This is a genomic window from Paenibacillus sp. FSL H7-0703 (genome assembly GCF_038003485.1).
Taxonomy (GTDB): domain Bacteria; phylum Bacillota; class Bacilli; order Paenibacillales; family Paenibacillaceae; genus Paenibacillus; species Paenibacillus polymyxa_B.
On the sequence record NZ_JBBOPF010000002.1, the window covers coordinates 57,672 to 115,342 of the forward strand.

52 protein-coding genes and 1 pseudogene (2 of these 53 cut by a window edge) are annotated in these 57,671 nt (G+C 46.6%); 15 read left to right on the plus strand and 38 right to left on the minus strand.

The genetic code is table 11. The features are described from left to right. A protein-coding gene (locus MHB46_RS24670; RefSeq protein WP_025722249.1) for a TerC family protein crosses the window boundary here: on the minus strand, positions 1-646 show its 5' portion. It extends 44 nt beyond the left edge of the window; only the first 646 of its 690 coding nucleotides appear in the window; it begins with the start codon at positions 644-646; its stop codon lies off the left edge, out of view. A 351-nt stretch (positions 647-997) separates the two neighbouring features. Here MHB46_RS24670 and MHB46_RS24675 point away from each other — a divergent pair, with 351 nt between their 5' ends. Together MHB46_RS24675 and msrA are read left to right on the plus strand one after the other, a co-directional pair. Beyond that, positions 998-1,597, plus strand: coding sequence for a TVP38/TMEM64 family protein (locus MHB46_RS24675; RefSeq protein ID WP_341163818.1), 600 nt, complete (start codon positions 998-1,000; stop codon positions 1,595-1,597). Between the two features lie 197 nt (positions 1,598-1,794). After that, positions 1,795-2,766, plus strand: a complete 972-nt coding sequence (msrA, locus tag MHB46_RS24680; RefSeq protein WP_254325358.1) for a peptide-methionine (S)-S-oxide reductase MsrA — start codon at positions 1,795-1,797, stop codon at positions 2,764-2,766. Positions 2,767-2,871: 105 nt separating this feature from the next. On the opposite strand, the gene MHB46_RS24685 is transcribed toward msrA, so the two are convergent. Continuing rightward, positions 2,872-3,675, minus strand: a complete 804-nt coding sequence (locus tag MHB46_RS24685) for a lipid II flippase Amj family protein (RefSeq protein WP_061829042.1) — start codon at positions 3,673-3,675, stop codon at positions 2,872-2,874. Positions 3,676-3,826: 151 nt separating this feature from the next. Here MHB46_RS24685 and MHB46_RS24690 point away from each other — a divergent pair, with 151 nt between their 5' ends. Further along, on the plus strand, positions 3,827-4,276 hold the full coding sequence (locus MHB46_RS24690) for a DUF2188 domain-containing protein (protein ID WP_061829041.1): 450 nt from the start codon (positions 3,827-3,829) through the stop codon (positions 4,274-4,276). Between the two features lie 66 nt (positions 4,277-4,342). Here MHB46_RS24690 and MHB46_RS24695 read toward each other — a convergent pair whose 3' ends face one another. Beyond that, a complete protein-coding gene (locus MHB46_RS24695; protein ID WP_013310869.1) occupies positions 4,343-5,047 on the minus strand; it encodes a YitT family protein in 705 nt (234 codons plus the stop codon). 459 nt (positions 5,048-5,506) lie between these two features. Continuing rightward, complete coding sequence (locus MHB46_RS24700) at positions 5,507-6,397, minus strand: DMT family transporter (protein ID WP_061829040.1); 891 nt, start codon at positions 6,395-6,397, stop codon at positions 5,507-5,509. Between the two features lie 302 nt (positions 6,398-6,699). On the opposite strand from MHB46_RS24700, the gene MHB46_RS24705 reads away from it, so the two are divergent. From MHB46_RS24705 to MHB46_RS24735, 7 genes and pseudogenes are all read left to right on the plus strand, one after another. Beyond that, positions 6,700-7,101, plus strand: a complete 402-nt coding sequence (locus MHB46_RS24705; RefSeq protein ID WP_341163819.1) for a hypothetical protein — start codon at positions 6,700-6,702, stop codon at positions 7,099-7,101. Positions 7,102-7,318: 217 nt separating this feature from the next. After that, positions 7,319-8,783, plus strand: a pseudogene (locus MHB46_RS24710) (spore germination protein). Between the two features lie 66 nt (positions 8,784-8,849). Next, entirely contained in the window at positions 8,850-9,188 is a 339-nt protein-coding gene (locus MHB46_RS24715) for a GerAB/ArcD/ProY family transporter (protein WP_341163820.1), read from the plus strand. A 161-nt stretch (positions 9,189-9,349) separates the two neighbouring features. Further along, the gene (locus tag MHB46_RS24720; RefSeq protein ID WP_341163821.1) at positions 9,350-9,865 is read left to right on the plus strand and encodes a GerAB/ArcD/ProY family transporter; all 516 of its coding nucleotides are present in this window, start codon (positions 9,350-9,352) and stop codon (positions 9,863-9,865) included. 22 nt (positions 9,866-9,887) lie between these two features. Next, the gene (locus tag MHB46_RS24725) at positions 9,888-10,220 is read left to right on the plus strand and encodes a Ger(x)C family spore germination protein (RefSeq protein WP_341163822.1); all 333 of its coding nucleotides are present in this window, start codon (positions 9,888-9,890) and stop codon (positions 10,218-10,220) included. An 89-nt stretch (positions 10,221-10,309) separates the two neighbouring features. Further along, on the plus strand, positions 10,310-10,615 hold the full coding sequence (locus MHB46_RS24730; protein WP_341163823.1) for a hypothetical protein: 306 nt from the start codon (positions 10,310-10,312) through the stop codon (positions 10,613-10,615). 126 nt (positions 10,616-10,741) lie between these two features. Beyond that, entirely contained in the window at positions 10,742-10,933 is a 192-nt protein-coding gene (locus tag MHB46_RS24735; RefSeq protein WP_341163824.1) for a Ger(x)C family spore germination C-terminal domain-containing protein, read from the plus strand. Positions 10,934-10,947: 14 nt separating this feature from the next. Here MHB46_RS24735 and MHB46_RS24740 read toward each other — a convergent pair whose 3' ends face one another. Next, on the minus strand, positions 10,948-13,476 hold the full coding sequence (locus MHB46_RS24740) for a transglycosylase domain-containing protein (protein WP_341163825.1): 2,529 nt from the start codon (positions 13,474-13,476) through the stop codon (positions 10,948-10,950). Positions 13,477-13,692: 216 nt separating this feature from the next. Between MHB46_RS24740 and MHB46_RS24745 the strand changes: the two genes are divergently transcribed. Continuing rightward, positions 13,693-14,961, plus strand: coding sequence for a DNA polymerase IV (locus MHB46_RS24745; RefSeq protein ID WP_341163826.1), 1,269 nt, complete (start codon positions 13,693-13,695; stop codon positions 14,959-14,961). 154 nt (positions 14,962-15,115) lie between these two features. On the opposite strand, the gene MHB46_RS24750 is transcribed toward MHB46_RS24745, so the two are convergent. From MHB46_RS24750 to MHB46_RS24765, 4 genes are all read right to left on the minus strand, one after another. Next, the gene (locus MHB46_RS24750) at positions 15,116-15,403 is read right to left on the minus strand and encodes a stage VI sporulation protein F (protein ID WP_061829033.1); all 288 of its coding nucleotides are present in this window, start codon (positions 15,401-15,403) and stop codon (positions 15,116-15,118) included. Between the two features lie 111 nt (positions 15,404-15,514). After that, positions 15,515-17,563 carry an ATP-dependent DNA helicase RecG gene (gene recG / locus MHB46_RS24755; RefSeq protein WP_341163827.1) on the minus strand — a complete coding sequence of 683 codons (2,049 nt, stop codon included), beginning with the start codon at positions 17,561-17,563 and terminating at the stop codon, positions 15,515-15,517. A gap of 1 nt (position 17,564) precedes the next feature. Beyond that, positions 17,565-18,434 (minus strand): DegV family protein, encoded by an 870-nt coding sequence (locus MHB46_RS24760; protein ID WP_254349980.1) that lies wholly within the window; start codon positions 18,432-18,434, stop codon positions 17,565-17,567. 49 nt (positions 18,435-18,483) lie between these two features. After that, positions 18,484-20,268 carry a DAK2 domain-containing protein gene (locus MHB46_RS24765; RefSeq protein WP_322171427.1) on the minus strand — a complete coding sequence of 595 codons (1,785 nt, stop codon included), beginning with the start codon at positions 20,266-20,268 and terminating at the stop codon, positions 18,484-18,486. A gap of 508 nt (positions 20,269-20,776) precedes the next feature. On the opposite strand from MHB46_RS24765, the gene rpmB reads away from it, so the two are divergent. Beyond that, positions 20,777-20,965 (plus strand): 50S ribosomal protein L28, encoded by a 189-nt coding sequence (gene rpmB / locus MHB46_RS24770; protein ID WP_013310881.1) that lies wholly within the window; start codon positions 20,777-20,779, stop codon positions 20,963-20,965. 224 nt (positions 20,966-21,189) lie between these two features. Here rpmB and spoVM read toward each other — a convergent pair whose 3' ends face one another. From spoVM to MHB46_RS24865, 19 genes are all read right to left on the minus strand, one after another. Continuing rightward, positions 21,190-21,270 carry a stage V sporulation protein SpoVM gene (gene spoVM, locus MHB46_RS24775; protein ID WP_010345573.1) on the minus strand — a complete coding sequence of 27 codons (81 nt, stop codon included), beginning with the start codon at positions 21,268-21,270 and terminating at the stop codon, positions 21,190-21,192. Positions 21,271-21,660: 390 nt separating this feature from the next. Next, positions 21,661-22,329 (minus strand): ribulose-phosphate 3-epimerase, encoded by a 669-nt coding sequence (gene rpe / locus MHB46_RS24780; protein WP_341163828.1) that lies wholly within the window; start codon positions 22,327-22,329, stop codon positions 21,661-21,663. Positions 22,330-22,333: 4 nt separating this feature from the next. After that, a complete protein-coding gene (gene rsgA / locus MHB46_RS24785) occupies positions 22,334-23,251 on the minus strand; it encodes a ribosome small subunit-dependent GTPase A (RefSeq protein WP_341163829.1) in 918 nt (305 codons plus the stop codon). Positions 23,252-23,324: 73 nt separating this feature from the next. Further along, a complete protein-coding gene (gene pknB, locus MHB46_RS24790; protein WP_341163830.1) occupies positions 23,325-25,604 on the minus strand; it encodes a Stk1 family PASTA domain-containing Ser/Thr kinase in 2,280 nt (759 codons plus the stop codon). Further along, positions 25,601-26,377: a Stp1/IreP family PP2C-type Ser/Thr phosphatase gene (locus tag MHB46_RS24795; RefSeq protein WP_025723490.1), complete on the minus strand. Its 777-nt coding sequence runs from the start codon at positions 26,375-26,377 to the stop codon at positions 25,601-25,603. Before MHB46_RS24795 ends, pknB begins: the two co-directional genes overlap by 4 nt. 6 nt (positions 26,378-26,383) lie before the next feature. Beyond that, positions 26,384-27,424, minus strand: coding sequence for a 23S rRNA (adenine(2503)-C(2))-methyltransferase RlmN (gene rlmN, locus MHB46_RS24800; protein ID WP_013310887.1), 1,041 nt, complete (start codon positions 27,422-27,424; stop codon positions 26,384-26,386). A gap of 188 nt (positions 27,425-27,612) precedes the next feature. Next, positions 27,613-29,028: a 16S rRNA (cytosine(967)-C(5))-methyltransferase RsmB gene (gene rsmB / locus MHB46_RS24805; protein WP_341163831.1), complete on the minus strand. Its 1,416-nt coding sequence runs from the start codon at positions 29,026-29,028 to the stop codon at positions 27,613-27,615. Continuing rightward, entirely contained in the window at positions 29,025-29,984 is a 960-nt protein-coding gene (fmt, locus tag MHB46_RS24810; RefSeq protein WP_341163832.1) for a methionyl-tRNA formyltransferase, read from the minus strand. The genes rsmB and fmt overlap by 4 nt, the downstream gene beginning before the upstream one ends. Before the next feature lie 6 nt (positions 29,985-29,990). Further along, positions 29,991-30,488, minus strand: coding sequence for a peptide deformylase (gene def / locus MHB46_RS24815; RefSeq protein WP_061829023.1), 498 nt, complete (start codon positions 30,486-30,488; stop codon positions 29,991-29,993). Positions 30,489-30,619: 131 nt separating this feature from the next. Next, positions 30,620-33,196, minus strand: a complete 2,577-nt coding sequence (priA, locus tag MHB46_RS24820; protein ID WP_341163833.1) for a primosomal protein N' — start codon at positions 33,194-33,196, stop codon at positions 30,620-30,622. Next, on the minus strand, positions 33,196-34,500 hold the full coding sequence (coaBC, locus tag MHB46_RS24825) for a bifunctional phosphopantothenoylcysteine decarboxylase/phosphopantothenate--cysteine ligase CoaBC (RefSeq protein WP_165177371.1): 1,305 nt from the start codon (positions 34,498-34,500) through the stop codon (positions 33,196-33,198). Before coaBC ends, priA begins: the two co-directional genes overlap by 1 nt. 90 nt (positions 34,501-34,590) lie before the next feature. Further along, on the minus strand, positions 34,591-34,794 hold the full coding sequence (rpoZ, locus tag MHB46_RS24830) for a DNA-directed RNA polymerase subunit omega (RefSeq protein WP_013310893.1): 204 nt from the start codon (positions 34,792-34,794) through the stop codon (positions 34,591-34,593). Between the two features lie 122 nt (positions 34,795-34,916). Beyond that, complete coding sequence (gene gmk / locus MHB46_RS24835; protein WP_061829021.1) at positions 34,917-35,489, minus strand: guanylate kinase; 573 nt, start codon at positions 35,487-35,489, stop codon at positions 34,917-34,919. Between the two features lie 14 nt (positions 35,490-35,503). After that, a complete protein-coding gene (remA, locus tag MHB46_RS24840) occupies positions 35,504-35,764 on the minus strand; it encodes an extracellular matrix/biofilm regulator RemA (protein WP_005548256.1) in 261 nt (86 codons plus the stop codon). Positions 35,765-35,820: 56 nt separating this feature from the next. Beyond that, a complete protein-coding gene (locus tag MHB46_RS24845) occupies positions 35,821-36,708 on the minus strand; it encodes a YicC/YloC family endoribonuclease (protein ID WP_341163834.1) in 888 nt (295 codons plus the stop codon). Between the two features lie 35 nt (positions 36,709-36,743). Continuing rightward, on the minus strand, positions 36,744-38,630 hold the full coding sequence (locus MHB46_RS24850) for a bifunctional homocysteine S-methyltransferase/methylenetetrahydrofolate reductase (protein WP_341163835.1): 1,887 nt from the start codon (positions 38,628-38,630) through the stop codon (positions 36,744-36,746). 147 nt (positions 38,631-38,777) lie between these two features. Next, positions 38,778-39,800: a hypothetical protein gene (locus MHB46_RS24855; protein ID WP_235309504.1), complete on the minus strand. Its 1,023-nt coding sequence runs from the start codon at positions 39,798-39,800 to the stop codon at positions 38,778-38,780. Between the two features lie 206 nt (positions 39,801-40,006). After that, positions 40,007-40,840: a diaminopimelate epimerase gene (gene dapF, locus MHB46_RS24860; RefSeq protein WP_341163836.1), complete on the minus strand. Its 834-nt coding sequence runs from the start codon at positions 40,838-40,840 to the stop codon at positions 40,007-40,009. A 109-nt stretch (positions 40,841-40,949) separates the two neighbouring features. After that, complete coding sequence (locus MHB46_RS24865; protein ID WP_254325341.1) at positions 40,950-43,748, minus strand: calcium-translocating P-type ATPase, SERCA-type; 2,799 nt, start codon at positions 43,746-43,748, stop codon at positions 40,950-40,952. Positions 43,749-43,977: 229 nt separating this feature from the next. On the opposite strand from MHB46_RS24865, the gene MHB46_RS24870 reads away from it, so the two are divergent. Beyond that, positions 43,978-45,723 (plus strand): Rqc2 family fibronectin-binding protein, encoded by a 1,746-nt coding sequence (locus MHB46_RS24870; RefSeq protein ID WP_341163837.1) that lies wholly within the window; start codon positions 43,978-43,980, stop codon positions 45,721-45,723. A gap of 93 nt (positions 45,724-45,816) precedes the next feature. Here the strand turns inward: MHB46_RS24870 and MHB46_RS24875 are convergent, their stop codons facing one another. From MHB46_RS24875 to MHB46_RS24915, 9 genes are all read right to left on the minus strand, one after another. Then, positions 45,817-46,686, minus strand: a complete 870-nt coding sequence (locus MHB46_RS24875) for a PHP domain-containing protein (protein ID WP_341163838.1) — start codon at positions 46,684-46,686, stop codon at positions 45,817-45,819. Further along, a complete protein-coding gene (locus MHB46_RS24880; protein WP_341163839.1) occupies positions 46,686-47,642 on the minus strand; it encodes a selenium metabolism-associated LysR family transcriptional regulator in 957 nt (318 codons plus the stop codon). The genes MHB46_RS24875 and MHB46_RS24880 overlap by 1 nt, the downstream gene beginning before the upstream one ends. 210 nt (positions 47,643-47,852) lie before the next feature. Next, positions 47,853-48,290 (minus strand): hypothetical protein, encoded by a 438-nt coding sequence (locus tag MHB46_RS24885; protein WP_023989315.1) that lies wholly within the window; start codon positions 48,288-48,290, stop codon positions 47,853-47,855. Between the two features lie 230 nt (positions 48,291-48,520). Beyond that, positions 48,521-48,781, minus strand: coding sequence for a YlbG family protein (locus tag MHB46_RS24890; protein ID WP_023989316.1), 261 nt, complete (start codon positions 48,779-48,781; stop codon positions 48,521-48,523). A 39-nt stretch (positions 48,782-48,820) separates the two neighbouring features. Then, a complete protein-coding gene (locus MHB46_RS24895) occupies positions 48,821-49,261 on the minus strand; it encodes a YlbF family regulator (protein WP_013310906.1) in 441 nt (146 codons plus the stop codon). 108 nt (positions 49,262-49,369) lie between these two features. Further along, on the minus strand, positions 49,370-51,394 hold the full coding sequence (locus MHB46_RS24900; RefSeq protein WP_341163840.1) for a helicase-associated domain-containing protein: 2,025 nt from the start codon (positions 51,392-51,394) through the stop codon (positions 49,370-49,372). A 6-nt stretch (positions 51,395-51,400) separates the two neighbouring features. Next, positions 51,401-53,221 (minus strand): DNA repair helicase XPB, encoded by a 1,821-nt coding sequence (locus tag MHB46_RS24905; RefSeq protein WP_341163841.1) that lies wholly within the window; start codon positions 53,219-53,221, stop codon positions 51,401-51,403. A 177-nt stretch (positions 53,222-53,398) separates the two neighbouring features. Next, positions 53,399-53,827 carry a CBS domain-containing protein gene (locus MHB46_RS24910; protein ID WP_023989320.1) on the minus strand — a complete coding sequence of 143 codons (429 nt, stop codon included), beginning with the start codon at positions 53,825-53,827 and terminating at the stop codon, positions 53,399-53,401. Between the two features lie 84 nt (positions 53,828-53,911). Next, the gene (locus MHB46_RS24915; RefSeq protein ID WP_341163842.1) at positions 53,912-55,117 is read right to left on the minus strand and encodes a M20 metallopeptidase family protein; all 1,206 of its coding nucleotides are present in this window, start codon (positions 55,115-55,117) and stop codon (positions 53,912-53,914) included. Positions 55,118-55,366: 249 nt separating this feature from the next. Between MHB46_RS24915 and ftsW the strand changes: the two genes are divergently transcribed. Next, positions 55,367-56,626, plus strand: coding sequence for a putative lipid II flippase FtsW (gene ftsW, locus MHB46_RS24920; RefSeq protein WP_061829008.1), 1,260 nt, complete (start codon positions 55,367-55,369; stop codon positions 56,624-56,626). A gap of 225 nt (positions 56,627-56,851) precedes the next feature. On the opposite strand, the gene MHB46_RS24925 is transcribed toward ftsW, so the two are convergent. Further along, positions 56,852-57,217, minus strand: a complete 366-nt coding sequence (locus MHB46_RS24925; RefSeq protein WP_013310912.1) for an Asp23/Gls24 family envelope stress response protein — start codon at positions 57,215-57,217, stop codon at positions 56,852-56,854. A gap of 192 nt (positions 57,218-57,409) precedes the next feature. Here MHB46_RS24925 and cax point away from each other — a divergent pair, with 192 nt between their 5' ends. After that, positions 57,410-57,671 carry the 5' end (the start) of a calcium/proton exchanger gene (gene cax / locus MHB46_RS24930; RefSeq protein WP_254325333.1) on the plus strand. 809 nt of this gene lie beyond the right edge of the window, so 262 of the gene's 1,071 nt are visible here — the first part of the coding sequence; its start codon is at positions 57,410-57,412; its stop codon lies beyond the right edge, outside the window.

Below are 57,671 nucleotides of genomic sequence, written 5' to 3' on the forward strand. Positions count from 1 at the left end.
TTTTAACACGCATCCCAATGGCTACAACCAGAACCACAACCAGAACCTCAAAACCGTATTTAACGACCCCGTTCATAAACCAGTGCGCAATCAGCGGTTCCGCCACCACCATTTTGGCAGCAGTATAAGCCAGTACAGCAGCACCAATCGTAATAACTACTGGGTAACGTTCAGTCAGCTTCAAGATAATCGTACTTCCCCACACCATGATTGGAACGGAGATTGCCAGACCCAGTATAACAAGCAGCATGTTTCCATGAGCTGCTCCCGCAACAGCAAGTACATTGTCGAGGCCCATCATCGTATCCGCGATAATAATCGTGCGGATCGCTGCCCACATTTGATTCGTAGCTGAAATTTCATGTTTTTTCTCTTCGACCAGCAGCTTATAGGCAATATAGATAAGTGCGAGTCCCCCAATCAAACGCAATCCATAAATTTGCAATAAATACGTGACCAGCACTGTAGCAATCACCCGAATGATGACCGCTCCGACCGTCCCCCAAATAATGACCTTCTTTTGATTGGCCTTATCAACATTGCGAGCCGCCAAACCGATTACGATCGCATTGTCACCAGCTAGCACCAGATCAATGATAATGATGGATACTAATGCGGTTAAAAACTCAATTGACAAAAAATCCATACGTTTCTCCCACCTTTTTTATTTATTTGTTATACTGTACATAGTTCAGCGCTTTATACTAAAAAAGCGCCATTTCACGGAATCCGGAAACGGCGCTTGACCCAAATTTGGCATCAAAAAAAGACCATTTACCCGGATTCCTAAAATCCTGGCAAAGGTCTCGCTTACAACATTACGTTGCCAATAAAGCCGGGGATTAAAAATCCCGTAATGACGACTTTACTCGTTGAGCTACTCCCCTTTGGGAACTATTCTGTTAGTGGCAGTATAGCACACATTATTGGGAATGTGAACCCTATTTTTTTCTGTATAAGCGATAAGCCGAACAGGGATATTGAAAGAGGTATGTAAATGAAAAAATGGCTACTCGTCGCGGCTTATGTTTCGCTGCTTTGCATCGCGTTTATCTACAGATATGATTGGCTTGCCTGGGCGGACAAGCAGACCTCCTTTCCAGTTCTGCTACTACTCGCATTTTTATTCGCGCTAATTCCGTTTGTGCCTTACAAGCTGATTATCGCCTCCATTGCTTATGCCGCAGGCCCCTGGCAAGGTGCTCTGATCTGCTGGCTTGGCACTACATTGGCTGCGTTGGTCGTTTTCACTGCAGTACGTACCCTGTTCCGTGACAAAGGACGTGCCTATTTGAAGCGGGTTCCCGCATTGGAGCGCTTCAATCGAGTCATGGAGAGGGAACCTTTTGCTGCTGTTCTGCTGGCTCGCCTGATTCCAGTCATCCCCCAAGCAGCGGTAAATGTATACGCTGGAGTAGCAGGGTTTCCGTTCTGGAGCTTTATCCTAGGTACAGCTATTGGCAAGCTTCCCGCAATTGCGGTGTATGCTTATGCTGGCGGCACCTTTGCAGAACACCCAATCACCGGTTTGCTCATTTTGGTGCTATATACTGCACTGGTGGGCGGCGCCTTTATACTCTACCGAAAAAGGCTTTAACGCGACAACAGAACATAATGCGATGAGTTTGCCACCGTCTCTGTAGGAAGTTTCATTGCGATTTTTAGGACATAGCCATTTACACTACGGATTGGTTTCTGACCTTTCGTTGGATTTTGCAAAAATCTCGTATATAATTTAATTGTAAGCTATTTAAATAACAACTAATTAAACATTCTCAGATTGGAGTGACAAATATGAGCACCAACAATCCACACACGGTAGAAAAAGCAACTTTTGCAGGTGGCTGCTTCTGGTGCATGGTTTCCCCTTTTGAGGAATTACCCGGTATTTTGAAGGTTAGATCTGGATACACAGGGGGACATACCGAAAATCCTACCTATGAAGAGGTGTGTTCTGAAACAACGGGACATGTGGAAGCCGTACAGATTACATTTGACCCACAAGTATTCCCGTATGAAAAACTGTTGGAGCTCTTCTGGCAGCAGATTGATCCGACGGATGAAGGTGGACAGTTTCACGATAGAGGTTCATCCTACCAAACGGCTATTTTCTATCATAATGAAGAGCAGCGAATCAAGGCAGAAGCTTCTAAAGAAGCTTTGGCTCAAAGTGGCCGCTTCGACAAGCCGATTGCTACACCGATTCTGCCTGCGGCCACTTTTTATGAAGCAGAAGAATATCATCAGGACTATCATAAGAAGAACCCCGCTCATTACAAACGCTACCGCAAAGGTTCGGGACGTGAAGATTTTATCGAGCAAAATTGGTCTGGCAAGATTGATAAATCCGATCTTAAAGATCGGCTGACGCCTATTCAATACGAAGTAACACAAAAAAACGCGACCGAGCGCCCTTTTCAAAATGAGTTTTGGGATCATGAGGGTGAAGGCATTTACGTGGATATCGTATCAGGAGAGCCCTTGTTCAGTTCATTGGACAAATATGATGCAGGTTGCGGTTGGCCCAGCTTTACCCGTCCGCTGCGCAGCTACAATGTCAAAGAAAAAACCGATCTCAGCCATTTTATGATCCGTACAGAGGTGCGAAGTCGTGAAGCTGACTCTCATTTAGGGCATGTATTCGATGATGGTCCAGGTCCAGATGGTTTGCGTTATTGCATCAATTCTGCCGCGCTCCGCTTTGTGCCTCAAGAAGATTTGGAACGTGAAGGATACGGAGCATATAAGTCATTATTTGAAAAGTAAATAACCATAGAATCATTGGGGCTGACCCGCGATCTATCTTTAATAGATGATCACGGGCCAGCCTTTTTTGGGATATGGCCGCACATCATTACGTAAGCTAGCAATTTAACTCATTACCCATCCAAGCCAAATGGCTAGCGGTACTAGCAATAGCTGAGCTAATAAAGTACCTGCCAAACGCGAGATGATCATCCAACCGTACATGCTGTTCATCCGAGTTAAGGGTAGCTCCCCTCGTAGCGTTTTCTCCGACAAAACCGCCAATCTTGGATCAATTAACAAGGTCAGTAATACCGTTGCGACGCCATTGATTAGACCTGACGACATTGACATGGCTGTACCTTGAGCAGGCCACAGAAATGATGCATATAAAGCAGATACTACTCCAGTTGTATAAATCGCAGTAACGGCTATATTCAGAATAATTAGACGCTTGGGTATCGCTCCACTAATCAGTGAAGTAAGCATTGACCAGGTGGGGCGCTTTATGTAGTAGCCTGCATGCTTCCAGCGACTTCGCAGCATTAAATGACGCACCAAAGCCGGAATAGATCCGGTATGCTCCAAATGCACAATCCATCTGGCTGACATGCGTACCACTGTTGGATACAGTAATATAGCAAGCATAGTTCCAACGGTTGCTGCCAGCAGTACCCCATGCATATATAGTTCCAATCTAATATCCGTTCCGCCCACTTGTGCTGCAGCCTTAGCCTGATCGACCATCCCCCCGAGCAAAGGCCCCTGCGCCATGTTAGAGGTGCGTGAAACCAACAGCAGCATTCCCGCAACGGTTAACGCCAATCCAATCCGACGCGCTCGCAAACCACCAAGCCGGAGAGCATAGGACAAGCTATCTGTAGTATGAATGATGATAGTCAGCAAAAAAACAAAACCCCAGGCAAGCAAATGCTTCACTCCTTTTCCTCGTATTCTGCACACCATTATACGCTTTTTTTCAATATACATTTTACAATATATTCATTTCTTTGATTTCCGTTTGTTTAAGCCGACAACGGGTAATACATAATACATCATCCGCTATAAGGAGTGTGCAACTATGCCTTGGAACAAACATGATTACCCTCCATCCATGAAAAACCTGGAACCTCGGGTGCGAGAAAAAGCCGTTGATATTGCTAACGCTCTACTCCGTGACGGCTATGAAGAAGGACGCTCGATTGCGATTGCCACTTCCCAAGCCGAGGAATGGAACGATAATCATCCAGCCGAGCAAGATGAGAAACCTAAAAAACATGAAAAACAGCATTCAAGCGAAAATGTACACGACCATCATTCCGCTTCTTCCGATGAGAAGGAACCCATTCATGTAGTGCCGTACGAGGATCGCTGGGCAATCAAAGAAGAGGGACACAACCAGCCCATTTCAACCTTTAAACACAAAAATGAGGCGATTGATGAGGCTCAAAGTTTTGTAGAACGCCAACAGATTTCTGCAATTATTCATGACCGGGATGGACGCATCCATTCTACTTTAAAACCTTCCTGATAGAAGCTGAATACAGCGAAAGGGTGTTACGAAAGAAGATTTCTCTCCTGACGTAACACCCTTTCCTTATTGACGAAGGCTGTGGACGACCGGCACTGTTTTGGCAACTACCTTTTTAGCGGGAATAGCCGCTGGCAGTACCTTTTTCACAGGTCGGTGCAGTTGGAACGTGGTCGTCCATGTAATTATTTTTCCGGCAAGCCACACAGCCAGTATTGTAAACATTGTTTCCTTCATAGGCAGATACAACAGTGATAATCCCAATACGATGATGTCACTGACAATAAACACGTTGCCGATTTTCCACCCGCGCCACTCACTGATCAGCAGAGATAAGATATCATCGCCCCCGGTTGCTCCACCGAATCGCAGTACGATTCCGGCTCCCAAACCTGTAAGCACCCCACAAAGTAGAGCAGCTATCAGCAGATTTCCATGTAGATCTATAACCAGAGTCGAATACTTCTCAAATCCTGCATAAAACAGTGAAAAAGCAACGGCTCCGATTAACGCAAGCAGCATAAATCTTCTGCCCTTCAGTACCCATGCCAGCAATATGACGGGAATATCAAGCAGCAACATACTCCATGCTGGAGATATGCCAAACGCGTAATGTCCCAGCAGGGCCAAGCCTGCAAATCCGCCTTCTGACAAATGATTCTGAGCATTAATGTGATAGTACGTAAAAGCTAAAATGCATGTTCCGAGCAACATGACAGCAATCTGTCTCAATGCTCCATTGTTCACGATAGATTCGTAAGTTTTCCTCATACAGGCTCCCTCGGTTTCTCGTAAGTTTGATGTGGATGAACCCACTCTTACGGAAGCTACCGGATAAGATGTGCCTGGAGGACTTGGTCCTTCGCATGTACAATCCCCTCTTCCGCAGAGTTGGCTTTCGCAACTTGACGTTACTCCGCGGAAAAGCTAAGTATAAGACAGATCAAATCGTTTCCAAATCGTCCTTTGGGGAAGTATCCTTCGGGGACACATGGTATCCTGATCCTTTCTTTTGTGGAATAAAACTCCGACATTTCTGTGGTGCATATAATTCTATAATTTATTATACCACACCTTGTCACCTGCTAAACAGCTTGCTTTTTTGCTGCACCATATTTTATTTTATGTGTGAGCATGCTTTATTGTATGTGCGAATTAACGTATTATACCGAAGGTTTGGCGAATGTACATTTAAATAGCCCAAAGCGTATTTTATTTCTGTTTAGATTATTATCCACTTAATTTGGCGGTTCTACGCTGGTTGGCCATAAACACCCCTCCAAGTATAAGGACCAGTCCGGTAAGAACATTCCAGCCGATATGTTCATTCAGGAGCAAAAAGCCCCATACAATGGCACTTACTGGAACAAAATACGTCACCGAAGAAGCAAATTCCGCGCTCCCCCGCAAAATCATGTAATTGAACAAAATATATGCTACTCCTGATCCCAAAACTCCCAGCCCTATAAGGGAACCCAATACACCTGGATCAGAAACAATCGACAAATCAGGTCTCTCCACAATTGCCATCATAATACCACCCCCTACCGCCGCACCAAACAGTGTCGCAAAGGTAGCCTGATACATGGAAAGATTGGAGAGAAAACGTTTGGAGAGCTGTGTTCCAAATCCATAGCAGAGAGTCGCAAGCAGCATACACCCAAAACCCACAGGGTCAACAGAAATAATAGATGCAGGATTAATACCCAATAAAATAATAATTCCTACAAAAGCGAGCCCCATTCCTAACCACTGCATCCGATGAAAAATAGCCCCGAAAAAAACAAGCCCCACCAACATGGTCCATATTGGCGTGGTGGCATTCAATACAGAAGCCATGCTGCTAGCTATTTTGGTCTCGCTAAAACCGATCAATGTCCATGGCAAAACCATGTTGACCAAAGCTACCAGAGTAACCGATTTCCACGGAATGCTTTTAATTTTAAACGGCCTGCGCATAAGTAGCATTAATAAGACGATAAAAATAAGTCCAAAGCTGGATCTAAGAAATACAATAGTCCACGGTCCTACTTGATGTAGCAACAACACCTTGATAAACATAAACGAACCGCCCCAAATGAGGCTCAACAATAATAAAGCTGCATATAACGAACGTGACAATATGTATACCTTCTTTCTCGACTTTCTTAAGTTAAATAGTAGAGGCTGACCGCAGTCAGAACGATCTCCCCTTTTATGTAAGTTTTTATCCATTAGCTTAACATAAACTCTGCTTGACTGTCATTGGCGATAAACGCAAGAATTCTTTACACAATGGCACATGGGTATCGCTCTCTACCACTTTTCCAATAATTGAGGATTGCTTTAGCCTTGGAAAAATCCCTATGATGAGGTATAAACAGAACACACGTTCTATATAATGATTATATATTGTATTCTTACTCGGAGTAAAGGAGATTTTTATGCCAAGCCAAAAGACACTGAACCACAAGAATAAAGCTCCTTTGCCTTCTGAAGAAGACGCAGGGCTAGTCAAGATCTGTGTACTTCTGACTCTTGTGCTGGATGTGCTGGAACGAGACATTCGTATTATACATACCTCCCCTCTAAAAATGCCTGATTTGTATGTTCGTAGCCTGACTGGAGTACAACAGCGTGTAGCTGTTCAATTAGCAGAGACAAAGGCGCGAATGAAAATACTAGGGGTTAAAATATACAGCGAAATCCGAAATCATGAAGGCGTAGAGGTTTTGTATATATGCCGCGGCTATCAAAGACGATTTTTCATGCTTTCATCCTTTGCCCGCAGCGAGGTCCGGCGGAAACTGGGACACTATCTAGGAATTGATCCGACGCAAGATTAAGCCCCCTTGTAATCTAGTCTCTAGTTCTTGCACGATTAAATTTCATTCCTTGCAAAAATAACCAACCTATTTCCTATTTTCAACCTAAATTCTAGTATAAAACTATTGCATTACGCGAAGTGAAGGTGATTCAAGAATGGATAAGTCACCAGATCATGGATAAATTCAATCCATATGGCACACATTATGCCTATCTCATCCAAAAAGGAGGGCTCTCTTGGCTGGACATGACGCAGCTTCCGTTGAATTAAACAGAAATGTTTCCTTTATTGAGCAAGCCCTTTTTTTATACGGATGATTTAAAAAAACAGGCAATTTCCGTTGACGGCAAAGACGGTTGCTGCTCTATATTGATTCGCTCGTAGATCAGGAGATGATTCAAACTCATATCCTGAGTGCCTTATATGAGAAAATCGATGCAGTCTCTCATCAAATGTTCACCACCTTAAGCAGTCAAAAAGACACCGACCTTCAAAATGCTGCTGATTCGCTTATTCAGGGATATTGCATTTTTATGATAAATGGGGCGGAAGAATTTTTTATCCTTTCTTCCGAAAAGACATATACTCGCAGTACGGACGAACCAGAAAACGAAGGGGTTATTCGCGGACCGCACAATGGATTCATTGAGCAGTTATCCATCAATCTGAATCTGATTCGCAAACAAATTGTCACACCGTCGCTGGTTGTACGCTACTTTTATGTAGGATCTAAAACCCGGACTAAAATCGCTATTGTCTATGTTCAAGACTTAGCTAATCCTGAGCTAGTGGAAGCAGTGAAAACGAGAATTAAAGCGATCTCCTCCGATATGGTGCTCCCCCCCGGTTTTATTCAAGAGTTTATTGAGGACAACCCTTTTTCCCTCTTCCCTCAACAGCTCAGCACGGAACGACCGGATCGTGTGACCGCCAATCTAATGGAGGGACGGATAGCGATTTTGGCTGAAGGTAGCCCTACTGCTCTAATAGCTCCCGTCTCTTTTTTTGCATTTTACCAAAGTCCAGATGATTATCACGGCCGTTGGATTATTAGTTCATTTCTAAGAACGATTCGAATGATGAGCTTTTTGATCGCTTTTACGCTGCCTGCCATTTACATTGCGACGATTGCTTTTCATCCAGCTATTTTGCCACTAGAGTTGGCGCATACCATTAAAAAATCACTGGAAAATGTTCCATTCCCAGCGATTGTGGAGGCTATGCTGCTTGAATTGATCTTTGAGGTGCTACGAGAAGCCGGGGTTCGTCTACCCAGTCGGGTTGGCCAAACTATTGGAATCGTTGGTGGTCTCGTCATCGGAGATGCTATCGTTCGGGCTGGTCTCGTGTCGTAATACGATGATCATCGTCGTCTCGTTAACAGCCATTTCTTCTTTTTTAGTGCCTTCTCATGAAATGAGCTCAGCGGTTCGTATCCTTCGTTTTCCGATGATGATTGCTGCAGCCTTGTTTGGATACATTGGCATTGCTTTCGGTTTACTTTTTCTTACTATCCACCTTTGCAAGCTGGAGACCTTTGGTACGCCCTACTTTGCTCCTCTTGCACCATTCCGGCTCGGTGATATGAAAGATGTTTTTATCCGCCTTCCGATTTGGACATTTCATCAGCGACCATATGATTCCCAAGCCCAAAAATTGAAGCAGCAGAACGACTCTAGGAGCTGGAAACGACGTGAATAAAGAAAGTACCATTGCATCGGGTCAATTTTTTTTCTCATCATCAAGTTTGAGATTGGCGTAGACATTTTGTCACTTCCCTATCCGATGCACCTTTCAGCTAAAGGAGGGGGTTGGATATCTGTCATTATTGGCGGCCTTTTGATTCAACTCATTATTTTGATGTGCTGGCTTCTGCTAAGACGTTTTCCCTCCTCTTCGATTTATCAAATATTAACCCAAATTACTGGTTGCTGGATTGGAAAAGCATTGACTGTAGCTTACATTGCTTACTATCTGCTTATGGGTACCTCCGTTCTTGTGAACGCATATGACGTCATCAATCGCTGGATGCTGCAATATACTCCCCGTTGGGCTATACTTCCCTGTTTTTGTTCAGTAGCATATATCTGGTTCGCGAAAATTTAAGAACAATTGCTCGAGTGCTTGTTTTAATTTCATTTCTGATTTTTCCCATGATGCTATTAATTAGCTATGGTATAAAGCAGTCCACCCCGCTTTATCTGCTACCTCTGACTTAGGCGGGATGGCCCCGTATTATTGTCGGTTCAAAAGAAACGCTCCTAGCTATGTTTGGTTTTGAGTTCATTCTTGTCGTCTTTCCCATGGTTGAGGGCAAAAGTATAGGCAAGCTCAAGTCAATTTTGGCAGCTAACGCGATCGTGGTACTATTGTATTGTTTTACTGTATTTACCTGTACAACCGTATTCAGCCCCCAACAGCTTGAATTAATGCCGGAGCCAGTCATTTATTTGCTCAGATCCATTCCACTGGGAACGATGGATCGGGTCGATTTTATTTTTCTGCCAATTTGGCTCATTTCGATCTTTGGCGCTATAAGTGGTTATTATTATGCGGCGTCTTACGGAATAAGCTATCTATTCAAGCAAAAGAGCCATAAAAAGGCGGTTCCCTTTGTTGTGCTCGCCTCATGTTGTATTGCCTATTTGCCTCAACGAAGAGAAGATTTCGAGCTTATTGGTTCCATAGCCAATAATTCTGCTTATATTTTCCTAATTGTATTCCCTTTTCTGCTGCTGATCCTATCCTATCTCTTCAAAAAAAAGGAGGGACCTGAAACATGAAAAAAAGAGCAGAGCGCTTGGAATGCTAACTCTACTCATTTTTATAACAGGCTGCTGGGATCAGGACAATTTGAAGGATGCCCGATTGGCAAATGCATCGGCTTATGATCTCACTTCTGAAGGTATGTTGTTGCAAACGCTAGAAGTTGTAGACGATTCTCAAAGCAATCAAGGTAAAAGCACCAATGAAATTCACTCAGGCACCGGCCATTCCGTTCGACAAAGTACAGAGAAAATCCGAGCCAAAGTAACCGGGGATATCCGCCTTTTCAAATATGGAGTTATTCTGTATGGTACAAGCTTGGCCCGAAAAGATCTATATCCCTATCTGGATGTGCTGTATCGTGAGCATTAGCTGGAGAAATAATAGATCAAAAAGGCATAGGTAACCTCTTAATTGGCGAATTTATAACCAAAAAAATCAGAAGCCTTGAGGAAATGTGTATGTTCCCGGAAATGACACTGGAGACACTGCTCCCCCCAATGCTTGATCCGGGTCAAGATTTTGTGCTTCCCTATCTTTCCAAAGAAGGAGAAGATATTACAGCACGTGGAATTGCCTTATTTCACGGACAAAAATTCACAGGAAGCCTAAGTAATGAGCAAGGTGTGTTATATGTCCTGATGACTGGAAAGTGGAAAAATACAGCTCGCTTTGTAAAAAGGATACATCCAGGATCTGTCGGTGATTGCAAAACTTTATTACGTATCAGGCTAACATTCAGAATATCAAACGTAGCCTTAAAGTGAAAGTTCAGCGCGATGGACAAATTGATGTGGAGCTTAACCTGAAATTGCCTGTCGATATTATATGCACGAAATCATCTTCAAGATAAAGCTAACGTACGGCGTCTAAACCGTCAACTTTCCGAAATCATGACCCAGGATGCGGAACAAATTATCCGTACACTTCAGGAAAATGGATGTGATGCCTTTGGCGTAGGCAGACAGTTGATCGCTCATCATCCAGCAGTATGGAAAAGTGTAGATTGGAATAAAGAATATCCCAATGTCCGTTTTCATCAGCAGGTCACTGTAGACATTGTCGGGAACGGCATTTTAAACTAAGCCGTTCCTGTCGTTTAGTTTTTGGGTTGATCAGATATTATTTCTGGATAAATAACTTCATCAGATTGGGTTTTTGGAGTCTCATCACTCTGGCTTTCCGATTCAGAAGGAGTCCCCTGTTCGTTTTCAACAGAAGGTTGCGAAGTATCTGTTGATGGCACATCGTTATTCTCATCAGGCATTTCTATCTCTGTGTCTGCGTCAGGAACGGGAGGATCCGTTTCCTCTGGTGGAATTTTCTCTTGATCTATTGCAGGTACCTCAACCTCTGGGACTTCTTTTTCCTTGATATCTGGTTTGGACGGGACCACTGGTCTAGCAGAACGCGGAAGTCGTTCTCTTCCAACTTCAGTAGGCACATACTTTTGATTAAACCAGTCAGTCACAAGTTGACCCGATTGACGGGAATAACGCCCTGGCAGCTTACCTGTAAGGCTAGAAACCGTAACTCTTACAACACCTTCCGGCCGTATAAAGTGCTTATTCTTAAAAAGTTCAGGCTGGTCCTTGACCGCCTCATTCATGATCAGTGCCCACACTGACTGTGCTCTGGAATGGCCTTCTTGAGATAATGTATTAACCTGTTGGCGATAACCAGCCCAGACGCCTAGTGTAACGTCAGGTGTGTACCCCATAAACCACACATCACCAAAGTTTTGTGTTGTACCGGTTTTACCGGCGATATCAATGGCACCGTAGCTTTTAAAAGCATTTTGCAGGCGTTTACCAGTTCCCCTCGGATCTGATATAACAGTTTTAAGCATATCCGTCATCAAAAATGCGGTTTGCTGCGAATATACACGCTTCGTCTGCGGTTTAAATTCATATATGATCTTCCCGTTGGCATCCGTAATTTTGCTAATCAGATGAGGTGCATTATATACACCCATATTGGGAATCGTTCCATATGCTGCGGTCAGTTCCTCGACGGATACCCCTTTGCTTAGTCCACCCAGAACCCCTGTCTGAGCATGTTCATCCTGCGGCTGAATCGTCGTAATTCCAAGAGAACGAACAAAATTCCAAGCGTTTGGAATTTTAACTTCATATAAGAACAGCCTCAGTGCAGGGATATTGATTGACCGATTGAGTGCTTCACGGGCTGTCATAAGCCCCTCGTACCGTCTGTTATAATTTTTAGGAATATGATAACCTTTACGCCCGTCTTTCAATATGATTTGTGAATCATCAATAAGACCGGCTGGCTGAGTGTAGCCCTTTTCCAAAGCAGGTAAATAAGCAGCAATAGGCTTCATGGCAGAACCGGGCTGACGTGTCATTTGAGTTGCATAGTTCATTTGCTCGGTATTAAAATCCCTGCCCTCGATCATACCGAGTATAGCCCCTGTTTTATGATCAATCATGATTGCTGCAATCTGCTCTAATCCCTTCTTCTTACTGTATGGAGAAAAGTTTTGTGGATTGGCTGCAATCTGCCGCATATTGTTATAAATTTTCTTATTTATCGTTGTATAAATTCGATATCCGGACCGTTGCAACTCTTCTCGCGTATTTTGAAGAAGCTCGGCATGCTCAGGCTTGGAAATCTCGGATGCCGTGATATCCGGATTTTGCTGGAGCGCTAACAATTGGGCGGCTTCCCGCTCTGTCTCCAGCATTAAATAAGGGAATGTGTTATAACTTTTTTCGCGATGTGGCGCAAGAGTGGCTTTCACATCAAATTGAAGCGCCTCGTTATATTCGGATAGCGTAAGTTTACCTGTTGCCAGCATTCTTCCCAACACGACACGTTGGCGCTCCATCGCTTTATTGAAGCCTTCTTCATCAAAGTTCCCTTTACCATCAAAAGCGGAATAAACAGATGGCAGTTGGGGAAGACCTGCCAAATAAGCCGCCTGAGCAATATGAAGCTTATGTAGATCACTTACATTGAAAATCCCTAACGAAGCAGACTTGATTCCATATAAATTGTAACCAGCGGAACCATTACCAAAGGGCATTTTGTTTAAGTAAGCCGTTAATATTTTATCCTTACCCATAAAACGCTCCATACGCAATGCCAGCAGCATTTCCTTCACCTTGCGACTGTCCGTCTTATCCAGACTGAGAAAAACCCTTCGGGCTACCTGCTGCGTCAGTGTGCTGCCGCCTGTTTGGCGGTTTTCATTCAAAAGCTTCTGCTTAACAGCACGAGCTGTTCCCTTTAAATCCACACCACGATGCTCATAAAATTGGCTGTCTTCCGTTGAAATGAGGGCGTCCACAATAGACTGAGGGACATCCTTCAGATCAACGAGCTGTCGATCCTCCTCCATGCGCATTCTTCCAACCGGAGTTACCTGATCGTTAAAAAATACAAAGCTGGTCAGAGCGTTCTCATTTACCTTTTCATATATCAACTGACGTGATCGTACAGGTTCATCATGAACCAGTGCCGCTACATAACCGGATATAAGACCTCCAGCAAATAGCACTCCAAGTACACCCGCAAACGAGAACCACTTGATATTAATCAGCAAAACTCTGCCAAAAATACGCCACCTACTGCGTTTTTGAGATGATGGTCGACGTTTTGGGTTCATAAAAATGGTTTTCTCCCCTCAATATTCATTCATTTCCACTTGTTTTTGCTCAAGATATTATGATACGCCATGTTAGGTTTTCCGTAAACTGTAACGTTCCAAAAAATACATTTGTATTAGGAACACTTGTTCTGTATATAATACTACTATAAGAGTATACATTCAAGAATATTTTGGAAGGATGATCCACACATATCAGGAAAGGAGGTCGTATTTTTGGAGGAACGCAGAAATAGAACCATATTCTTATCGGACTGCCAAAGTTTTTATACTAGCATCGAAAAAGCAGATGATCCTAAATACCAACATAAGCCACTCGTTGTGGCCGGTGACCCTGCACTTCGTTCAGGCATTATTTTAGCTGCGTGTCCGCTGGCCAAAAAATACGGTATATCTACAGCAGAACGTCTGGGAGAAGCGGTGAAAAAATGTCCTGACCTTATCATTGTACGTCCGCGTATGCAGCATTATATCGATGTCTCATTAAAAATAACAGAAATTTATAATGAATATACGGATTTGGTTGAGGTTTTCAGCATTGATGAACAGTTTCTGGATATGAGCGGAAGCCTCTCTCTGTTCGGGGATCCGGTGAGTATTGCAAGTGAAATTCAGCAAAAGGTACTGGCACAAACAGGAGTATGGATTCGAATTGGTATCGGCTCCAACAAAATGCTGGCTAAAACCGCAACAGATATATGGGCTAAAAAAAATGACAGTGGCATTTTCTTGTTGTCTGCATCCGATATTACAGCGTTGCTATGGCCCCAGCCAGTACGTCTTATGTTCGGCATCGGTTCACGAATGGAACGGCATTTGGAGAAGCTTGGACTACACACCATTGGAGATATCGCACGTACTCCCTTACCTCGGCTACAGGACAGATTCCGGTCTCATTTCGGTAAGCAGTCCGATATTCAGGCAGAGGTAATATGGCGAACTGCTAACGGGATCGATCACAGCCCGGTCAAGCCGGAAACATTTAATACACCTCCCAAATCCATCGGTCATATGATGACTCTTCCTCGAGACTATCTCCAGCCTGCGGAAGTGGAAACCATCCTGCTTGAACTAACAGAGGAGGTGTGTCGGGACGCCCGCCGCAAAGGATATATGGGCTCGGTTGTGACTGTTCATTGTATATGCAGTCCCTACGAGGCACCAACCGGATTCTCCCGACAAATGAAGATACCCGATCCTACAAACCATACCCAAAAGGTATATGAAACCGTTAAAAAAATCTTTTATACTTTTTGGAATCATATGCCTGTGAAGCGCGCAGGAGTTACTTTAAGCGGATTGGTGGATGATCAACTGTATCAACTGGATTTTTTTGAGGATCAGGAGCGATCCCGTGCTTTGGAAAAGGTGACGGACACTTTAAAGGATCGGTACGGTCAGTCCATCATCATGCGCGCATCGTCGTTAACAGATGCCGGGCAGGCCATGGAACGGTCTATCAAAATTGGCGGTCATTACAAATAAAAAATCTCATGATAAGCTCACACTAGCTATTGCCCGGGGAATGAACTAACTAAAACAAACCAAAAAGGATCGCCTGATATCAGGCAATCCTTTTTTTATCTGTGCTTCAAAAAAAAACATGGAGAGCGCTTCGAAGCACCTCTTCAAATAGCAATCAACGGAACATTCCCCACAGCTTGATTAGATGGAATGTATTGGACGGATCAATTTTTTGTGCCAATACGAAGGCGGTCAATTGCTCCTCCTGCGCAGCCGTCAAACGCTCGTTTAAAATAGCAGAAGTAGTCTTCACAAGATGACGCACCTTAGCTTTATTTTGCAGGTCCGCTTTAGTCACACCTTCGATCTGCTGCTTAACCCGATCCTTGAGCGCACGATTCTTCATTTTCAACTTAATCCGCTCCACCAGTTGCGGACTGATTCCATATTGCTGATAGCTCAATGTTGCCACACCTCCCATATCATTCGGTCATTCCCAAATATATGACGGCCAGCCTGTCCATTGTGCCTATCTGTTTAAAACGTTTAGAACAACCTCATGATTCATGGTGGATTAGTCGATGAGATCTCCCTGGAAAATCTGCTCTTTTTGCAAATAACCGCGCAGTGCTTCATACTGCGGAGATGTCCAAAAGGACGCATCCTTGATCAGATCAGTTGCATCCTCACGCGCCTTTTCCAGCACCTTAAAATCCGCTACCATATCTGCTAAACGAAACTCGGGTAGCCCACTCTGCTTGGTGCCAAAAAAGTCACCCGGCCCTCTCAAATCCAGATCGCGTCTAGCCACCTCAAAACCATCGTCCGTATCGGTCATAACCTTCATCCGCTCCTGACCAACCTCCGACTTAGGATCAGCGATCAGTACACAATACGAGGCATGTGCTCCCCGTCCGACACGTCCACGTAATTGATGTAACTGGGACAGCCCAAAACGATCCGCATCCATAATGATCATTAGCGTCGCATTGGGGACGTCTACCCCCACCTCCACAACCGTCGTTGAAACGAGCAACTGAACCTCATTCGCATAGAAAGAACGCATAACTTCTTCCTTTTCTGCGGGAGTCATTCGTCCATGTAATAGCCCAACGCGGTAATGTGGAAAAGCCTGTTGCATTTGAATATGCAAATCAATGGCATTCTGTACGTCCAGCTTCTCCGACTCTTCAATCAACGGGCAAATCAGATAAGCCTGCCGTCCCTGATCTACCTCGCGGGAAATAAAACCAAGTACCCGATCCATCAGTTCGTGCTTCACCCAATAGGTGGAAATTGGAATACGCCCCTTCGGCCGCTCTGACAACGTAGAAACATCCATATCGCCAAACGCAGTGATGGCCAGCGTACGAGGGATCGGTGTGGCCGTCATCGTCAGCACATCGGGATTATAGCCTTTGCGACGCAGTACACTACGTTGGTTCACTCCGAATCTATGCTGCTCATCCGTTACAACAAGCCCAAGCTGGCGAAAATATACATCTTCCTGAATGAGAGCATGGGTGCCTACTACAATGTCCAGCAGACCCATTTGGAGAGCAGCTAGTAGCTCCTTACGCTTCTTCCCGGTTGTACTCCCAGTCAGTAGGCCCACACTGATTCCAAAGGGCTCAAACAGCTTGTGAAGCGACCGCATATGCTGCTCGGCCAATATTTCGGTTGGCACCATCAGCGCTCCCTGAAAACCAGAACGTACTGTGGCAAATAAACCGATGGCAGCAACAACTGTTTTACCTGACCCAACATCTCCCTGAAGCAGACGGTTCATACAATAAGGTGAGCGTAGATCGTGCAGTATTTCAAGCTCTACCTTCTTCTGTGCATCCGTTAATTCAAAAGGCAAAGCCCTTACAAATTCACGAATCGTGGTATTATCCACCGTATGTACCACACCGTCCGCTCGACCACGATTTAGCGCCCGGAATGCCTGCATTTTCAGCTGAAATAAAAATAGCTCCTCATACACCATCCGCCGACGAGCCTCTTGCCCCTCGCGGTTGTCCTGAGGCTGGTGTATACCCGCGATAGCCTGCTTGCGCGGCATCATACTATATTTGCGTACAAGCAACTCAGGCAATATTTCGGGGATCATTTCGCCAAACTGCTGGAGCGTCTGATTCATCGTTTTTCGCATCCAGCTTTGCGTAATCTTGCCGCCTATAGAGTACACCGGTTGAAGCGTCCCCGAGCGGGCTACTCCTTTATCAGGAAACTCAGAATCTGCAACAGTCATCTGCATACGTTTGAGGTCCCATTTACCAGTCACCACAATTTCACGACCAGAGGTTAGCTGCTCCTTCATGAAATGCCGATTAAACCATGTCGCGGTAAACATCCAATCCTCGGCCATCAATTTACAAGTCAACCTTGATTTGCGCCCGTAACGCTGAAGCACCGGAATGCCCATAATTTTGGCCTGTACCGTAATCTTATCTCCGTCCTTCACTTCGCTTAGCGAGCGCAGTCGGTAATCTTCATACCGAAACGGGTAATATTCCAGCATGTCCTGTATGTTAGAAATGCCAAAAGCGTGAAGCTCTCCCTCTTTGAGAGCACTCACGCCATGTATTTGTTTTAAAGGTATTTGATCCAATTGCAGCATATTACCTCTCATCTCCGGCCGGCCATACAAAAATGCCAATCGTTCCTGGCCCTACATGGGTCCCAATCACAGCACCAAGTTCAGTATATATTCGATCCCCCAGCTCAAAATGCTCTGCCAGCTGAACCACGAACGCTTCTGCCGCTGAGCGATCTGCCGTATGACCCACAGCAATATTAATTTTTTGGCCTTTTAAATCCCGCTCCAGTAGTTCAATAATTCGTGCTGTCGCTTTTTTATGCCCTCTCGCCTTATCAACCGAATAAATAATGCCTTCTTTGTCAATCGAAAGAATCGGCTTAATGTTAAGCAACGTACCAACCATTGCCGCTGCCTTGCCAATACGTCCGCCTTTTTGTAAGTATTCCAGGGTATCCACCAGGAAATATAAACAACGGCGCTCCCCACGACGTTCCACAGCCCGAACAATATCAGCCGGGGAGTGTCCGGCAGCCGCCAGCTCTGCCGCATAAACCACTAGCATACCGTATCCGTATGAAGCTGATTTGGAATCCACCACAGTCACTCTATGTTCATGCTTCTCCAGCATGGATTTGCCCAGCAGAGCAGACTGATACGTTCCGCTCACACCCGAGGATAAATGGATAGAGATAACCTGGCTCTCGGGGTATTGTTCTAACAGCGTCGTGTATGTCTCCAAAAAACGGGCTGGTGAAGGCTGTGACGTCGTAGGCAGCTCATCAGCCCGTACTAGTTCGCTGTAAAACTGCGACGCTGACATCTCAATGCCGTCCAGGTAAGCTGTGCTGCCGAACATCACTGTCAAGGGTACAACAACTATACCGAGACGGTCTGCTAATTCTTGTGGAATATCAGCCGTGCTATCCGTCAAAATGATGGTACTGCTCATCAGTCAGACCTCCTTTTGTTGTGGACTTCCATGGGCGTGCTAAAGCACATCAGGTTTCCACTGAGAACAAATAAGGATAAATCGGCTGACCACCTTCATGAACTTCCACTTCAGCATCCGCATAATTTTCTTCAAGCCATGCAACAAGCTGATCTGTGTCTTCTTGATTTGCGTCTGAACCTGTGAGAATCGTAACAATTTCATCGCCATTCACCAGCATTTTCGCTAGCAAAAGACGGGACGTTGCCATTAAGTGTTCCTCGGTCGCTACAATTTTGGAATCCTGAATACCGATGTAGTGCCCGGCTGTAATATGCAGGTCATCAAGCGTCGTATCCCGTACCGCGTAGGTCACTTGCCCAGACTTCACCCGGGTGACTGCGTCACGCATATTGTCCTGATTTACCTCAAAAGCCTCTTCCTCCTGGAAGGCAAATGCTGCCGCAATGCCCTGAGGAATTGTTTTGCTCGGAATAACCGACACCATACGTTCCATCTCTAGCAGTTCACGCGCTTGTTCTGCCGCCAAAATAATATTGGAATTATTCGGAAGAATAAAAATATGTTGAGCCGCAATCGAGCGCGCCGCATTAACGAAGTCCTCTGTGCTCGGATTCATTGTCTGGCCGCCAGAAAGGACAACATCGACGCCTAAACTTCTGAAAATATCAGCAATTCCTTCACCAGAAGCCACAGCTATAAAACCAAAGGATGCCAGTTCATGAGCGGGGGGCTCAGACGGCTCTTCCTCACGTACAGGCTCTGTTGGTATTTCAGCAAACCACTCAGGCTCAGGAGCAACATCCATACCCGCAGACAACAAATCACGATGCTGCTCGCGCATATTTAAAATACGAATCTGTGTAATTTCTCCGTAACGCAGTGCCAAATTCAGCACTTCACCAGGAGCCTTAGAATGCACGTGAACCTTGATGACATCATCGTCTGAAATTACGATAATAGAATCACCATCTACGGATAACGCTTTTCGGAAGGCTTCTTCATCAAAATCGGTACCTTGCGCTTCGCCCAATTGTCGATTAATAAAAAACTCCATATCATACAAAAATTCAATATTATCCGTTTCGAGCTTCGCTTGCGCAGAAATCGGCGCATCTGGGGAAGGAACAACTGCAGTAGCAGTAGGTCTCTCCGATACGTGAGGAGCAAAAACCGGGCGTACATTATCACTTTTTGCAGTTGGAGACGTCACCAAGCCGCTTCCAAGATGTTGCATAAAGCCTTCATAAATATACACAAGGCCTTGCCCACCCGAATCTACAACTCCTACTTGCTTCAGTACAGGGAGCATGTCCTGCGTCATGGCAAGCGTTTCCTTCGCTTTGGCAAGCACTTCTTCCATCAATTCCGTGATGTCGTTCGTCCGGCGCGAGAAAAATACAGCATGCTTGGCCGCTTCCTTCGCCACGGTAAGAATTGTACCCTCCACCGGCTTAACCACCGCCTTGTAGGCCGCATCCACCCCGCTCTGCAATGCCGATGCGAACTGAAGGGTATTCAATTCCTCGTATGGGGCAGCGTAACGGCTGAAGCCACGAAACAACTGTGACAGGATAACCCCTGAATTGCCGCGGGCTCCCATCAGCAAACCTTTGGATAATATGCCGGACATGACACCGATGGAGGAAGAATCCCCCCTCTTTAATTCCGTTACGCCCGCGCTCATCGTCAAATTCATGTTGGTTCCCGTATCACCGTCTGGCACCGGGAATACATTTAGTGAATTGACATGTTCCGCATGCTGCTGTAATTGTTCCGCCCCGGCTAAAACCATTGCGGTAAAATCTGTTCCATTCAAAGAACGATTACTCAAGAGAATTCCCCTTCCTAGCTTAATACACTTGTTTTACTATCAACCTTCACCACACCTTATCCAGCTGTGCCTACAGGTTCAATTAAATTATACTAAAGCCAGACGACGAATACGAATGTCACACTTTCATAAGCTCTTGTACTCACGTCTGGTCGCTCTTCTACAGGTCATATAAAATGAAAAACCAGTCAACTACCCAACATAAATCATCGGCTGGAATGATAACTATAGTCCCGCCTCTGAACCGCCGGCATGACTGGAATAAGAATTCACATTCCATTTAAATACAAAATAATCGCAGCAATAACTATCCCATATTGTACTATAATGCGAAAGAGAAATAAATAAAGTTTTTGAATCAGTTGACGGAGCTTTTTTGACTATGATATTATATTTAAGTATTGTTTTGTTCAGGTTAGTGACTTACAAAGTCCGGCTGACCCAGTCGGCCTGAAGAGAGACCCGTTCCATATGGAATTTGGTTATTTTCAGAATAGGAGGTGGAATCATGTCTCGTAAATGTTCTGTAACAGGCAAAAAGCCTGGCAGCGGTAACCACGTATCTCACGCTAACAACCGTAATCGCCGTACTTGGGGCGTCAACGTACAAAAAGTTCGCATTCTCGTTAACGGTAAGCCGAAACGCGTTTATGTCAGCACTCGTGCATTGAAAGCCGGTAAAGTGACTCGCGTGTAGTCGTAAAAAAATATCGTTATAAACAAAAGGCACCTCGTTTTAAACGGGTGCTTTTTTGGTTATTCGAAAAGTATTATCCATCTGGTTCAGGAAAACAAAATGTCAGGCACCTTCCCGTGCGTTCCAATCTTTTACTACCGAGCTGCCTATCTGTTATGCCCGGGAAGCGTGCCCTGTGTACCTCTAGCTTTCATCCTACATCCTGTGTTTACATTACGTTGAATTCAGTTTTTCTGGAATGTATTCAAAATGGCTTTAACGAATCCACCCAGAAATTTTGGCAGCTTGATTGTGTAAAACTTCATGCCTCACCCTCCCCATCATCCTCCTGCATCCGTTCTCTGTAGTTTATGCAACCTATCAAGGGTTGTTGCCCCACAAAAAAAGGCTACATGAGAATCCCGCTCATGTAACCATATTTATGCACAACTATCCCAGGCTATACCATCAGACAAGTCCGCGAACATAGAGATATGCTGAGAGTATGAAAATAAACAGGATATAATAAAGTACGCTGCACACCACAAAACCTATTCGTAAACCACGCCGTTCATTTTTTCGAAAATAAAACAGTACAATTAGAACAGCCAAAAGTGAAAGAACAGCATTCCAAGGAGCCTTCACTAGCGAGAAACAGCTAAGGGTCAACCCCGTCGCCATGCTCGCTACAGTCATCCACAATGCTTCGGTCAGCTTCACTTGGACAAACGTGCTGCACTGTCCCGAATCGCAGCAATAGCCGCAGTGCGGTCTGTTCTGCCGAATACCGCACTACCAGCCACCAGCACGTCAGCCCCCGCTTCAAATACGGCTGGTGCCGTCTCCTCCGCAATACCTCCGTCTACCTCGATATGTACGTCTGGACGACCCAGTTCGTTCAACCAAGCACGAATTTGTCTGATTTTATTTAACGTCTCTGGAATGAAGGACTGACCTCCAAAGCCAGGATTGACCGTCATTACCAGAATCATATCCACATTTGGCAGCACTTCCTTGATCGCATATGGTGAAGTACCCGGATTGAGAGCCACTCCAGCCAGAGCGCCTTGCTGCTTGATCAAGTGAAGGACACCATGCAAATGAACACAGGCCTCAGCATGAACAGTGATGATATCGGCTCCTGCTTTTACGAAATCGCCAATATAGCGTTCGGGATGCTCAATCATCAGATGAACATCCAAGGGAAGAGTCGTGTGCGGACGAATAGCCTGAACGATAGGTGGGCCCAGTGTAATATTGGATACAAAATGTCCATCCATTACGTCCACATGAATCCAGTCTGCCCCTCCTGCCTCAGCTTCCGCAACTTCACTGCCCAAGCGAGCAAAATCAGCGGATAAAATCGACGGTGCTATTTTTAACATATACTCAGTACCTCCGCTTTTTTTCTTTTAATTCCTGATAGAACTGCAAATAGCTATCATACCGTCCCTGTGAAATATGTCCTTCTTCCAGGGCCTCTCTTACTTTACAACCAGGCTCGTGAATATGGGTACAACCCCGAAATTTACATCCTTCCGCATACTGCTGGAATTCACGAAAACAGGGAGATAGCTCATCCACACCCAGCTCCAGAAAATCCAGCTGGCTAAACCCCGGTGTATCTGCTACAAATCCTCCGTTGTCTAGAGGAATCAGCTCCACATGACGAGTCGTATGTTTTCCTCGGCCCAGCTTATTGCTTATGGCGCTCGTCTCCAGCGTTAACCCAGGCTCTAGAGCATTAAGCATGGAAGACTTTCCTACACCTGACTGCCCGGAAAACACGCTGATTTGACCAGCCAATAGCTTCTTAAGCTCAGCCGTCCCTTCTCCGGTACGGGCACTGGTTACCAGCACCTTATAACCGATCTTCCGGTACATCTCCTGAACGGCCAGTACGGTGTCATCCTCTGAAGGGCTGCCTTCATACAAATCGCGCTTAGTCAGACAGATAATTGTATCCAGCCCGGCGTGCTCAATATGGACTAAAAATTTGTCCAGTAAAGGCAGGTTTAAATCCGGCTCACGCAAGGAAAACAGCAGCACGGCAAGCGTGGTATTTGCTACCGGAGGACGTATTAGCTCCGTCGTACGCTTTCTAATCTCCTTGACCATACCTTCCCCGTTTTCAGTCAGTTCGTAAACGACCCGATCACCAACAAGAGGCGTAATCTCTTTTTTCTTAAAAATGCCGCGTGCTCTGCATTGTACCGTAGCTTCGCCAGATACCGGACGCCCATCCTGATCCAGGCTGGAGACATAATAATATCCGCTAAGCGCCTTGACGATCAGACCTTCAGGCATGTGTAAGATGTCCTCCTTCATAATGTTCAAGTTTCATTGCGTATAGCAGGTTGAGCATCTTCCTATTGCAAGTTTACTGATGCTGAACAGCCTCAATCACTTTTTCCTTCTTTTTGTGGGAAGCGTGGCCTGGGTTGTTTTTATAACTAACCGCCAACTCACTGCGCGTCTCCCCCGTGGAATTCGTTCCAGGAACAAAGGCGGAAGGGTCACCATTACTTCCCGTGCCCTCCTGATTGTTCAAGTCTCCTCCACTATTACCACTATCATTAGAAGCTCCCCCGCTATCACCTTCCTCGCCGTTTCCACTTCCATTCTGCGAGGAAGTACCATCAGGTGTATCCGTTGGTGAAGTTCCAGCAGGCGGAGCAATTTGGGGCATCGTCACCGTTCCATTTTTCGCCTCAATATAAGAGACTGGATACGTATCAATAAAGTCACCATCTCTAAATACTGAGACAACACTGTCTTTGTTCGGAGCCATTAGCAGATTGATAGTGAACACCTGTGTCGTATTAATCGTACGGCTTCCCCATTCCTGATTTTCTCCACGTGCATCCGTATAAGTGATACGAATTTTGCTGTTTTTGCCCTCTTCCTTCGGCGCAACAGGCACATTAAATGGTAGTGTAATCGCTTCTGGCGGGTAACCCGTGCTTACATAAAACGTAATTTCCGTATTTGGTGGCAACTCACTGCCTGCCTCTGACGGCCACTGTTTGGTTACTCTTCCTTTTTCCTGCTCATAGCTAAATTCTTCTTTAATCGAGCCAACCTTCAGCCCTGCCTTTTTAACCTCATTTTCTGCTTGGTTCTGCGTCTTCCCTACCAGGCTTGGCATTTTCACAGTATCAGCGCCCTTGCTGACTGTGAGCACAACCTGGACTGAGTCCTTATCAAATGGCTCATTTGCAGCGGGTGTCTGACTAAGGACGGTCCCCGCGGCCTGATCACTGAACTGCTCATTTTGCTGAATCTGCGTCTCCTTAATTTGCTGGGCGGTCAGCAGCTTAACAGCATTCTCGTAGCTTTGGCCTTTGACATCCGGCATCGGGGTGAGCGGCTTGGCAATCCCGACTTTCAGACTAATCTTGGTTCCTTCCTTGACTAAAGAATCTGCAGGATAGCTTTGATAAAATACAACTCCAGGCGCGATTCCCTCTTTGTATTCATGTTGGATTGGCTCCTCAATGAGTAATCCCGCTTTACTGAGATTAACCTTCGCTTGGTCTTCTGTTTGTGTCAATACACCTGGTACTTTTACCTCAGGCACGACAAGTACACTTTGCACATAGTACACCACTCCGCCCATGCACAGAAGTAACACCAACACTAGTGTTACCCACAAGATCGCTTTTTTTCTATTATTTTTGGACGATTGCTTGCTCGGAAGCTGTTCAGACTCACGCGATTGAGCAGGTACATCATCCCCGCTAGAAGACATCCCTAATTGTTGAGGCTTAATAGCCGGAATAACCCGTGTTTGATCCTCATCATCCAAATGTGTAAATTCCAGCTTGGATTCATTACGCCGTCCCGGCAGCAAACAGGTTTCCAAATCTTTTAGCATTTCGTCTGCCGATTGATAACGCTCTTCTGGATTTTTGCGCATGGATTTTAGAATGACATTTTCCACACTTTGCGGAATCAACGGATTAATTTTACGCGGTTCCTCAAATTCCTCTTGCAAATGCTTGAGCGCTACACTAATTGGACTTTCTCCCAGGAAAGGGAGCTGCGCCGTCAGCATTTGATATAAGACAATACCTAAAGAATATAAGTCCGATTTTTCGCCGGTGACGACACCCTTTGCATGCTCAGGTGAAAAATAATGAACAGAACCCACAACAGAACCCGTCTGGGTAATGGTCGTTGACGTAACAGCTCTAGCAATCCCAAAATCAGTTACCTTAACCCGTCCATTACGTCCAATTAATATATTATGAGGCTTAATGTCTCGGTGAATGATCTGATTTTGGTGGGCATGCTCCAGCGCATCACAAATCTGGGAAGCAATCCGTACTGCTTCATCCACTTGCAATGGAGCACGTTCTTTAATAATCTCATTCAAATTTTTACCTTCGATGCACTCCATTACAATATAATGGATTTCATCCTCTTGACCGACATCATAAATACTGACCACGTTCGAATGCGAAAGCGAGGCCGCAGACTGCGCCTCACGCCGAAACCGGCGAATAAATTCCTCATCATGAACAAATTGCTGGCGCAACACTTTAACTGCGACATTGCGATTCAGCAAAATGTCTTGAGCCTTATACACCAGCGCCATACCGCCGCCACCGATACGCTCAATAATTTCGTATCTTCCCCCTAGCAGGTGCCCGATCATGCGTCACACCCCTTTTCACTCAATGAAACCGTGTCGTCGGGCAATTCAAACAAAGCCACAGTAATGTTATCGTCTCCTCCCGCAAGCAGCGCCAGATGTAGCAGACGATCCGCACGCTCCTCCAAAGGATTCTCTGCGGCACCTACTACTTTACTGATTTGTTCTTCCGTTACCAGATTGCTTAATCCGTCGCTACACAGTAACAGTACATCGCCTTTTTCCAGCGCAATGGAGTCAATATCCACTTTCACCTCAGAATCAGTGCCCAGCGCCCGAGTCAGCACATTGCGACGGGGATGGTTCTCCCGTTCTTCCTTACTGATCTGACCGTTTTTGAACAGCTCATTAACCAAAGTATGGTCTTCTGTAAGCTGACGTACCGCTCCTTTGGAAATGACATAGGCACGACTGTCACCGATATGTCCGATAATTCCGGATGCGTCGTTTAATAAAACCGCAACAACTGTCGTTCCCATATTATGATACTTTTCATCGCGTGCAGCCGTCTGGAAGATGACTTCATTGGCATGCAAAATAGCGTCGCTGAGCGCCGCCGTCAAAGAATGTGCGGATAATCCGCTCTCCAGCGTCGCCAAATCAGCGGCAAGTGTCTCTACCGCAAGGCGGCTGGCCGTATCACCGGCCAAATGCCCCCCCATACCATCGGCAACAATCCCAAGAATATAGCCTTGCTCCAAGTGCCTGATCCAGGCAGAATCCTCATTCACCGAACGTACACGTCCGACATGGCTGACATGAACTGTTTTGATCAAATGGTTTCACCCCAACTCCATATGCTTTGCACGCAACTGACCGCAAGCAGCGGCAATATCGTGACCCTGTTCACGCCGGATCGTCACATTGACGCCTTTTTCGGCAAGAATACGTTGGAAATTAAAAATATCGCTGCGTGATGTGCGCACATACTTGCGCTCAGGCACATGATTGACTGGAATCAAATTGACGTGACACAGCATGTCCTTTAACACATCCGCTAGCTCTTCAGCATGTTCTGCCTGATCGTTTACCCCGCCAATCAGGGCATATTCAAACGAAATTCTCCGCCCCGTCTTAGCAAGATAGTAACGTAGAGAATCCATAACATCTTTAAAGGGATAACGCCGATTTACAGGCATCAGCTTCGAACGAAGCGCATCATTAGGCGCATGAATGGATATTGCCAGATTAATCTGGGTATCCTCGTCGGCAAATTTATAAATATTCGGTACAATACCGCTAGTCGACACCGTGATATGACGTTGACCAATGTTCAGACCTTTTTCATGAACCATTGTACGTAAAAACGTCATGGTCGCTTCATAGTTTTCAAAAGGTTCGCCCGAGCCCATAATCACGATGCTGCTCACTCGTTCATTGGTTTTATCCAAAATTTTCTGAGCTTGCACCACCTGTGCAGTAATTTCACCAGCCGTCAGGTTCCGTTTGAGGCCTCCAAGCGTCGAAGCGCAGAAAGTACAACCAATCCGGCAACCCACTTGAGTCGTTACACAAATACTGTTTCCGTAATTGTGTCTCATAATGACCGTTTCAATGGCATGATCATCGTGCAAACCGAACAGGAATTTTACTGTACCGTCCTTTGATTCCAACTTTGTAATTTCACTAAGCGTCACAAAACTAAATTGCTCCTCAAGCTTCTCTCTCAGCGCCTTGGACAAATTCGTCATCTCGCTGAAATCATTGACCCGTTTCACATACAGCCAGTCAAAAATTTGTCCTCCACGAAAAGCAGGCTCACCATTGTTCTTGGCCCAGTCCTGAAGCTCCTCCAGAGTTAAATCATATATAAAAGGTTTCATCAATGTTTGCACCCGTTCCTTCTTCATTAAGTTCTGTTCGATCGCAGATCGTATTTTTCATTCTTCCTATTTTAGCACAAATCCCTAAGGGGGTAAAAATTTTTCGTCTTCATGCAAAAAAACCGCCGGAAATGTTCCGGCGGAATGTGGAAACACTGGTGGACAGCTGCCTGGAATTCTCTTCCGCGCTATTTCACCCGACGCAGGCGCGCAATATAAAATCCGTCGCTGTGGAAATGCTGCGGTAACAGCTGTACCGAGCCTCCCTGTATACTATCCTTTTCGTGGCTCACGTCCGGGAAGGAATGCCCCTCTGCCAATTCATACTCTGGATGTTCGCTTAAAAACTGAGTCAATTGTCCTTCATTTTCGTCCGGTTCAATCGTGCATGTGCTGTATACCAGAATCCCACCTGGCTTCAACAATCCCGCCACACTATCCAGCAACTCATGCTGAAGCTGTGTAATGTCGCGAACATCCTGCGCAGTTTTGCTCCAACGCAGGTCCGGTTTACGACGAATTACTCCAAAGCCAGAGCATGGCGCATCCAGCAAAATACGGTCAAAAGAAGCTGGAGCATAGCGTTCCTTCAGTTCTAGCGCATCACCAGTGACTGTTTCCACAGCATCCAGGCCAAGTCGATTAGCCTGTTCACGGATTAATTGATGCTTATGGGCATGCAGATCATTCGCAACTATCCGGCCTTGATCCTTCATCAGCTCGGCCATATGAGCTGTTTTTCCACCTGGAGCGGCACAGCAATCCAGTACCAGCATGCCAGGCTCAGGAGCGACTGCTTCGGCAACGAGCATGGAGCTCTCATCCTGTACGGACAGCAAGCCGTCCGTATACCACGAGGTAAGCGCCATATTTCCACCGCTACGAACAACAATCCCATAGGGACTAACTGCGGAAGGAACGGCATCAAGCCCTTTTGAGCGCATCTCGTCCAGCAGCTGATCACGGCTGGTCATTGTCGTATTCACCCGTACGCTGACCGCAGGGGGCTCATTATTAGCCTGACAGATAGCCTCAGCAGTATCTGCACCGTATTGCTTAATCCAGCGCTTAACCAGCCACTGTGGATGAGAATGTTCTAATGAAATCCGTTCCTCCGGTGACAAATCGTCAGGAATACGCAGCTTGTCCGGCTCACGCAACATGCTGCGGAGCACACCGTTAACCATACCGGAAATCCCCTGATGCCCACGACGCTTGGCAATGGTCACCGCTTCACTAACGACTGCATGATCCGGAACTCGATCCAGATACACCACCTGATACACACTCATCCGCAGCAACGAACGTACCCAAGCCTGAAGCTTGGCCGTTCCTTTTTGAACAAATTTATTCAGGAAATAATCTAGTGTATTTCGGCGTGCGATTGTACCATATACAAGTTCCGTCGCCAAACCAGCGTCACTTGCAGATAAACCTGCCTGCTGAAGCCGACGATTTAGCTCAAGATTGCTATATGCACCCTCTTGCTCCACACCGGTCAACACATCAAGTGCAACTTCCCGCGCCGTCTGATTGCGAGTCTTGCCGGATCTGGCACCCACTGCCTTGCCTTGGCCTCCCTGGCGGGAGTGACTCCCGCTCATCCGAGCACCGTGCCTGGCTTCATCTGTCCGCCGCGTGCAAAGGTTCCGGCATCCATAACCTTTTTGCCAGCCGGTTGAACCTGAGTTAGCCAGAGAGTTCCTTCGCCTGTCTGCACCTCAATGCCACGAGCGGTCAATTGAAGAACCGTTCCGGGTGCTGGAACATTTGAGCCACTCACTTCACTGTTTATGAAAGGCTGCTCAGCAGCCCAAATTTTAAAAACATTTTCCTCCCAAAGCGTAAACGCACCGGAAAAAGGAACCAGGCCGCGAATCCGGTTGTATATCTGCTGAGCATTGTCACTCCACGAAACACGCTCATCCTCGCGGTTCAGGTTCGGGGCATAAGTTGCCTCGTCCTCGTTTTGCGGCGTACGGTCTGATTGGCCTGCCAGCAACTTAGGCAGCTCGTCCTGCAAAAGCTTTGCTCCAGCTACGCTTAGCTTCTCAAAAATCGTACCCGAGGTATCCTCCGGCTCTATAGCAACCTCAACTCGCGATATCATATCGCCAGTGTCCAGTCCTTCCGCCATATACATCAGCGTCACACCCGTCACAGTTTCACCATTAATAATCGCACGCTGGATCGGTGCACCTCCCCGATAACGGGGAAGTAACGAACCATGCACATTCAGACAGCCGAACCGAGGCAGGTCTAGTACAGACTTAGGCAAAATTTGCCCATAGGCTGCGGTTACGATCAGATCAGGACGTAGCTCTGCCACCTGAGCCACCGCTTCTGGCTGGCGCAGGCGGGTCGGTTGCAGTACAGGTAATCCTCGTTTTTCTGCCGCTTCCTTGACTGGTGTAGGCGTCAATATTTTTTTTCGTCCCTGTGGCTTATCGGGCTGTGTAATCACACCAACCACGTTATAACCGTTATCCAGTAACATGTTCAGCGATGGCACTGCAAACTCAGGCGTACCCATAAAGATAATACGAATGTCTTGACTCATCGAACCTCACTCTCCTATCTGACGGTTCGGTCCTGGCTGTTCCAGCGCAACCTCATATACTTTTTCTGCAATATCCGTGAACAAAATTCCATTTAAATGGTCAATTTCATGCTGAAAAGCACGAGAAAGCAACCCTGTCGCTGTAACGGTAATGGTTTTACCCTCGCGATCCAGTCCCTTGACTGTAACCTTCTCGGCACGACGCACATCCCCGTTCAACCCCGGTATACTCAGACAGCCTTCAGGACCCAATTCCTCCCCTTCTTCGGCCACGATCTCTGGGTTGATCATTTTAATCAAACCATGCTCATCTCCAGCATCTACAACGATGAGACGCTTCAAAATACCTACTTGCGGAGCAGCAAGACCTACTCCCTCCGCTTCATACATCGTATCTGCCATATCGTCGAGCAGCTTTTGCACGTTAGGCGTAATTTTAGTGACTTCCTTTGCTACTTTGTGCAATACGTCATCCGGCTCCAACACTATAATTCTAATTGACATGACAACAGAACACCTTCCTCTTTATGCTTCATTTAGGCCTAACTGTATTCATCACAAACGCGACTGCTACATTATCCTATGTACGGACGGATTGTCCGCATTAATTGTGCTAATAACTTTTGTGGAACACTCTACATAAGCATTTGCGGATCAACATCCAGACTAATCAGCAACTTTTGTGCCTGTGCGGATTCGGCCATTTCATCAGCTACTTGCTGAGCCAAACTAATCGCATCGATATTTCCACGCCATTTTATCATACATTGAAATCGGTATCTATTCTTGATTCTCGAAATGGGTGAAGCTACTGGTCCCAAAATGTCGAGTACATCCGATGTAAGACGATCCATATTCCCGAACCAGCCCCGTTGTCTGGCCCGTCCCTGTAGTGTTGCTGAATAATTCTCAGCCAGTCGGACCAGCACCGGGAGTTGTTCATGAGAAAAGGTCACCAAAATAAGACGACAATATGGTGGATAGTGCAAATTGCGGCGGTGTTTCAATTCTTCCCTCACAAAAGAAGCATAATCATGGCGACTTGCGTGAATCACCGAATAATGCTCTGGAGTATAGGATTGTACAAATACTTCCCCTGGCAATTGATGTCTCCCAGCACGTCCAGCTACTTGTGTTAACAGCTGAAAAGTCTTTTCCGCGGCCCGAAAATCCGGTAAATTGAGAGCCGAATCCGCAGTAATGACACCAACCAGTGTCACATCGGGAAAGTCCAGGCCTTTGGCAACCATTTGAGTACCGAGCAGCACGTCCGCTTTTTTATCACGAAATTGCTTGAGGAGCTTTTCGTGGGCATTTTTTTCTGTTGTTGTATCAACATCCATTCGAACAACACGTATACCGGGGAATAGCTTCGCCAGCTCTTCCTCTACTCGCTGGGTACCTGTACCGAAATAGCGAATATGCTCACTACCGCACTCAGGGCAAGTCTCAGGCACGGGCTCGGAATAGCCACAGTAATGGCAACGTAAATTGTTCGACCGCTGATGATACGTAAGCGAAATATCACAATGCGGACAACCCGCGACATAGCCACAGCTACGGCACATGACGAACGTGGAGTGCCCACGCCGATTCAACAGGAGTACCGTCTGCTCCTTACGCTCTAACCGCTCTGCAATTCCATTATGCAACGCACGGCTGAACATAGAGCGGTTGCCAGCACGCAGTTCCTCACGCATATCCATGATATGTACTTCGGGTAACGTGTTCCCCAATGCGCGAGTTGGCATTTCAAGCAGCAACGGCGCAAACTCGTCGTTGCTTTGTGAGCGAGCTGCATAGTAGCTTTCCAGCGACGGTGTAGCCGAGCCGAGAATAACAACAGCCCCATGCTGATGGGCTCTGCGAATGGCGACATCACGCGCATGATATTTAGGTGTCTCTTCCTGCTTATAGGACGTTTCGTGCTCCTCATCCATAATAATAAGACCTAACTCACGAAAAGGCGCAAATACTGCCGAGCGAGCACCAATCGCCACTTTCACACGGCCTTCGCGTATTTTGCGCCACTCATCGTACCGTTCCCCCCCGGACAACCTACTGTGCATCACTGCTACCTGATCGCCAAACCGGCCTTTAAAACGCTCAACCATTTGTGGGGTTAATGATATTTCAGGTACCAGCACAATGGCCTGCCGATTCTGCTCGATACAACGCTGAATCGTCTGTAGATAAATTTCCGTCTTACCGCTCCCTGTGACTCCATGCAACAAATAAGCTCCTTGCTCACGTGTGTCCAGCTGGCGAATAATTCGTTCATATACTGACTGCTGCTCTGCTGTGAGAGGGAGTGGCTCTGTAGGCTTGAAGTGTCTGCCCCGGTAGGGGTCGCGGAACACTTCGACATCCTCCAGCAACACATAGCCCTTATCTTCCAGCGCCTTAACCGTTGCAGCCGAGACACTCAGTGAGGTCATGACTTCCTTCAGTGACAAAGGCAGAAACTCGCTACGTTCCAGCAAAAAAGCAAGTACCTCCCGCTGACGCTGCGCTTTGGCAGAAAATTGCTCCAGCGCCGTTGATGCCTCGTCTATGCCAATAGCCAGATCAACGGATTTCATGGTCTTTTTGCCAAGTTTGTCTTTAATAACTTGACTTTCCTGAAGCACACCCCGGCGTAACAGGGATTTAATAACCTCCGCTTCCTCCGGGAAACGTCGACTGAGTTGCTGCAATGGGACTTGCTCCTTCTCCTGAATGAAGCTAACAATCCGACGCTCCGTCGGATCACTCATACCATCGTCGGTCAGAAGTGCCCATTCTAGTTCATCGCCCTGATTCGGTTGTATAGTACGTTGTGGATGCGTTAACTCATGCTGTTCCGCAATTGAGATATAACGTTCTGCTTTGCCCTTGAGCGCGGTAGGAATCATCACTTGCAGTGCCATAATTTGATTACAAGCATAACGTTCGCTCATCCATTTGCCCAGTTCGACTAGGTCGGCAGATAAGGGTGGTACCAAATCCAGCAGTTCCTGGATCGCTCTCATTCTGTATTTCGGTGGATCATCAGCTGGGACTACCGAGATGACAAAAGCCTGCACCGTCCGTTTGCCAAATGGCACAGCTACCCGACTACCCGGCTCAATCCAAGGTCTCATTGAGTCTGGTATCAGATAATCGAAGGTGCGGTCCGTATCCTTGGCAGGTACATCGACAATGACCTTGGCAACTAAATTGCCCGTCTCCATTAATGCAGCACCCCACCCATGCGTCCCGCGGCTATAGTAAGCAACTTACGCGCGACTTCTTCCTTTGACTGTACAGGAATACGCTCTACGATCCCGCTTCGGTCATAAATTTGAACAGCATTCGTATCGACGCCAAAACCAGCACCATTCACAGTTACATCGTTTGCCGCGATCAAATCACAATTTTTACGTTCTAATTTATCTATCGCATACGTCTCCAAATGTTCGGTTTCAGCTGCAAAGCCAATTAAAAATTGATGTTTCTTACTCCGTCCGAGTGATTCTAAAATATCGACGTTCTTCACTAGCTCTAGCGTAAATACACTATCTTTTTTCTTGATCTTGGTCTGTGCAATCTCACGTGGTCGATAATCTGCAACTGCAGCAGCCATAACGACCATATCGCTCGTTTCCCATTGCTTTAATACAGCGTCGTACATGTCTTCAGCTGACTGGACTCTTTCAAGCATAATACCAGTAGGCGGTTCCGCGCTGGTATTGGCAGCAATCAAGTGCACCTCTGCACCCATCTCCTGAGCCACTTTTGCAATGGCAAAGCCCATTTTGCCAGATGAATCATTTGTGATATAACGTACTGGATCAATTCGCTCGATCGTGCCTCCAGCCGTTACAATGACTTTTTTGCCTGAAAGCACCGATTCATTCTCATTCACAAGTGACTCAGGCATTTGAGCCTCCATAGATTCGTCACCAAACCATCGTGGTTCAGACTTGATGGTGGTTTTTTGTTCCTGAGCTTGCTGATCAAAAAAACGCTCTATGGTTTGCACAATTGTGTCCGGCTCTTCCAAACGTCCTTTGCCAACGTAACCGCAAGCCAGTAATCCTTCACCAGGCTCAATCATCTTCACGCCACGTGATACAAGCGTCTCCATATTTTGCATGACTGCGGGATGAGTGTACATATGTACATTCATCGCAGGTGCCACCATAATAGGCGCTGTTGTAGCCAACAACGTTGTAGACAGCATATCATCAGCAAGACCATGCGCCATTTTCCCGATAATATTCGCAGTTGCAGGAGCAACAAGCACCAAATCAGCCGCATCCGCCAGATGAATATGGGATACGACTGATGGCTCTCTTTCATCAAATGTGTCACTGTACACCGGATTACGAGAGAGCGATTGCAGCGTAAGTTCGGTAATAAACTCCTTGGCAGAGGCCGTCATAATCACATGAACATCGGCGCCCTTTTGCGTCAACCTACTACACAGCGCTGCCCCTTTGTAAGCAGCAATTCCGCCAGTTATACCAAGAATAATAACTTTTCCCTTCAACATCGTTAACTCCCCCTGACCTAAAAAAATAACAACCTTGCGGTTGTCAAAGGAATTGGCATTGCGCCCGGTTATAATAGTTGTGTATAATTCTTACTCGTCTTCGCCGCTTTCAAGACGCAGATGATCCGCGTAAATCTCTTCCAACGCCACTCCAACCTGTTTGTGGGATTTAGGATTCTTGAGAGTCGTCTTTTCACCCTCGCGCAACTGTCTGGCACGACGTGAAGCCGCTACAACCAACGAATACTTACTATCTGCCTTTTTCATCATTTCATCAATGGAAGGATACAGCACGAATAGACACCTCTTCATGTAGTTTTGGGACTGTATAAGCTGAACTCCAGTGTACACCTTCAAGCTCAGCTTATACAGTATTATTTCTCTTTAAGTACGCTTGGCATATGTAAAGCCCTCGTTTAAGGATGAACCTTACAATGTTCGGCGATAATAATGGATTCTATTCGTTTACAAGCGAAATCAATCTCATCATTGACGACCGCATAATCATAGTGACGCAACAAATTCATTTCATCCACAGCTACCGACATACGGTGGTCTATGGTCGCTTGAGTTTCTGTGCCCCGTCCCCGGATTCTATCCTTTAATTCGTCTAGCGAAGGCGGAAGCAGAAAAATGAATATGCCTTCTGGAAATTTTTCTTTAACCTTTAGCGCTCCCTGAACTTCAATCTCCAGAAAAATATCTTTTCCCTGCGCAAGGGTCTGATCTACAAAATCACGTGGAGTACCATAATAGTTCCCTACATACTCAGCATACTCCAGCATTTCATCTCGTTCAATCATACCCAAAAATTCTTCACGCGTTTTAAAAAAATAGGTCACTCCATCCTGTTCGCCTGAACGAGGTGTTCGAGTTGTAGCAGAAACGGAGTATGTTATCTCTGGTAGCTTCTCACGCAATGCGTTGCCTACCGTCCCTTTACCGACACCCGAAGGTCCGGATATTACAAATAATAATCCCTTAGCCATAGTACACTCCATTTTTATTCGTCATTGTCATCATCTTTAGTGGATAGGCGATGAGCGACCGTCTCCGGCTGCACCGCAGACAGGATTACATGATCACTGTCTGTAATAATAACAGCCCGCGTCCGGCGGCCATAGGTAGCATCAATTAGCATATGACGGTCCCTGGCTTCCTGTATAATCCGCTTGATCGGAGCAGACTCCGGACTGACGATGGAGATAATTCGGTTGGCCGACACGATATTGCCGAAACCAATATTGATCAATTTGATTGCCATATTCAGGTCTTTCCCCCTATACATGTGACTCTTGCAGCCGTGCCGCTACCAGGTAGCTACTCAATATTTGCAGCCTGCTCACGAATTTTCTCGAGCTCTGCTTTCATCTCAACGACCAAATTAACCAATGTGAGATGATTGGCCTTGGAGCCGATCGTGTTGACTTCCCTGTTCATTTCCTGGATTAAAAAATCTAATTTGCGACCGGCCGGCTCGTCTGACAGCAGCAATCCCTTGCACTGTCCAAAGTGACTTTGAAGCCGGGTAAGTTCCTCGTCAATATTGCTGCGATCCGCGAATAACGCAATCTCCATTCCGAACTTATGTTCATCAAGCGTAAATGAACCGTCCTGAAGCTCTTTAAGCCTGTGTTTCAGCCTGTTACGGTAGTCGCTCACAACATGAGGAGCCAGCACCGTCATTTCATGATGCAGAGATTCCAGACGTAAAATACGGGATTCCACATCTTGCGCCAAATGCCCGCCTTCTCGCCTTCTCATCTCCAATAAACCTTGCAAAGCTTCATTCAAAGCCCGCTGTAGTTGCTCTTCCCAGTCCTCTTCATCTCCATGGCAAGCCTCTCCAGGCACACCCAGAACGTCAGGCAAAGCAAGAATATCGCTTATCCCTAACGTTCCTTTCACTCCATAACGATCCGCCAGCTGCTCCGCTGCATGCAGGTAAGCCTGCACCACAGTGTCATTCAACCGCGCGGCGGGCATCTGTTCTTCATCACGTTCCCTGTGGATGAAGACATCGATACGACCGCGTTTAATCTGCTGTTGAACCGTTCTTCTCAAGCCATCTTCGTATCGAGTCCATTCGCGCGGAATTCTCATCATCACTTCGCAATAGCGGTGATTCACCGATTTCAATTCCAAGCGTACTTTATAGCCCTCATAATGAAGGATGGCTTGACCGTATCCGGTCATACTCAATGACATCGGCATCACATCCATTATACTATTGTAATTGATTATTATAGTCGAAACAAGGGGGCCTGTATGCGGCCTGATTTTTGCCATACGTAAGAAGTCAATTCAGCTGTCATTTCATAGAACATAAATGGAGTCATAAAATAGATACCATTAAAATGTTCCATTGCCGTATCAAGTAACTCCTTGGCAATAGACACGCCCATTGCTCGTCCTTCCGGACCCTCAAGACCAGACATACGTGCACGTACCTCATCGGATAACTGAATCCCCGGTACTTCATTGTGCAAGTATTCTGCATTGCGCCCACTAGCCAGCGGCATAATACCGATAAAAATCGGTACTTCCAAATGTCGTGTCGCTTCCGCGATGGCTGCAATCAACTCGTGGTCGTATACGGGCTGAGTCATAACATAATCGGCTCCGGAGGCAATCTTCTTCTCCAACCGCTGTACGGCTTTACCCAAATGCTTGACATTAGGATTAAATGCGGCACCTACCACAAAATTAGCTTTCTGCTTCAGTGGCTTACCGGAAAATGCGACACCATCATTTAATTGCTTGATCATGCGTATGATTTCAAAAGAGGTCATATCATACACCGAACTGGCGCCTGGCAAATCACCGAACCGCGCCGGATCTCCAGTAACCGCCAGTACATGGTCAATACCAAGCGCGTCAAAACCCATCATGTGGGATTGAGTACCAATCAGATTGCGATCACGACATGCTATATGAATTAATGGGCGCAAGCCTGTTTCAATACTGACCAAATGTCCAAGCGCCATGTTGCTCATGCGAGTGACTGCAAGCGAATTGTCAGCTAGTGTAAGCGCGTCGGCCCCTGCTTTCTTCAATGCATGAGCACCTTGCATAAACCTTGTAATGTCCAGATCGCGCGGAGGATCCAGTTCTACAATGACCGTATGTCGTTCCTTAACCAGATCCACAATATTGGGCTCGCTGGTATGTCTGCCATTTCCTCGTTCCTCTTCATCTGCAATCTGCTCTACCACTTGAAAGGACTCTTTCGACAAAGCTTCTTTTGAAGCCAGCGGAGGCGGTTGCAAACGGTTCAAGGCTTTGGAGATAGCTGCAATATGGTCCGGTGTAGTTCCGCAGCAACCACCGAGCAGCCTCGTCCCCAGGTCTACAAAGGATTTGGCACATTCTCCAAAATATTCAGGTGATGCACCGTATACATAGTGACCGTCCACATAATCTGCTAGTCCTGCATTCGGATATACGGACAGCGGTACAGACAAAGGGCCGTCCAGCTGCTCCATTACACTCATAATTCCCTGCGGACCCGAGTGACAGTTAAATCCAAGGATGTCTGCCCCCTCATTACGCAGCACCGAAAAAGCTTCCGCCACCAAAAAACCATCCTGGGTACGACCAACCTGATCAACTGCAAACTGACAAATTATCGGAATGTCACTGTATTTACGTACACTGTGAAGCGCAATGCGTATTTCATCCAGTGAATAAAACGTTTCGCACAAAATGCCGTCGACTCCTTCGGAGAGAAGGGCATCAATTTGCTGCTCATAGTTTCTTGCCAGCTCCAGCTTTGATATGTTAAGCCGTTTGCCCCCACATATGGAACCCACCGCACCTACCACATAATGTTCAGGTCCGGCCGCAGCTCTGGCAATTCTCACACCGGCACGATTGATCTCTTCTACCTTAGATTCCAATCCAAACCGGGCTAACTTATAATCATTTGCAGAAAATGTATTAGTCTCCAGCAATCGAGCTCCTGCACTTAAATATTGACCATGCACGTCTGATATAACGTCAGGCGAAGTGATGTTCAGTTCTTCAAAAGACGTATTTACTGGAAATCCTAGCTGGTATAAAAAAGTCCCCATTGCGCCGTCTCCGACAATAATTTCACGATTCAGCACAGTACGCAAATCCGGTTTCATGTCCTCTGCTCCACCCCGCTCTTTATTTTCATACTAATGTAACATAAAGAGACTACAAACATAAGCCAAAAACAAAAAAAGCCGCCCCACTCCCCGACAATATGATATCAGGAGTGAAGCGGCTTAATTTATCTTTTCTATTTCCTACTACATTTTCCCATCGGAAGAATGGAGAGAGTAAGCGTAAAAAGTCCCTTTTTTATTCACTTTAGCCACAATAGAATCCGTTCCCTTTTGCTGCTTGGAGAACGTATATTGATTCCCTTGAACTTTCACTTTATAACCGGTCAAATTGATATTAAACAACATCTGAGCCTTGGGCTTGACTAGCTTCAAAGCTTCTGAGGCAGTATATTTCGGGCTTGCAAATGTTTTTTTGAAATCTGCGTCATCGTTCCAGTCTACCCCATAGGTGGATACGGCCAGCACTTTACCGGTTACCGCGCTAATTTTGACCTCACTCGCCTCGTTTGCATCCTCAAACGACCAGTATGAAAGTCCCTTCGTCTCGTCCTTGTACCGTGAAGCGTGCTGTACCTTGATTCGCTGTCCACTCACACGCTTAAATGTGTTCATTGCACGGTTCAGTAACACAGGGTCCACCTGCTTCAGGGCATAGTCCGCGTTGATGGTAATAGCGTTACCTCGATCCACATCCACATACAACGAGGAAGCCTGTTCTCCTGCACCCCAAAACACCCAGTAATTTGAAGGCTTGTTGGACTGATAAGGGGATTTGACCCGCCAAAATGCTTCAAATTGCAGAGGACGCTTGCTGTCAAACGCTTTGGCGCTGTTTAGCACTTTCGTCTTGAGTGGCGCGTTCATCGCCTTTCCCAAGCTGCTTATTTTATATCGTATGGTTGTAGAATCCACTCTGTTTTTTTCTTTATTATATTCTGTCTGCAACGTAGCAGTTCCGTCTTCCAGTTCGCCCTCTACAATCCAGGTTTTCCCCATATCTGTCACATCGTCAAATTGAAATGCTGTCTTTGAACCAATGAGTTCTTGCACCGCTTTTTCTAAACGGCTTACCACTGTCGGAGTTAGCGAGCCAACCTGCTTATCCGTCGTTTCCGCGGCAGCAGGAATGGTCGCCGCCTGAACCGGAAGCGCGGTGGCTACAAATATGAGGACTGCAACTGCTGAAATCCAACGAAATTTCCGCACTATGAACGGCCTCCTTATTGTTTTTTCATTTTCTATATTATACATCGTTCAGGCGCCAAAAAAAGACAGAATATTGCCTTCTTCATCGTATTCCTTGTATACAGGGGCATGTAAGTCCAAAAAAAGAAGACCTCTAAGGTCTTCTTTTCACTCACTTCTATACGATTCATAGGCCAGTTACACGCTACCTTTATAATTCACATGATTCAGAACAGACGACCTTCGTACACGATCTCAGCCGGGCCCGTCATATATATGTGATTATCTTCCTCGCTCCATTCGATATCCAGATCGCCGCCCTTCAGACTTACAATGGCGTGACGGTCGCTGTATCCGTTTAGTACAGAAGCAACAAGCGTAGCACAGGCTCCGGTTCCACAAGCTAGCGTTGGTCCGGCTCCCCTCTCCCATACTCTCATATCTATATGCTTCCGGCTACGTACCGTGGCGAACTCAACATTTGTTTTTTTAGGGAACAACGGATGGCATTCCAGCTTCGGCCCCCAGGCTTCCAGATCAAAGCTTGGCGCATCCTCCACATAAATGACACAGTGCGGATTCCCCATAGATACAGCCGTAAAGCGAAAACCACTTCCTCCAGCTTCAATAGGCTCGTTAATTACGCTAGTCCGCTCTAGTGTAGTTGGAATTTTCAAACCCTCAAGAATCGGCTCTCCCATATCTACCTTCACCATACGAACAAGTCCGTTCTCTACAGTTAGTTCCACCTGCTGCACACCTGCACCCAGGGTCTCGATCGTGATCTGTTCACGGTTGATATGTTTACGGTCATATACGTACTTGGCAGCACAACGGATAGCATTACCACATTGCTCGGCCTCCGAGCCGTCCGAGTTAATGATGCGCATGCAGAAATCCGCTTTCTCTGACGGCAATATATATACCAACCCATCGGCGCCAACACCAAAATGTCGATCACATAGCCGAACAGCTAATTTCGAGGCGTCAGACGGCAAATCCTGATGCCCAAACCAAACGATAAAATCATTACCTAGACCGTTCATTTTTGTGAATTCCATAGCTTACCTCCGCCGTTGCTGCTGATATCATGTTCCTCATGAAGCTTTGATCCCATGATATCATACAGGGCAATAGTGGGAAAGCGATGCGGTATGCATGACCCGATTACTAGGCTGAAAACTTCGTACGTCCTGCTGAAAAGTGTGTATTTCCGCCGCGACGACGGTTGCGTCGACCGCCCCATACACTTCCCGCTCCCATAAGAAACGTAGGAATCCCGGCTGCCACAATGGATAGCGCCCACTCACGCAATCCAAGCGGTACCGTTTTGAAAATAGGTTGCAGCACAGGCACGTACATAACCACCAGCATTAGCACTACGGAGGAGAGCACGGCAAGCACGAGATAACTATTTTGAAACGGATTACGATGGAAAATAGAACGGGAACTGCGGCAATCAAATACATGAATTAACTGTGCCAAGACTAGCGTAGCAAAGGCAACGGACTGTGCTTTGATCAATTGTCCTGCGTCATCCGGTGCAATACGTAATGTCAACCAGAAGGCCGCTAGCGTACATAAACCAATCAACAAGCCACGACTAATGATTTTCCAGCCCAATCGACGAGCAAAAATATTTTCCTTTGCGCCACGAGGTTTGTGCTCCATAAGATCCTTTTCTGGCTGGTCCACCCCCAGAGCCATCGCTGGTAGGCCATCTGTCACCAGATTCACCCATAAAATCTGGATCGGTAACAAAGGTAATGGCAGCCCGGCCATCATGGCAAAAAACATCGTCAAAATCTCACCAACATTGGAGGCGAGTAGATAACGGATAAATTTACGGATATTCTCGTAAATATTCCGTCCTTCCTCAATTGCGGCTACAATGGTTGAGAAATTATCATCACTCAGAACAAGCGCAGCCGCTTCTTTGGTCACGTCCGTCCCCGTAATGCCCATGGCAATACCGATGTCCGACGCCTTTATCGCTGGAGCGTCATTGACACCATCTCCGGTCATGGCTACGACATGTCCGCGTCTTTGCAGCGACTTAACGATCCGTAGCTTGTGCTCCGGCGAAACTCGTGCATACACAGAGACGGTATCAACGGCTTTGTCCAGCGCCGCATCATCCATCGCAGACAATTCCTGCCCTGTCAACACATGGGATCCGCGCTGAAGAATGCCCAGCTGCTGTGCAATGGCCTCTGCAGTTGTACCGTGATCTCCGGTAATCATCACAGTGCGAATGCCAGCACGACGGCACTTGCCAATGGCTTCGCGAACCTCACGACGTGGCGGATCAATCATGCCTGTCAGCCCAATAAAGATCAGCTGTGCTTCAGCCTCCTCAACCGTGGAGACACGCTCATGCGAGCGGATATCACGGTAAGCGACACCAAGTACACGTAGCGCCTCCGAGGCCATTCCTTCGTTAGCCGCCAGTACCTTTTGGCGCAGCGTACCCGTTAACGGAACGACATTTCCTTCCCATAAAATATAGGAACACTGACCCAGCAGTACATCCGGGGCACCTTTGGCAAAGACAATGTGTCCTCCCTGGTGGCGTACGAGTACCGACATTCGCTTCCGATCCGAGTCAAAGGGAAATTCTCGCTCCCTTGTGTACAGCTCATATAGCCCTTGTCGCGTGACTCCGCCCTTGGCAGCTAACGTGATCAGCGCTCCTTCCGTCGGATCACCCTTCAGTTCCCAAACGGCGGACGGCGTCGGCTCTTTGGTTTTCTTTTTCGAACGTAGCTCCTCTGTATCGGCTTGAACAATTTCCGCATTGTTGCAAAGCACACTGGCTTGCAGCAGTCTACGCAGAGATTGTCCGTTTTTAAGATCGGCAGGAAGGTCTCTATCCATAATATGCCCGTGTGGGTCATAGCCCTCTCCCGTAACTCCCCAGAAACGACCGTCCAGCCACAGCTTGGTGACTGTCATTTTATTTTGGGTCAGAGTACCCGTTTTGTCGGAACAAATGACAGATGCACAGCCGAGCGTTTCAACAGAAGGCAGCTTACGTACAATCGCCTTTCGTTTAATCATACGCTGCACACCCAATGCGAGCGCAATCGTCACAATAGCTGGCAACCCTTCCGGTATAGCCGCCACAGCCAAACTCACTCCAGCCAAGAACATGCTCATGGCTGGCTGTCCATGTAAAATGCCTGCTACGACAACGAGCACCGTTAGCGCCAACGCTACGATAATCAAAATTTTGCCCAATTGCTCCAATCTGTGCTGCAACGGTGTCTCCTGCGACTCCGTATTTTCAATCAAGTCTGCGATCTTACCCATTTCGGTACTCATACCGGTACGTATAACCATTCCTTGTGCGGTTCCTCTAGTCATCATCGTGCCCATAAAACCGATGTTTTTTTGATCCCCGAGTGGTACTTCGGCGGCATGAATAGGGCGGCAATGCTTACTCACCGGAACCGATTCACCTGTCAGGGCGGACTCCTCTACATCACAGCCATTCGTACTCAACCACCTTACATCTGCGGGAATGCGATCACCACTTTCCAGCAGCACAATATCACCCGGCACCAGTTCTCTGGCCTGAACTTGAATTCGTTTGCCGCCCCGCAACACTTTGGCGGTTGGGGCCGACAGTTGTCTCAAAGCTCGCAATGAACGCTCAGCTCTGAATTCTTGTACAAAGCCGAGAATTCCATTCAGTACAACAATAGCAATAATGGTAATCGCGTCCAAATATTCGCCAAGCAGTCCGGATATCAGGGTCGCTCCCATCAATACAAGCATCATAAAATCCTTGAACTGATTGAGCAGCAGCAAGATTGCCGAAACTCGCTTCCCCTCGCTCAGCTCATTCCATCCTGACCTTTCTCTTCGTTCCGCAAGCTGTTCCTCCGAAAGACCCTGCTTCGGGTCGACTTCCAGACTTGTTGAAAGCTGTTCATTGCTTAATTGGTGCCAGTGTGCTTGTTCCATTCTCCCCAATTCCCTCCCGGTCAGATAGTCCGTTTCCGTCGGTTGTGCGTAGGATGGCTGCCCGTTATTATATTTTTGTGCCGCGATTGCTGATAAGCTGGACAGACTTTCTAGATTCAATCTATTCGGACAGGACCAGAAATATCACAAAGCCGCTTAAGTTTTGTCCCAAAGTTATGTATCATAGAAGGAAGGCAAAAATACATTTGCTTCAAAGGAGAACATAATTATGGCATTGGACGGAATCGTAACCCGCGCTATCGTACACGAACTGCAAGGCATCCGGGGCGGGCGCATTAATAAAATACATCAGCCAAATGATCGCGATATCGTGCTGAATCTGCGGGCACAAGGCGGAAGCGTAAAGCTGCTGCTGTCGGCTAATCCGACCTTCCCGCGTGTACACTTTACAGAACAAAGCTTTCTTAATCCGACAGAAGCCCCTATGTTTTGTATGCTCCTTCGCAAGCATTGCGAAGGGGGCGTTATTGAGAAAATCACGCAGGTGGGCATGGAGCGTATTATTCACATGGATATTCGTCAACGTGATGAACTGGGAGATATTTCACTCAAACGAATTATCATTGAACTGATGGGTAGACACAGCAACATTATTTTGCTTGACCCGGAAACAGGCGTGATGCTGGATGGCATTCATCATGTCACACCGTCTATCAGCAGCTATCGGGTCATTATGCCCGGCTTTCAATACACGGAACCTCCTGCACAAAACAAGCTGAATCCCCTAGAAACAGAAGAGGCAGCCTTCGTATACTCGTATCAAACAGCGATCGAGGCCGAAGAAGCTCCCAAACGCTGGATCGTGAACACTTTTACTGGACTCAGTCCCCTCATTGCTGAAGAGATACTAACTCGAGTAACTAATGAAGTATCTGGTGATAGTGATCGTTCACTATGGAGTACATTCAGTCACATCATGGATGACGTGCGGAATCATCGTTTTCAGCCAGTATCTGGACTAAACGCACAAGATAAAGTGATATTCTCAGCCATTCCACTGACGTTGATCCAAGAAGAACGTAAGGAGTACGCTACTATCAGTGAGTGTATGGAGGACTTCTTCGGTGAAAAAGCAGAACGGGATACAGTTAAGCAAAAGGTCAGTGACCTACTGCGGTTTCTACAAAACGAGCGGAGTAAAAACGTAAAAAAACTCGACTATCTCCATCAGGATTTGGCCGAGGCGGAAGATGCGGATCAATTTCGCGTTTATGGAGAGCTGCTATTCGCTTCGCTGCATGAGGTGAAAAAAGGGGACAAAGAAGTGACGCTCACCAACTTTTATGATGAGGAACAGCGTCCAATGACCATCCCACTGGACCCGCTACTCAACCCATCGGATAATGCACAACGGTATTTTAAAAAATACAACAAATATAAAAACAGCTTGGCTGTCATTGACGAACAACTGGAGAAAACGCACGAAGAAATCCGTTATATGGACAATCTTCTTCAGCAGCTAGCCCACGCCTCTATGAATGACATTGAGGAAATACGTGAAGAACTGGTTCAGCAGGGCTATCTCAGAGATCGGGTCAAAAAAGGAAAGAAAAAGAAGAAAAACGACCGTCCAACCCTGCACGTCTATACATCATCCGAAGGTATCGAGTTACTGGTCGGCAAAAACAACTTGCAAAATGAATATGTGACAAATCGACTGGCCGGACCAAATGACACCTGGCTGCACACAAAGGATATTCCGGGGTCACACGTCGTTATTCGTGCTGAGCAATTCGGGGATACGACGCTGGAGGAAGCAGCTCAACTCGCCGCCTACTTTAGCCAGGCCAAGCAGTCCAGCAGTGTGCCTGTGGACGCCACCCTGATTCGGCATGTACGTAAGCCCAGCGGAGCCAAGCCCGGCTTTGTCATCTACGACCATCAGCGTACGCTCTTCATTACACCCGATGAGGAACTGGTCAAAAAGCTGCCGAATCGCATCAAAAACGGCTAAGTCCCACCGGCCTATTGAATCCACAAAAAAAGCCCTTTGTTCTTTGCACGATACACTTCTTGTGTTCCATGCATTAGGCAAGGGGCTTTTTATTTACTTTTGTCCAACAGCAGCCTTCCTCAATTCCTCGACAACCTGATCTTCCACACTACGGCTACCCAGATCACCGTGGAAAATAACACCTTGGCGTGCACCGTGAAAATCCGAGCCGCCAGTTGCAATGAGCCCATATTGTGCCGCCATCGCAGTATATCGGCTCTCAGCCTCAGCATCATGGTCCGAATGTCGCACCTCCAAGCCCACAGGCTTCGCCTCCTCTATAATAGAGCGAACCAGCTCATCATTTCCGTATAAGCCAGGGTGAGCCACCACAGGAACCCCTCCTGCTTCACGAATCCAGTTTATGGCCTCCGCAGGCTCTACACGGGGTACAGACACATATCCGGGTGCTCCTTCCGCCAAGTAACGGTCAAACGCATCCCGCATATCCTTCGCATATCCCTTTTGAACCAGCGTATCTGCCATATGTGGACGTCCAATGCTTTCATCTGGTGCCAGCGGTCTGCCCATCGTAGCCACCACTTCATCCAGTGTGATTTCCACGCCCAGACTACGCAATTGACTCAAAATCAAATCATTACGGGTATCCCGCGCCTGGCGAAGCTTTTCCAACCGCTCCAAAAACACTTTATTGCGGTAATCCATAAAATAACCGAGTATATGAATATCCTTACCGCCAGCTCGAGTACTAATTTCCACTCCTGGCACCACGGTAATTCCTATGCGTTTTCCTTCCTTCAGAGCTTCCTCCAGACCAGCTACCGTATCATGATCTGTAATGGCCACACCTGCCAGTCCTTTTTCCTTGGCCCAGCGCACATTATCTGCGGGTGGCTGCATGCCGTCAGATGCTTGGGTGTGTGTATGTAAATCATATCGTTTTACATTAATCTGCTCCCTCATTATATATCCTCCTTCTCTTTCACCTTTGCCAGCTCGTCCTGCGAGTCCCTCAGCACGTCCGCTCCCTGATCATGACGACGCAAGTAAGACAGGAAGGTGACTACCGGAATCGGCAACAACGCCGACTTCAAATGAATTGCATAAAATTCTCGTTTGAACGTGATATCTGAAATGTTCACAATTTTCAACAAACCGAGTGCAACTTCATGCTTCACCGAAGAAGGTGATAGCATGGTAATTCCCAGTCCAGCCTCCACCGCCGATTTAACCGCTCCAGTGCTCCCCATCTCCATTACAATCCCAAGTCGAGAGGCATCCACACCATGACTTTTCAGCTCATTTTCTATCACTTGACGTGTACCAGATCCCTTTTCTCTGGCTACAAAGGGATGCTTAAACACATCTTCCAGAACCACTTTTTTAGCCTTGGCTAGCGCATGTCCTGAAGGCACAATCAGTTTCAGTTCGTCCTGCATTACAGGTTCTACCACGATATCCGGATGCTGGACTGGGGCCTCAATCAGTCCTAAATTCAACTGATGTTTTAGTATATCATCCATAATTTGAGTCGTATTCATCACATTCATTGCCATGCGTATATGAGGGTATTCCTGGCCAAACGGCCCCAACATTCTTGGTACAATATACTCACCAATCGTTAGGCTGGCCCCAATATGCAATCTTCCCTCCAGCATGTGAGTAAAAGCAGACATCGCCTCGTCAGCTTCCCTAATCAGTTGCATGCTTTTTTTCGCAAAAGGTAGTAGTGTCGCTCCCGCCTCTGAAAGCTCGATTTTTTTAGTCGAACGTTGCAGCAGCTTCGTGCCGAAATAATCTTCCAAAGACTGAATTTGCATCGTCACCGCAGGTTGTGTCATATGCAGCGCTTGTGCCGCCGCCGAAAAGCTCCCACGCTCCGCTACGGTATAAAAAATGTGCAACTGATGAAAGTTCATACTGACAGCACTCTCCCCTCTGATCTCTCTATTTTACCATAAGAAAAACATCTGTCGAAGCATTTCCAAGTAAACTTACTGAATTAGGGGAGTTTTATTGCTGGAAATAAAAAAAGCATGCAGCTGATAACTGCATACTTTCTACTCAAAATTGACGGTAATCATAAGTTGGGAGATTTTTTCATCTAGAGCCGACCGCCCAATCACCGTCTATTTTTGCTTACGAGTGCTTTTCATCAGTGTCATGCGTCGCGAATGGCGTAGCCATGAATAGTATGACTTCAAATCCCTTAATTCAATGGTCTCCGACATTCGACCCAAAAAGGTAATGACAATCATCTTGTGAAGCGGATTCCCCGCAATATCCATCTCGCCGGGCAACTCTCCAAATTCGGCCACGACGACCAGATCACCATCAATTAAATATACATCCTCTTCGTTATGATAGTAGGACTCCATCCTGTTTTGCTTCAGGCATTCCCAAAGCCAGGCGGCGATATGATTCGTCTCGGACTGTTTCTGCTCTATCCGATCTAAGTAGCGAGTTTTCGCATGATTTGTAATCACGATATCGGCGACTTTTTTATCGCCCATCTCCACGTAGAACGGTTCGTATGTACTCCATCGCTGCATTGCTTTGTCACGCACGGGATCACTCTCCCCACCAGATAGGTCTTTATATCTACCAATATATTCATATGTTACCTCAACAGACCCGGGACTACAAGTTACAAAATTGAAGTTTATAGGCGGTTTTTAAAGATTTTTTAGGTCTAACAGCATTAAGACCATTATGCAAAAGTCCTGACTTTACAAAAAAAAGCCAGCCCGCAGGCTGACCTTTTAAAAATATTTTACAATTTATAGATATTAGAAACTTATATTTCATATTCTTTCATCTTTTCCTTATCGTCGTTGTACTCCGTCCTAATCTCATTTCGAAAAGAGCGCTCGACCTTACGCACATAGGAAAGTCTGCGAATATTTTTAACGGTGTCTTCTGCCCGATCCGCATTCATATATATAACTACATAATGCATACGCTTTGAAATAAAGTGGACATTTCCGTATTTCTCCAGATTGCGGGCAGCCTTGATATCGCTTACCCAAATGATGTACCCTGTCCGCTCGGCAAACATTCGCTTCATCTCCCCTCCACTCGGTATCATTCCTATGACCTATCCACAGGAGCATTTCCCTCCGCTGCCACATCCGCCCTTTTTCACATTCGGATCATTGCTCGGCACCTTAATGGTCTCGGATACGGAATATGCAATCGTTTCAGACATGGCATGAAGCATATCATCCAGCGCCTTTTCGGCTCGTTTGAACTCCTTAACATCCACGAATTGTTCCAGTTCCAGCTCAACGACCTGCACTGCATCCTTCGCTTCATGATAGTTCGGATGAAAATGCCCAAAACGCTCCGTTTCCGCGAATAGCTCCTTTTTGGCATCCAGCTTGCGTACACACGCCTGAATAGACGGATTCAATTCCACACGCTGTTTCCAATATAAATAATCCGATACCTCAAAGGATCGGTTGACCATATCGCCCAATTCATAGGCGTTAATAAGCACTTCTGCCATATTGACCGTATTCAATTCGGCTACGCTCATGAATGTTCATCTCACTTTATATAAAGTTCTACCCAGTAAAAGTAGACTCATTTATCATACCACATCCTTCTTTTGAGAAGAAGGAGTTTCATGCACTTCCTGGCTCTACTATGTAAAAGGAACCAGCAGCCGCATGTCTGACCATTCACTTGGCTGTAAAGTCGCAGGAGAAGGTGTTTCGTCATCCATTCCTGAGGCATACCAGCCTGTGACACTCCATGGTGCACCGGGAACCACCGCCTCCGGTATCCATTTAACCTCTTTCCCACCGATTCGCAGTCCCACAGCGGCCTGCCAACGTATCGCTTGCTCGATCAACTGCCGGGCAGTGGAAGTATGGTAACTCCTCCATTCTTTTGTCCATGAGGAGGGGACTGTAGATCTTTCCGGAAAATAGTCAGACGGATCAGGCAACATGTGCTCTTGTTCGTAAAAATGCAGCGTGCGCCCTGTATAAACCAAACCTGCTCTTCCCTCTTGGGAAAAGATAGGACGGGCCTGAATCGGGTCGGACTCCATTTCACTGTTGGGACTGCCTGAACTTATGTTCTCTGTTTCCGAAATCAATGGGTAATGATGAGTTGGCTCGTCCACACCTTCCGGTTCACGACGTGGACCTAATCCAATTGCAGCAAGCGTTTTTCGTATTTTGACAGCAGAGCTTGCCGGAATAATAAAGTCCCTATCGCCCAGCCGTTCCAGTAATCCTTCCAGCGCGGGATGCCTTGCAACTATGTCTGCATCCTCCTGTGTGCCACATCGCAAAAGTGTTACCTTTGCAAAAGCGGTCCGTCCGACATCACCTGCCCACTGTTCTACCGTCATACGTACATGATCAGGCACACCTGTTCGGCTGTATTTACCCAGAAGAGCAGGAATTGCTTGGGCTTCCATCCCTAACTCGATTGCCTCTGTAACACTTTCTCTGGTGATCCGGTATACTACCATCCGATCTCCTGTCACACGTTCACAGCAGCATTCCAGTCGCCAGCGCACATCATATGCCACATCTGGTGGAACCAATATTTCAAAATCAGGTTGTACATAAAAAGCACCTTGCTCTTGATGTGTATCCTCGTAATTATTGGGACGAAGCATTTCTATCACAGATACATTCCAGCGAAAACACAGTTCACCCGATACAGTCTGGCCCCAATCACCCATTCCAAAAGCAGTCAGGGCCTTAAGCCAACCCTTCAATTCCTCCATGAAAGGTTCATTGAAATTAAAATCAGATACCGTTTCTCCCGCAAACCCTTCCGGATTTGAGATTGTAGGAACAAGGTCTAAAAGGGCACCATTCTTGGAATCCGCTCTGCTCGTACTCTCATGTTGGATTAGGCCTACCTGAAGCATCCATTGCAGCAGAAACTTGATAGATATCCACCCTTCTGTTCCTACATACTGGGAGACGGCACACAGCATATAGCGAAAATGCTGCATAGACGCTTCGGCCTTGCCGTATCTTTCCATGAGTGTAGCAAAAATATGCTTGCGCATTTGCCAAGCAGACAAACGAATCCAAGTCGCCAGTTCCGTTTCCTGAATGCGAAAAGATACAGTTTCTTTCACTAACAGCCCCAAACTGAGTAGCAAATCCATCATTACCACCGTTTGCACTGGATACAGCTCTGCATGCGCATAATGCAACCCAAGACCCATCAGGCCATCTGGGCGAAAGGGGGTCAGTTCATTCAATTTTTGCAATGATCGCTTATGTATGGTTCCTTTGGCCGTCAAAGGGACACCTTGTACCGCAATACGTGACAACGCATGCAGCAATTCCGACTCCAGGCCTGTCATTGATTCATGTACCGTTATCGGATGATCTGATTGCATCATGTTCATTGGATTTTGCTCTAACAACATATCGTACAGATCAGGTAGCCGATGAACCGGAATATATAAAATTCGTTCGCCCCACGATTTGGTAACAGCCTCCAGCCAGCCTCGGGCACGTAATCCACGTAGTGCCAGTTTCGTTTCGACTCCGCTTAACACTCCCCGGGTAAGATGTATAGGTTCTTCTTCCTTCATGGGCTGTCCCGCGTACCAGATAAAGCATCGTCTAAGCACCAGTAGCTCATCCGATGAAAGCTCATTCCAGCTGTCTTGCGTGTTCGTTACGCCCATTCTTAATTAGGCCTCCTTTTTCTTCCCACGATCAGGCTTAGCATTCCGGCCTCCGTTAGCCTCTGTCACACTAAATCTGCGAACCGCATATTCATAGCCTTGCTCGATCAGAAACAGCTGACGACGAGCTGCAAAATCCGTCTCCTTGCTATTCTCCGTCACTAGCGCATAAAAATAAGCTTTATTCTCGCCCGACTTTGGTCGCAAAATACGGCCCAGTCGCTGCGCTTCTTCCTGGCGAGAGCCAAAGCTACCCGATACCTCTATGGCTACTGCCGCATCTGGCAAATCCACCGCAAAGTTTGCAACCTTGGACACCAATAGGGTCTGAATTGTACCCTTCCGGAACGCATCGAACCAACGCACCCGCTCGGTCTGGCTCATTGAACCCGTAATCAGTGGGACGCTCAGCTCCTGAGCCAATATACGCAATTGGTCCAAATATTGACCAATAATAAGCGTGGGCAAGCCGCTGTGTTGCTGCATCAGGCTACGCACCGCCTCCAGTTTGACCGGATTTTCGGCTGCAATTCGGTACTGCTGTCTGCCCTCCGCACGCATACTGCGCTCCAAGAGTTCAGCTGTCATTGGAAGCCGTAGCTCCACACAATCGACCTGAGCGATCCAGCCCTGCCGCTCCAGTTCCTTCCACGGCATATCATACCGTTTGGGTCCAATTAAAGAAAACACATCTCGTTCACAACCATCCTCGCGAACCAGCGTGGCTGTTAACCCCAAACGGCGAGTAGCCTGAATGTCAGCCGTCGCCCGAAATACTGGCGCGGGCAGCAAATGAACCTCATCATATATAATGAGTCCCCACTTCCGCTCACTTAGCAGTTTCATATGCTCAAAATCCCCATCTTTGGTACGACGGTGTGTCAAAATTTGGTAGGTTGCCACCGTAATTGGTCTCACCTCTTTTTTCTGGCCACTATATTCCCCGATGGAATCAGCAGGAATATCCGTCTTTTGCTTTAACTCTTCTATCCATTGCCGTACAGAAGTAGTATTAGATGTTAGAATAAGCACCTCGCACTGAAACCGATTCATTACCGCCATACCTATCACTGTTTTTCCGGCTCCGCATGGAAGCACCAGTACACCACTACCCCCTAAGCCGTCCGCTCCTTCAAACGCATCAGCGGCCTTTACTTGATAATCACGAAGCTGCAACTTCGTTTGTCCCTTTCCCAAGGTAAAACTAAGCTGATTCCCTTCAAGATAGCCTGCCGTATCCACAACGGGATATCCCAAGCGCGTTAATTCCTGCTTGAGCAAGCCCCGATTTTCGGGCGGGACCGATGCGCTTACCTCGTCAACGCGAAGTAAACCAAGCTGTTTTAGCTCTTGCTTGGTCAGTAGCTCATCCAGTAAAGCGGGGGTCTCTGCTCCCAAGATCAAGCGATCACCTATTGTATAGCTGTTGGCTTTCCCTGTCTTTATACCTCCGTCTGGCTCATGTTCAGCACGGTATGCGCCAATCGTATCTGTGCTATAAGTTCGCTCTTCTTCCGTACCCTCCCTTGAAAGCGTCAACGTCCCATAACGAGAAACGAGCTGTTCAATATCCTTCAACAAATCACGTGGAATATCCCAACGGGACATGGAGTTCAAACTATTTTGAATGTCCTCAGCACTCCATCCGAGGGCAGCTGCGTTCCACAAAGACAGTGGGGTGAGGTGATATGTATGAAAAGCGGACGGGCTTTTAACCAGCTCCGCATAAATCTGCAACTGTGAACGAGCCCGTTCTGAACCGGGCAAGCCCATTTCCAGCAGAACGGTAAAATCACGTTGTACAATACAAGGATGTTCTGGATTCATAACTACCTCCTGATAATCTAACCATACATCATTTTAAGTTATATAATAAATAGCTTATCCGTTTATTCGCATATCAACCAGAACAGCAAGGAGTTCAACCCATATTCGGGTTGAACTCCTGATTAGAAGCTCGGGGTAAAAGACCTCCCCAAACCAATGCCTACCTTAATTATTCTTCTAGTGGACCTGCTCGGAAATATGACTAAGCGCCTCTCCAGCGTTGTCTGCAAAAATATTACGAACAGCCAAATCCCCGATCGAGACAATCCCGATCAGACGGTCTCCTTCCGTCACGGGCAAACGACGGATTTGCTGCTCTGCCATCAGCTCAGCTGCTTGGTCCACCGACATGTCCGCACTAGCTGTACGAATACCTGTCGTCATAACCGTATCGACCGAACCCGAACCCGAATTTTTAGCCGCATAGCCGCGAACGACAAGATCACGGTCCGTTACTACACCGATCAACTTATCACTGCCTTCGCTTTCCACAACCGGAATAAAACCAGTATCATTGTCCTTCATTTTGACCGCAATTTCATAAATATTGTCCTGCGGGGTAACCGTTACGCATTTTTTAGTCATAACTTCCTGAACTTTTTTCATGGGTACTCCCTCCTTTTCAAGAGTAGGGTACCCCATTTCATTCAGCTCATACTCCAGATTGAACCGTTCCCAATTCAACTCATTTTAGCCCTTAATTGCCCCTGCCTTTCGTTCCGCAGCGTATCCCGTAGACATCGCAATAAACAAACGAACCGCGTTAATCATAGCATCCTCATCAAAATCAAATTTCGGATGATGGTGTGGATAAACCGCTCCTTTAACTGGGTTACCCGCTCCTACGAACATGAAGCAACCTGGCACACGTTCCAAATAATACGCAAAATCTTCAGCAGGCATCAGCTTCGACGCTTCCTGTACATTCTCCTCCCCAAAAACAGATTTTGCTTCATTAAAGAAACGATGTGCTTCATGTGCGTCATTGACAACTGGTGGGTATCCCATAATATAGCGAACCTGTGCTGTTGTACCGTATGTTGCGGCTGTAAGCTCTGTCACCTCATGCAGTCGCTCCTTCATTACCGTTCGTGTCTCCTCATCAAACGTACGAATCGTCCCACTCAAGCGACACGTTTCTGCGATCACATTTTGCGCAGAGCCCCCTTGGATGGTTCCCACCGTCAGCACAGCAGGTCGCAAAGGGTCGACTGAACGGCTTACGATACTTTGCAGTTGCATAACAAGAGCTGAACCCGCCACGACACTATCATTAGTGGACTGAGGCATGCCACCATGCCCACCCTTACCTGTGATTTCAATATAAAAATCGTCTGCCGCCGCCATCAGCGGCCCTGCGCAACTCGCGGCCGTCCCGACCGGAAAAGGTGTCCATAAATGGATGCCATAAATGACATCCACACCTTCCAATACACCATCCTTTATCACACTGACCGCTCCGCCAGGCAGCAATTCCTCCGCAGGTTGGAACAACAACCGAATTTCTCCTTGCAGCTCGTCCCGGTTCAGACTAAAATAGTAAGCCGTTCCAAGCAACGCGGATGTATGTCCGTCATGGCCGCAAGCATGCATGGCTCCGTCCACGCTGGAGCGATATTCACATTCCTTTTCATCCTGAATAGGAAGAGCATCCATATCGGCACGCAGTAAGACGACAGGCCCAGGTTTAGCACCACGAATGGTACCTACAACACCGTGTCCCCCTACCTGACGGCGAATCTCGATTCCCCAACTCTCCAACTTATCCGCTACAAAAGCTGCGGTTTTGCTTTCTTGAAAGGAAATTTCGGGATTCTTATGTAAATGTCTACGCCATTCCACCATGTTTTCTTGCAAACGATCAAACCAGGTCTCGTCTATCACATGTTGTGTCATTCTGCTCCACCTCTCCTTTTAAAGCATCGGGCAAGTTCCCGATTAATCATGCAGCGTCACCACGTATGCACCGCTGCTCTCAAGTCTTCATTTTTATCCTATTGTAGCAGATATGGAATTGTTGCGATATCTGTTGCTCCAGGGAGCTTGCAGAAGCCCATCAAACATAATATGATAAAATGGATAAACGATAAAATGATAACCGTCTGCGAGGAATATACCTTGTGGCGAATACCGGGGGAAGCTGATATGAGAAATACGAAGCCGGAGACTCGAAGAAGAGGCACACCGGATTTCCAATTGCTGATCCTCACTTTGTTACTGGTTGGATTCGGTGTAATTATGGTATTTAGCTCCAGCTCCAGCGTAGCTCTGCTGAATAAAGAATACAATTTTGACTCTTTATATTTTGTGAAGCGCCAATCTGCATTTGCTGTACTTGGACTTTTTATTATGTTGGTAGCTATGAATATTAAGATGGAAAAATATAAAAAGCTTTTTGTACCTTTATTTTTCATAACTATATTACTGCTAATCATCGTTCTTTTTACAGGCTCACTTAACGGCGCAAAAAGCTGGCTCAGGTTTGGTAGTGTTGGCTTCCAGCCAACGGAGCTTGCGAAAATTTCCATCATCCTTTACTTATCCGCACTGATCGTCAAAAAAGGAGATCGCTTTAGAGATCTGCGGACTGGCTACATACCTGTAACAGTCATTGTAGGCTGTGTTGCAGGACTCATCATGCTTCAACCTGATTTAGGCTCCTGCTTCATTTTGGTTGCCACCAGTGGTCTGATTATTTATGCCGGGGGAGCCAGTGTCAAGCATATTACAGCATCCATTGTTCTGCTCGTGCTAGGCGCTTCCATCGTATTTGGTATTGGGTCGTTGTTTGGAGGAGATTCTGGAACCACAGATGGACAAGCTGCTGCCCAGCAAGATTATAAAATCGGGCGCTTTCAAGCCTTTCTTAATCCCGAGAAATATAGACAAGGAACGGGATACAATCTGGTACAGTCCTTGCAAGCAATAGGTGAAGGCGGCTTAAACGGGTCAGGCTTTGGTAAAGGTATTATCAAGCTTCACTATCTTCCTAATTCATTTAATGATTTTATCTTTTCCGTAATCGGTGAAGAATTCGGATTTATCGGAACAGCCATATTCCTGATGCTATATTTGTATTTCATTTGGCGAGGCATGATCATTGCTCTTCGTTGCCATGATCCGTTCGGAACGTTGGTAGGCACCGGCATCATGGGTTTGATCGCCATTCAGGCCTTCATTAATATCGGCGGTGTAACCCAAACGATTCCAATCACTGGCGTAACGCTTCCATTTATCAGCTTTGGTGGCTCCTCCCTACTTGTCATGATGTTTTCCATGGGCATTATGCTCAGTATCTCTCGTGAGAACACCAAACAAGCGGTGCAGGAACGCACCACAGGGGTAGCTGTCCGTAATGAAGTACCCAATCGCTTTCAAACTCGTAGAACCAACCGTTTTCGCTAAAAAAAGAACTTCCAAGGACCACTTACAACGGTGGCTTTGGAAGTTCTTTTGGTTATGTATAAAATACGAGAGCCCTCTGCAAAATGGCTATACTGTTGATTCACAAAACGAAAACTGGCGATTCTATAACCCCCAGTTTTCGTGTTTTTATTCGGGTTATCCCACGGAATTTCCCGACATGTATACAATTGGCTAAAAATGTCAATTTGTCGGTTCCTGATTCTTTTACACTGCGTCGTCCTTGAACGCAACACCTTCCACTTTTACGTTCACTTCCACGACCCGCAAACCCGTCATACTTTCGACGGCTTCTCGCACATTTTGCTGAAGAATTCGGGACACCTCATGAATAGGTGTTTCGTAGAGCACGATAATACGTAGATCAATGGCAGCTTCCAGCTGTCCAACCTCCACTGATACGCCTTTTTGTACATTTTTACCGCTCAGCCTTTTGGCCCAGCCTTCCGATAAACCGCCTGACATTGCAGCAATGCCCGGTGTCTCTAATGCGGCCATCCCGGCAATTTTACCTACGACATCGTTGGAAATCTTGATGTTTCCTGCTTCCAGTTGTTGAATTTGCTCTGCCATGACCTATGTCCCCCTTCATCCATCCTTTATTTGTATTGTAAAGCCTCAGCCACTCCAAATGCAAACCCTACGTATGAAAAACAACTTTCGTTTACAACCTATATCATTTTGGGTATATTAATTTAGAAAATCCATACAAGTGACAGCTTTCGCCAAACTTGTACACATCTATTGATATCGAGGTGCTCTTCATTGAAAAAATGGTTATCTCCCGCTTTGCTCATAGCGACATTTGCTCTTAGCGCAGTCGCTCATTACACCCATTGGAATGCTATAGCCCAATTTGTCATTTGTGCAATTTCTGTTGTATTCGTAGCCGGTTTTCTCGGCAGGGCGACCGAAAGTGTCGCGCATTATGCTGGCCAACGTCTAGGTGGGTTCTTAAATGCCACCTTTGGTAACGCAGCCGAACTGATCATCGCCATCTTTCTCGTTAAAGAAGGTCTTTACGATA

Excerpts from the sequence above, each read along its gene's own strand:
- ftsW (WP_061829008.1), top strand. The coding sequence starts at position 55,367 with ATGAGAAATACGAAGCCGGAGACTCGAAGAAGAGGCACACCGGATTTC.
- rsgA (WP_341163829.1), bottom strand. The coding sequence starts at position 23,251 with ATGCCTGAAGGTCTGATCGTCAAGGCGCTTAGCGGATATTATTATGTC.
- MHB46_RS24910 (WP_023989320.1), bottom strand. The coding sequence starts at position 53,827 with ATGAAAAAAGTTCAGGAAGTTATGACTAAAAAATGCGTAACGGTTACC.
- MHB46_RS24735 (WP_341163824.1), top strand. The coding sequence starts at position 10,742 with ATGACCCAGGATGCGGAACAAATTATCCGTACACTTCAGGAAAATGGA.
- recG (WP_341163827.1), bottom strand. The coding sequence starts at position 17,563 with ATGCTGCAATTGGATCAAATACCTTTAAAACAAATACATGGCGTGAGT.
- rpe (WP_341163828.1), bottom strand. The coding sequence starts at position 22,329 with ATGTTAAAAATAGCACCGTCGATTTTATCCGCTGATTTTGCTCGCTTG.
- rlmN (WP_013310887.1), bottom strand. The coding sequence starts at position 27,424 with ATGAAACCTTTTATATATGATTTAACTCTGGAGGAGCTTCAGGACTGG.
- rpmB (WP_013310881.1), top strand. The coding sequence starts at position 20,777 with ATGTCTCGTAAATGTTCTGTAACAGGCAAAAAGCCTGGCAGCGGTAAC.
- MHB46_RS24865 (WP_254325341.1), bottom strand. The coding sequence starts at position 43,748 with ATGGAACAAGCACACTGGCACCAATTAAGCAATGAACAGCTTTCAACA.
- MHB46_RS24870 (WP_341163837.1), top strand. The coding sequence starts at position 43,978 with ATGGCATTGGACGGAATCGTAACCCGCGCTATCGTACACGAACTGCAA.
- MHB46_RS24845 (WP_341163834.1), bottom strand. The coding sequence starts at position 36,708 with ATGTCATTGAGTATGACCGGATACGGTCAAGCCATCCTTCATTATGAG.
- MHB46_RS24925 (WP_013310912.1), bottom strand. The coding sequence starts at position 57,217 with ATGGCAGAGCAAATTCAACAACTGGAAGCAGGAAACATCAAGATTTCC.
- spoVM (WP_010345573.1), bottom strand. The coding sequence starts at position 21,270 with ATGAAGTTTTACACAATCAAGCTGCCAAAATTTCTGGGTGGATTCGTT.
- MHB46_RS24725 (WP_341163822.1), top strand. The coding sequence starts at position 9,888 with ATGCTAACTCTACTCATTTTTATAACAGGCTGCTGGGATCAGGACAAT.
- MHB46_RS24900 (WP_341163840.1), bottom strand. The coding sequence starts at position 51,394 with ATGGGCGTAACGAACACGCAAGACAGCTGGAATGAGCTTTCATCGGAT.
- MHB46_RS24720 (WP_341163821.1), top strand. The coding sequence starts at position 9,350 with ATGTTTGGTTTTGAGTTCATTCTTGTCGTCTTTCCCATGGTTGAGGGC.
- rsmB (WP_341163831.1), bottom strand. The coding sequence starts at position 29,028 with ATGAGCGGGAGTCACTCCCGCCAGGGAGGCCAAGGCAAGGCAGTGGGT.
- MHB46_RS24760 (WP_254349980.1), bottom strand. The coding sequence starts at position 18,434 with ATGAGCAGTACCATCATTTTGACGGATAGCACGGCTGATATTCCACAA.
- pknB (WP_341163830.1), bottom strand. The coding sequence starts at position 25,604 with ATGATCGGGCACCTGCTAGGGGGAAGATACGAAATTATTGAGCGTATC.
- coaBC (WP_165177371.1), bottom strand. The coding sequence starts at position 34,500 with ATGTTGAAGGGAAAAGTTATTATTCTTGGTATAACTGGCGGAATTGCT.
- MHB46_RS24695 (WP_013310869.1), bottom strand. The coding sequence starts at position 5,047 with ATGAGGAAAACTTACGAATCTATCGTGAACAATGGAGCATTGAGACAG.
- MHB46_RS24675 (WP_341163818.1), top strand. The coding sequence starts at position 998 with ATGAAAAAATGGCTACTCGTCGCGGCTTATGTTTCGCTGCTTTGCATC.
- MHB46_RS24730 (WP_341163823.1), top strand. The coding sequence starts at position 10,310 with ATGTTCCCGGAAATGACACTGGAGACACTGCTCCCCCCAATGCTTGAT.
- MHB46_RS24850 (WP_341163835.1), bottom strand. The coding sequence starts at position 38,630 with ATGAAACCGGATTTGCGTACTGTGCTGAATCGTGAAATTATTGTCGGA.
- MHB46_RS24740 (WP_341163825.1), bottom strand. The coding sequence starts at position 13,476 with ATGAACCCAAAACGTCGACCATCATCTCAAAAACGCAGTAGGTGGCGT.
- MHB46_RS24705 (WP_341163819.1), top strand. The coding sequence starts at position 6,700 with ATGCCAAGCCAAAAGACACTGAACCACAAGAATAAAGCTCCTTTGCCT.
- MHB46_RS24895 (WP_013310906.1), bottom strand. The coding sequence starts at position 49,261 with ATGAGCGTAGCCGAATTGAATACGGTCAATATGGCAGAAGTGCTTATT.
- remA (WP_005548256.1), bottom strand. The coding sequence starts at position 35,764 with ATGGCAATCAAATTGATCAATATTGGTTTCGGCAATATCGTGTCGGCC.
- MHB46_RS24915 (WP_341163842.1), bottom strand. The coding sequence starts at position 55,117 with ATGACACAACATGTGATAGACGAGACCTGGTTTGATCGTTTGCAAGAA.
- MHB46_RS24905 (WP_341163841.1), bottom strand. The coding sequence starts at position 53,221 with ATGAATCCAGAACATCCTTGTATTGTACAACGTGATTTTACCGTTCTG.
- gmk (WP_061829021.1), bottom strand. The coding sequence starts at position 35,489 with ATGGCTAAGGGATTATTATTTGTAATATCCGGACCTTCGGGTGTCGGT.
- MHB46_RS24880 (WP_341163839.1), bottom strand. The coding sequence starts at position 47,642 with ATGAACTTTCATCAGTTGCACATTTTTTATACCGTAGCGGAGCGTGGG.
- MHB46_RS24890 (WP_023989316.1), bottom strand. The coding sequence starts at position 48,781 with ATGTTTGCCGAGCGGACAGGGTACATCATTTGGGTAAGCGATATCAAG.
- priA (WP_341163833.1), bottom strand. The coding sequence starts at position 33,196 with ATGGAGACGGGCAATTTAGTTGCCAAGGTCATTGTCGATGTACCTGCC.
- dapF (WP_341163836.1), bottom strand. The coding sequence starts at position 40,840 with ATGGAATTCACAAAAATGAACGGTCTAGGTAATGATTTTATCGTTTGG.
- msrA (WP_254325358.1), top strand. The coding sequence starts at position 1,795 with ATGAGCACCAACAATCCACACACGGTAGAAAAAGCAACTTTTGCAGGT.
- fmt (WP_341163832.1), bottom strand. The coding sequence starts at position 29,984 with ATGAGTCAAGACATTCGTATTATCTTTATGGGTACGCCTGAGTTTGCA.
- def (WP_061829023.1), bottom strand. The coding sequence starts at position 30,488 with ATGTCAATTAGAATTATAGTGTTGGAGCCGGATGACGTATTGCACAAA.
- MHB46_RS24690 (WP_061829041.1), top strand. The coding sequence starts at position 3,827 with ATGCCTTGGAACAAACATGATTACCCTCCATCCATGAAAAACCTGGAA.
- MHB46_RS24875 (WP_341163838.1), bottom strand. The coding sequence starts at position 46,686 with ATGAGGGAGCAGATTAATGTAAAACGATATGATTTACATACACACACC.